The following is a 54,290-nucleotide window of genomic DNA, read 5'->3' as shown; positions in this document are numbered from 1 at the left end:
CGGTCGCGGAGGGCCTGGCGATCAGCGACGCCGACTACCGCGCCGCGCTGCGGACCCGGTCCGCCTCCCGCGCCGCCTTCGAGGCCTGCCTGGTCGGCGTGGACGCCTGCCTCACCCCTGCCGCGACGAGCCTCGCCCCGCCCGCGGGGGAGCCGGGGAGCCCGGCCTGCAACGTGCCCTTCACCCTGGCCGGACTGCCCGCGGTCGCCGTGCCGACGGCCGAGGTGGATGACGAGCTGCCGGTCGCCGTCCAGCTCGTCGGTGCGCACGGGACCGACCTGCGGCTGCTCGCCACCGCCGCCTGGTGCGCGCGCGAGACCGTGGCGGTGGGCGCGTGAACGCCCTCGCCGCGGTGGCGGCCGAGCCGGTCCACCTGGTCGGCTTCGGCCGGGCCGGCGACCTGTGGCCGGCGCTGGCCGACCCGGACGTCGTCCTCCACGCCGGACCACCGCTGGCCGGCCGGGCGCCCACGCCCGCGATGCTCGGCGCACTCGTCGGCTGCCTGCTCTTCGACGGCCGTGCGCGCGACGCTGACCAGGCTCGCGCCCTGATCGAGGACGGCACCATCACGCTCCGCTCGTGCCACGAGGTCGGCGGGGTCGGGCCGATGAGCGGCGCGGTGAGCGCCGGCGTACCGATCGTCGTCGCCGAGCGCAGCGACGGCCGGCGGGCCTACGCTCCGGTCAACGAGGGCCTCGGCCCGGCGCTGCGGTTCGGCAACTTCGACGCCGGGACGCTGCGCCGGCTGCGCCACCTCGCCGAGGTCGTCGCCCCCGCGCTCGACCGGGCGGTCCGGGCGGCCGCGCCGATCGACCTCGTCGCCTGGCAGGCCGCCGCGCTGCGCCGCGGCGACGAGGGGCACAACCGCAACGTCGCGGCGACGTCCATGCTCGCCACCCGGCTGGCGCCGGCCGTGGTCGCCACCAACGAGACGGCCGTCGCGGTCGCGGCGCTGCGCGAGCTCGACGAGAACGCGCACTTCTTCCTGCCGCTGTCGATGGCCGCGGCCAAGGCGGCCGCCGACGCCCTCCACGACGTCGCGCCGCCCGGGATCGTCACCGCGATCGCGTCCAACGGGCACGGCACGGGCATCCGGGTCTCCGGGCTGCCGGGCTGGTTCGAGGGCACCGGGACGCTGGAGGCCGCCCAAGGCGTCGAGGGCCACGAGCCCACCGACTTCGCGCCCGCGATGGGGGACTCCCCGGTCACCGAGGTGGTCGGGCTCGGCGCGTCGGCGATGTCGGCGGCGCCCAACCTGGCCCGCACCCTCGGCTGGACGACGCAGCGCTCGCGTGAGCACGTGCTGGGCCTGCGCCGGATCAGCGACGCCGGGCACGAGCTCTTCCGGATCCCCGACCTCGACTTCGCGGCCAGCCCGTTCGCGATCTCCGTCGCGCGCGTCGTCGAGACCGGCCACGCGCCGTGCTTCACGACCGGCTTCTCGCACCGCGACCTCGGCATCGGCCGGGCCGGCTTCGGCCTGGTCCGGCTGCCGCTCCCGGCCTTCGCCGACGCGTTCGCCGCGCTGAGCCCGGACGGTGCCCGGTGAGCGCGCCCTTCCCCGTCTACCTCCCCGAGACGTACGACGACGCGGCCGAGGTCCTCGCCGAGCACGACGGCGAGGCCCGCATCCTCGCGGGCGGGCAGTCGATGGCGGTGCTGTTGCGCCTCGGGATGGCCCAGCCGGCCGGACTGGTCAGCCTGCGCCGCTGCCCCGAGGCCGGTACGGCGTCGCCGACCCCGGCCGGCGACGCGCTGCGGATCGGCGCCCGCTACACGGTCGCCGACGCGCACGCCGATCTCTCCGATGACTTCGCGGCGCTCCGCTCGGCAGCCGGCCAGGTTGCCTCACCGCACGTGCGCAACCTCGGCTCGGTCGTCGGCAACGTCTGCCACGCCGACCCGGCCAACGACCTCGCCGCCCCGCTGCTGTGCCACGAGACGACCGCGACCGCGCAGTCGGTCCGCGGCACCCGGACCGTCTCCCTCGGCGACCTCCTCGTCGCCCCCTACGCCCCCGCCCTCGACCCCGACGAGTACGTCGTCGACCTCGTCGTCGCGCCGCGCACCGGCTGGCACGGCGCCTACCGCAAGCAGGTCTGGCGCTCCGCCGACCATCCCGTCGCCGGGGTGGCCGCCGTGCTCGACGTGCGCGACGGCGTGGTCGCGGACGCCCGGGTGGCGCTCAGCGCGACGGTCGCCGTCGCGTGCCTGCTCGACGACGTCGCCGCCGCGCTGCGCGGCGTGGCCGCCGACGCGGCCCCCGCCGTCGCGCGCGAGGCCGCGGCCGACGCGCTCGCCGGACTGGCCCTGCTGGGCGACCACGACGTGCCCGCGTCGTACCGGCGCAAGGTCGCGGCGGTCCTGGTCGGCGACGCGGTCGCCGACGCGCTCACCACCGGAGGAGGGAGCCACCGATGACCTGGGAGCTCAACGTCAACGGGGTGCCGCGCACCATCGAGGCGCCGCCGAGCGCGCTGCTGGTCGACGTGCTGCGCGACGAGCTCGGCCTGGTCGGCACCAAGGTCGGCTGCGGCATCGGCTACTGCGGCGCGTGCACCGTGCACCTCGACGGCAAGCCCGTGCACGCCTGCTGCGTGATCGCCGGGGACTGCGAGGACGCTGCCGTCGAGACCATCGAGCAGGTCAGCACGACACCCTGCGGCCGTACGGTCGTCGACGCGTTCGCCGAGAACGGCGCCATCCAGTGCGGGTTCTGCACGCCGGGCTTCGTGATGAGCACGACCGGGCTGCTCGCCGAGACCCCGGCGCCCGACGAGGCCGAGGTGCGCGACTACCTGGTCGGCAACATCTGCCGCTGCACCGGATTCACCAAGATCGTCGCCGCCGTGTGCGACGCCGCCGGACGGGAGCAGGCCCGATGACCGCCCTGACCGGCGCGCGCTTCGCCCGGGTCGACGGGCGGGCCAAGGCCTCCGGCGCGGCCGTCTACACCTCCGACACCCGGCTCGACGGGATGCTCGAGGCGGCCGTCGTCCGCTCGCCCGTGCCGCGCGCCCGGGTCCGCGGCATCGACTTCACCGCGGCGCTCGCGCTCGACGGCGTGGTCGCGGTGCTCGGCCCCGACGAGGTCGCGGACCTGCACCCGGTGCCGGTCTTCCCGGGGATGCCCGCCAACCAGCGGGTGCTCACCGCCGCCCCCATGTACGTCGGCGACGCGGTCGCCGCCGTGGTCGCCCGCGACGCCGCGACCGCCCGCGAGGCCGCCGCCCTCGTCGAGCTCGACCTCGAGGAGCTGCCGCCGCTGCTCGACCCCGCCCTCGCGCTGGGCTCGGCCGACGAGCTCTTCGCGGGCGTCCCGGGCAACGAGGCGGGCCCGCCGGTCGAGCTCGACCGTGGCGACGTGGACACCGCGATGGCCGGTGCGGCGCGGGTGTTCGTCGACGAGTACCGCCTCCAGCGCCAGTGCGCCCAGACCATCGAGCCGATGAGCTGCATCTGCGACTGGAGCGACCCGGACCGGCTGGAGGTGATCACCCACCTCGACAACGTCTTCCACTTCCGCGAGCAGCTCGCGGAGATGCTCGGCGTCGCGGAGCACGTCGTACGGATCACCGCGCCGCAGACGCTCGGCGCGACCTTCGGGCTCAAGAACGGCATCCTCACCTCGATGGAGCCGCTCTGCGCGGTGCTCTCGCGCAAGACCGGCGCGCCGGTCCGCCTGGTGCTCACCGCCGAGGAGAGCATCAGCACGACGGTGACCCGGCACTCCGGCACGATCCGGCTCACCACCGGCGTCGACGCCGAGGGCACGATGCTCGCCCGCGAGGCCGAGGTGCTGCTCGACGCGGGCGCCTACGGCTGGGGCTCGCTCGTCACGTTCAGCATGCTCGGCAAGTGGGCGACGCTCTACCGCACCGAGCACCTGCGCTTCCGCGGGCGCGGCGCCTACACCAACCACGTGCCGGCCGGCGCCTACCGCGGCGTCGGGACGGCGCAGCTGCACTTCGCGATGGAGTCCCAGATCGACGACATCGCCCGCGCGCTGGGGGAGGACCCGCTCGGCTACCGCCTGCGCCACGTGCTCCGGGTCGGCGACCCGCTGCTCAAGGGGACGCCGGTCCGGGCGCTCGGCATCGAGGAGTGCGCCGAGCGCGGGGCCGCCGCCATCGGCTGGCACGACCGGCCCGCACCCGAGCCGGACGCCCGGTTCCGGCGCGGCTACGGCGCCGCCTTCGGGCTGCACCACTCGGGCCTCAACGGCACGTTCCCCCAGATCCCCGAGCGCTCCAGCGCCCGCGCCCGGCTCCAGGAGGACGGCCGGGTCGTCGTCGACACCGCCGCGATCGACAAGGGGCAGGGCACGATCTCGACCTTCGCCGCGATCGCGGCCGACGTCTTCGGCGTCGCGATCGAGGACGTCGCGTTCTCCGCGATCGACTCGGACACCTCGCCGGTCGACTACATGGGCGCCGAGGCCAGCCGGACGACGTACGTCGCCGGGCGCGCGGTCGAGATGGCGCTCCAGGCCCTGCACACCAAGGTGGTGGCCGCAGCCGGTGGTACCGCCCCGGTCGGCCGGGCCGGACTGGCCGCGCTCGTCGCCGAGGTGGGCGTGCGGGACCTGGTCGCCGAGGCCGACTTCGTGCCCACCGACCAGGACCCGCTGCCGGTCATCGGCGCCGACTTCTGCGAGGTCGAGGTCGACACCTGGACCGGCCAGGTGCGGGTGCTCCGCTTCGTCGCCGCCCAGGACGTCGGCAAGGTGATCAACGCGCTCGGCTGCGAGGGCCAGATCGAGGGCGGCGCGCACCACGGCATCGGCTACGCGTTGACCGAGGAGCTGATCGTCGAGGACGGCCAGCCGGTCAACGGTGACTTCGCCGGCTACCGCGTGCTCATGGCGCCGGAGATGCCCGAGATCGTGCCGATCCTGGTCGAGCACCCCGATCCCGAGGGCGGTCCCTCCGGCTCCAAGGGCATCGGCACCGGCGTCATCCCGGCCATCGCGCCGGCGGTCTGCAACGCCATCCGCGACGCCACCGGCGTCCGGCCCACCCAGCTTCCGGTGACCCCGGTCCGGCTGCTCGCCCTCATCGAGGCCGCGGCCGGCCACCCCGCCTGACCCGACACCAACGACAAGGAGACCACCATGCCCATGACCGACCTCGAGCGCGACCGCGAAGCCGTCCTCGCCGTCCACCACCGCTACAACAAGGAGGCGCAGGCGACCGCGGACATCGAGCTGCTCGCCGAGCTCTGGGACGACGACCCGAGCAACGCCTTCTACAACTACTCCGGGCACAACTACCGAGGTCTCGCGCAGTGGAGCAAGCTGTGGGAGTACTTCGGCGAGCGCATCGAGTACTTCGTCCCGTGGACCTCGTTCGACACCCAGGTCAACGTCCAGGGCGACGTCGCGTGGGTGACCAGCCAGCGCTTCCACGGGCTCAAGTGGATCGGCGACGAGGACCTCAACCCGCTCGGCGAGCCGACGGTGCGGCTGACCCGCTCGACCGAGGTGATGGTCCGCAAGGGCGACACCTGGAAGGTCGTCCACGCGCACTTCTCGCTCGGCTCGACGGACGCGCGCCCCGGCGCGATCTGAGCGGACGGCACGTGCTCGACCTCCGGTCCGACACCGGCACCCGCCCGAGCCCGGCCATGCGCCGGGCGATGGCGGAGGCCGAGGTCGGGGACGACGTCTACGGCGACGACCCGACCGTCAACGACCTGCAGCGGGCGTGCGCCGCGCTGCTCGGCAAGGAGGCGGCTCTCTTCGTGCCCTCGGGCTCGATGGGCAATCTCGTCGCGATCGCGGCCCAGTCCGGCGGTCGCCGCGACGGCGTCGCGGTGGAGCTGCTCTGCGACACCGATGCGCACGTGCTCAACCACGAGGGCGGCGGGCTCGGGCTGCTGCCGCTCACCCCGTGCGCCCTGCCGGCGCCGGGCGGCGTGGTGCCGGCCGACGTCCTGGCCGCGCGGATCCGGGCCGGCGACGACCACGCGCCCCGCACCGCGCTGCTCAGCGTCGAGATCACCCACACCAGCCTCGGCGGCACGGTCCCCGACCGCGCCGCGTACGCCGCGACCGCGGAGGCCGCCCGCGAGCGGGGCGTGGCGGTCCACGTCGACGGGGCGCGGCTCTTCAACGCTGTCGTCGCGAGCGGTGTCTCCGCGGCGCAGTGGGCGGGTCCTGCCGACACCGTCTCGATCTGCTTCTCCAAGGGGCTCGGCGCCCCGGCGGGGGCGATGGTCGCCGGCAGTGCCGAGGTCGTCGAGCGCGCCCGGCTGTGGCGCAAGCGGCTCGGCGGCGCGATGCGGCAGACCGGCGTCCTGGCCGCGGCCGCGGCGGTCGCGCTGGACGAGGGCCCGGCCCACCTCGCCGAGGACCACGTCCGCGCCGCCTGGCTCGCCACCACGCTGGCCGAGCGGTTCCCCGGGTCGGTCGACCCGGCGGACGTGCACACCAACATCGTGCACGTCGCGTGCGGCCCGCTCGGCGTACCGGCGCCGGTGCTGGTGCCCGCGCTCACCGCGCGCGGCCTGCTCACCAAGGCGTACGACGACCGGACCCTCCGGCTCGTCACCCACCGCGACCTCGCCCCGGGCGACCCGGCCGCCGCGGTCGACCTGCTCACCCGAGTGATCGGCGAACTGACATGACCAGCACCCGCACCCTGATCCGGCACGCCCTCCTCGTCGACGGCACCGGCACCCCGCCGCGCCCCGCCGACGTCCTGCTCGACGGCGCCACCATCGCCGCCGTGACCGCCCCGGGCGCCGTGACCACGCCGGTCGCGACCGAGGTCGACGCGACCGGGCTGGTGCTGACGCCCGGCTTCATCGACGTCCACTCGCACGCCGACAACGCGCCCTTCCTGGCCGACGACGACATCTCCAAGGTCGCCCAGGGCGTGACCACCGAGGTGGTCGGCAACTGCGGCTTCTCGCTCGCGCCCTGCCTGCCCGCCCATGCCGAGGACCTCGCGTCGATGTCGGCGCGGGTGTTCCCGCCGATCCCGTGGGCCTGGCGGACGTTCGCCGACTACCTCGCCGCCACCGACGCCGCCGGCTATGTCACCAACACCGCGCCGCTCGTCGGCCACAACGCCCTGCGGCTCGCGGTCCTGGGCTTCGCCGGGCGTCCGGCCACCGACGCCGAGGTCGCCGCGATGGGCGACCTGCTCGACGAGGCGTTGGCCGCCGGCGCCTTCGGGCTGTCGTCGGGCCTGGCCTACCCGCCGGGGATCTTCTCCGGCTCCGACGAGCTCGCCGCCCTCGCCCGGCACCTGCCCGCGGACCGGCCTTACGTCAGCCACGTCCGCAGCGAGGGCGCCCTGCTGACCGACGCGCTCGACGAGGCGCTCGCGGTCGGCCGGGGCTCCGGCCGGGCCGTGCACGTCTCGCACCTCAAGGTCGCCGGACGCCGCCAGTGGGGCTCGATGCCCCGGGTGCTCGACCTGCTCGACCGGGCGCGGGCCGAGGGGCTCGACGTACGCCAGGACGTCTATCCCTACACGGCCTCCTCGACCATGCTCACCGCCACGCTGCCGCCCTGGATGCACGAGGGCGGTCGCGACGCCGCCCTCGCCCGGCTGTGCGATCCCGCGGCACTGGAGCGGCTGCGCACCGACATCGCGAACGACGACCGCTCCTGGGAGAACCCCGTGCTCGGTGCCGGCTGGGAGGGCGTCGTCATCGCCGCCGCGCCGCGCCTGCCCGAGGTCGAGGGGTGCTCGCTCTCCGCCATCGCCGAGGCCCGCGGACTCGACCCCTTCGCGGCGCTCGTCGCGGTGCTGCGGGAGGTCGAGCTGGAGGCGAGCATGGTCGTGCACTCGATGCACGAGGACGACCTCGACGCCGTCCTGCGCCACCCGGCCACGATGATCGGTTCCGACGGGCTGCCGCCCGGGGGCGGCGGGAAGCCGCATCCCCGCATGTACGGCACCTTCCCGCGCGTCCTCGCCCGCTACGCCCGCGACCGCGGGGTGCTCGACCTCAGCGCCGCCGTGCGCCGGATGACCTCGCTGCCCGCCGCCGCCTTCGGCCTGCACGACCGCGGCGTCGTCGCCCCCGGGTACGCCGCCGACCTGGTCGCGCTGCGCCTGGACGACCTCGCCGACCGGGCGACGTACGACCACCCGACCCGGCAGCCCGACGGCATCGCCTGGGTGCGGGTCAACGGTGACCTGCGGGTCGCCGAGGGCCGCTACCTCCCCGGCCGCTCCGGCCGCCGGCTCACCCCGCGCTGACCTTCCGCACGAACCCACCGAGGAGAAGAGAACCGTGCCCGACCACCTGACCGCCGCCGCCCGCCGCAACGCGATCGGCGACATCCTGCCGCGCACCGCCGCCCGGGTCCCGGACAAGACCGCGCTGGTCTACGGCGCGACCGAGCGCACCTTCGCCGAGCTCGACGACGTCGTCGCCCGGACCGCCTCGGCCCTCGCCGCCGACGGCGTCGCCCGCGGCGACCGGTTCGGCATCGTCGCGCGCAACAGCGACGAGTTCGCGATCCTCTACCTCGCGCTGGCCCGGATGGGCGCGGTCTCCGTGCCGGTGAACTTCATGCTCAACGCCGACGAGATCGCCTACATCCTCGACGACGCCGGCTGCACCGGCGTCGCGGTGGCCACCGAGTTCGTCGGCACCGTCGCCGACGCGCTGGCCCGGCTCGCTGCTCCGGTCGCGCGCCGCGTCCAGATCACCGTGGACGGCGGCCCGCTTGCCGAGGGCTGGACCGAGCTCACCACCCTCCTGGCGTACGACGGCCCGGTGCTCCCGGCCGCCGACGTCGCCCCCGACGAGCTCATCCAGCTGCTCTACACGAGCGGCACGGAGTCCCACCCCAAGGGCGTGATGCTCACGTCCGCGGCGCTGATGGCGCAGTACACGAGCGTCATCGTGGGCGGCCGGATGAGTGCCGACGACGTCGAGCTCCACACGCTGCCGCTCTACCACACGGCGCAGCTGCACTGCTTCCTCACGCCGGCGCTCCTGCTCGGCTCGACGAGCATCGTGCACAGCCGTCCGGTGCCGGCCCGGATCGTCGCCGACGCGGCCCGCTACGGCGTCACGAAGTTCTTCGCGCCGCCCACGATCTGGATCGCGCTGCTGGCCGAGCTCGACGCCACCCCCGGCGCCGACCTGTCGACCCTGCGCAAGGGCTACTACGGCGCCGCGGCGATGCCGGTGGAGGTGCTCCACCAGCTCGCCGAGCGGCTGCCCGACCTGGAGCTGTGGAACTTCTACGGCCAGACCGAGATGAGTCCCATCGCGACGATCCTCGAGCCGGCGTACGCGGCCACCAAGCTCGGCAGCGCCGGACGCCCCGCGCTCAACGTCGAGACCCGCGTCGTCGACGACGCCGACCAGCCGGTGCCGCCCGGCGTCGTCGGCGAGATCGTGCACCGCAGCCCGCAGCTGATGACCGGCTACTGGCGCCGTCCCGACCTCACCGAGGCCGCGTTCGCCGGCGGCTGGTTCCACAGCGGCGACCTCGGGGTGTTCGACGAGGACGGCTTCCTGACCATCGTCGACCGCAAGAAGGACATGGTGAACACCGGCGGCGAGAACGTCGCCAGCCGCGAGGTCGAGGAGTGCCTCTACCTCCACCCCGCCGTCGCCGAGGCCGCCGTGGTCGGCCTGCCGCACCCGCAGTGGGTCGAGCAGGTCGCCGCGGCCGTCGTCCTCAAGCCGGGCGCCGCGGCCGCTCCCGAGGACCTGCGTGCCCACTGCGCCGAGCGGCTCGCGGGGTTCAAGGTGCCCAAGCAGGTCGTGCTCGTCGAGGCGCTGCCCAAGAACGCCAGCGGCAAGATCCTCAAGCGGGACCTGCGGACCTCGCTGCTCTAGGTCCGCGAGGTGCGTGGGTTGCTGGGACGAAGTGCGAGGGCTGCTGCACCGAGAGTCGGATCTCGGACCAGCAACCGCCGTACTTCGGACCAGCAACCCGCGCACTTCGCGGGGGCCGGAAGATCAGCGATCGAGCACGCCGAGCGCGCCGTACATCTCCTCGATGGAGTGCAGGGTGCGCTCGGCGCGGCCGTCGCCGGCCAGCTCCCAGAGCATCGCGAGCAGGGCGTAGGTGACCGACACGGGAGCGGTCAGGGACTGGAAGATCGACGCCCCCACGGTCGGTACGACGACCGTGTGCCGCGCGCGCCGGGCGAACGGCGAGAGCAGCGAGTCGCTCATCACGACGGTCGGGACGCCCCGCTCCTGCAGGGTGTCCATCGCCGAGACGACCTGGCGGCCCAGGCGCCAGAAGCTGATCCCGACGGCGCAGTCGGACTCGTCGAGCCCGGCCAGCGCGACGGCGAGCTCGGGCCCGCCCTGGGGGGCGACGGTCACTGGGAAGCCCATGAGCGAGGCGTTGAAGGCCAGGATCTGGCCGACGGCGGAGTAGCTGCCCGCGCTCACCACGACCGTACGACGAGCGCCCGCGATGAGCTCGGCGGTCGCCCGCAGCTGGTCCTGGTCGACGGTCTCGAGCGCGGTGCTCAGCGAGGTGATGTCGGCCTGGAGCGTGGCCTCGAAGGGGTTCTCGTCGCCGAGCTGGCGCCGGGCGATCTCGGTGGGCAGCTGGTGCGAGCGGTCCTGGCTGCGCAGCTCGGCCTGGAAGGCCGGCCAGCCGGAGAAGCCGAGCGACTGCGCGAAGCGCACCACCGTGGCGACGTTGACCTCGGCCAGCTCGGCGACCTCGCTGGCGGTGCGCGTCTCGGCGGCGTAGACGTTGCCCTCGATGAAGCGGGCGACGGCGAGCTGCTTGGGCGAGAAGTCGCGCCCCCCGAGCAGGGAGGCGAGCCACTGCCGCCGGGCAGCGGAGGATGCCGCGTCGGTGCCGGACTTCTGGGACATCGCCACCTCGTGTTCCGCGTGCGTCACGCGCTCGTGAATTTCTGCAAAGACTATTGCATCCTTCTGCAAAGGTGCAATACGGTCGGCCCACGACGCGTGGTCCGCGTCACACCCTTCCCCATCGCACGAGCACCACGGAGCATCTGGTGAGCATCTCTCTCAGGAGTCGCCTGTCGACTCGATTCCTCGGCACGGACGTGCTGGTGCTGGTCTGCCTGGCGCTGTTCATCCTGCCGCTGGTGATGGCGGTCCTGCTCGCCTTCCAGGAAGGTCCGCCGGGCATGCGCACCGGCTGGAGCCTCCAGGGCGTGCGCGACGGCCTCGGCGGCGGCGAGGCGCTCGGCGTCCTCAAGGCGACCGCGCTGTACTCCCTCGCCGTCACCGTCCTCTCGACGATCGGCGCGGTCTACTTCGCCTGGCTCTTCGCCCGGACCGACGCCTGGTTCCGCGCCCTGCTGCCGCTGGTGATGATCGCGATCATCGTGACGCCGTCGCTGTTCTACGCGATCGCCTTCGACGTCCTCGGCAGCCCGCGCACCGGCCTGATCAACGAGGTGCTGCGCGGCGTGCTCAGCCTCGACCGCGCCGACGGCCCGTTCCACGCGCAGTCGTGGACCGGCATGGTGCTCGTCGCGGCGATCCGCTCGACGGCGTTCTCGTTCGTGCTCATCGCCCCCGCGATGATGCACGTCGCCCGGCCGCTCGAGGAGGCCGCGCGCCTGGCCGGCGCCGGTCGCCTGCGCACGCTGTTCACCGTGCTGGTGCCCGTGGTCGCGCCGAGCATCATCGGCGCCGCGATCCTCGCGGTCATCCAGACCCTGGAGGCCTTCGAGATCCCGCTGATCCTCGGGACGCCGGCCGGCAACCGGGTGCTGTCCACGCAGGTCTTCGCCCTGCTGATCGGCCCGACCGGCGCCAACTACCCGGCCGCCGCCGCGCTCGCGCTGCCCGTGATGGGCGTGATCGCGCTGCTCGTGGTCTGGCAGCGCCGGCTCCTGCGCGGCAAGGAGTTCGTCACCGTCAGCGGCAAGAGCGGCAGCATGGAGCGCACCTCGCTCGGGCGCACCCGCCCGGTCCACTCGGCCGTGATCCTGGTGTTCGTCGCCATCGGCTTCCTGCTGCCCGTCGCGCAGATCGTGCACTCGGCGTTCGGCGACAGGATGGGCGACTGGACGTCGTTCACCTCGCGCCACGTCGAGCGGATGGCCGACGACGACGGCCTGCGTGAGGCGATCGTGAACTCGTGGGTCCTGGCCGGCTTCGGCGGCCTGGCGATCGCGGTCTTCTGCGTCGTCATCAGCTGGGTCGTCTACCGCACCAGCGCGCGCCGCAGCGCGCTCCTCTCGACGACGGTGTGGCTGGCGACCACGCTGCCCGGGATCCTGCTCGGCGTCGCGGTGTTCGTCGTCGCGCTCACCGTGCCCGGCGGGCGCGGCCTGTTCGGGACGGTGTGGCTGATGCTGCTCGGCCTGTTCATCGCGGCGGCACCGGTCGGCGTACGGGCGGCGGACGGGCCGGTCCGGCAGATCTCGCCCGAGCTGTACGAGGCGGCGCGGCTCCACGGCGCCGGCCCGGTCCGGGCCTGGGTGAGCTCGGTGCTGCCGCTGCTCCCGCCGGGGCTGCTGGCCGCCTGGTTCGTCGGCGCGGTCGTCATCTCGTCCAACGTCGCCGTCCCGCTGCTGCTGTCCACTCCGCAGACCACCCTCCTCTCGGTGGAGGCGATGACCCGCTACCGCGAGGGCGACGTCGGCGTCGCCGCGAGCCTGATCCTGGTCAACCTGGTGATCTGGGTGGGCGTCGGCGCGGTGGTCCTGATCCTGTCCAAGCTGGCCGGCCTCCGGCACAACGATTCGAGGGCGTCATGAGCACGTTCATCTCCGTGGCGGGAGCCGCGGTCCGGTACGGTCGGCAGACCGCCGTCCGCAGTCTCGACCTGGACGTGCCCGAGGGCGCGCTGGTCACCCTGCTCGGGCCGTCGGGCTGCGGCAAGACCACCACGCTGCGCACGATCGCCGGCCTGGAGCGGCTCGCCGCCGGCGAGGTGCGCATCGGCGACAAGGTGGTCGACGCGCCCGCGGCGCGAACCTTCGTCGGCCCGGAGCGCCGCAGCATCGGCATGGTCTTCCAGAACTACGCGCTGTGGCCGCAGATGACGGTGCGGCAGAACGTGGCCTACCCGATGAAGATCCAGCGGGTGCGCGGCGCCGAGCGGCGTCGTCGTACCGACGAGCTGCTGGGGATGATGGGCCTCGACGGGTACGCCGACCGCACCCCCGCGCGGCTCTCCGGCGGCCAGCAGCAGCGCGTCGCCATCGCCCGGGCGCTCGCCCGGGACCCCCGCGTGCTGCTGTTCGACGAGCCGCTCTCGAACCTCGACGCCCGGCTGCGCCGCAGCCTGCGCGCCGAGATCCGCAAGGTGCACCAGGACTCCGGCACGACGTCCCTCTTCGTCACCCACGACCACGAGGAGGCGCTCGCCGTCTCCGACTACGTCGGCGTGATGCTCGACGGCGACCTCGTCCAGTTCGGCGACCCGGTCGAGGTCTACAGCCGCCCGACCAACCGCCGGATCGCGGACTTCTTCGGCTTCGACAACCTGATCGACGTCACGCCCGACGCCGCCGCCCAGGTCGTCGTCGCGACCGGGACCGGCGCGGTGCTGCCGGTGCGCAGCGAGCCGGCGCTCTCCGGCGTCCCCAGCGTGGTCGCGCTGCGCCGCGACCAGGTCCGGCTCGCCGACGTCGACGAGGCACCCGGCCGCCGGATCGCCGCCACCGTCGAGACGGTCGCCTACGTCGGCGGCCTCACCGAGTTCGACGCCCGGTACGACGGCCTGCTGCTCCGCGGCAGCGTCGACGACGTCACCCTGCGCCGGCACCGCCGCAGCATCCCCGTGCCCGGCGAGCAGGTCGACCTGGTGCTGCCCGAGGAGGGCGTCGCGCTGTTCCGCGGCGACGGCGAAGCGGCGTCCCCGAACCCGTCGGGTCCGACCGTTCCCCCGGTGGCCGCGGGCGTGCTGTGATGGGTACCGAGCGCACCGCGCAGACAGGAGGCGGGCCCGTGGCGACGAGCAGCAGCAGTACCGGACCGGGCCGTGCCCACGACCTCAGCACCCTGCGTCGCGGCATCGAGATCCTCGAGGTGCTCCAGCAGTGGGCCTGGTGCGAGGACGCGCACGGCTGGGGCAACAACCGGATCGCCGACTACCTCGGCGCCGACAAGTCGCAGGTCTCGCGCACCCTCAAGGTGCTCACCGAGGCCGGCTGGGTCGAGCGCGACCCGGAGCGCAAGACCTACCGGCTCGGCCCGGCGATCTACAGCCTCGGCATGCGGGCGGCCGACCAGCCGCTCATGCGGGTCGGTGCCCAGGTGGTGCGCCGGGCGGTGGCGATGACCGGCTGCCGCGTCTTCCTCGTCGTACGGCGGGGGGACCGGGCGGTGACGGTGTGGTCCGACCAGCCTCCGGAGGTGCAGCCCGTGGTCGCCAGCATCGGGATGATGTACCCGGTCGCCGGCACCGAGACCGGCCGGGCCCTGCTCTACGGCAGCAGCCCCGACGAGATCCGCGAGATCCTCGGCTACAGCGGGCTCGACGAGCCCGCGCTCGACCGGTTCGTCGCGCGGGTGCGCCAGGACCGCGAGGCCGGCCACTCCTACGGCGTCCTCGACGACCGCAGCTGCGGCATCGTCGCGGTCCCCATCTGGACCACCGGCCGCAAGGTCGTCGCCACCCTCGGTGCCGCGAGCCCGGTGCTCGTCGACCCGGCCAACGTCGCCCCGGTCGCCCGGACCCTGCTCGCCGCGGCCGCCGAGATCACCCGCCAGCACACCGCCGCGGCCCGCGCCGAGGTCGGCGTCTCGGCCGTGCCCTACCAGGGCTGGCCGGCCCGTCCCGAGCTCGCCGGGCAGTTCTGAGCGCCCTCGCCCGACCCCTCCGCCACCGATCCCGACGCCCCGTCGGCAGCCGCACACCGGCTGCCGGCGGGGCGTTCTCGTGCCGTCGTCCGAGGCCGTTGCGGATAGTGCAATCCCGGTTGTGACCGGCCCCGGCCGAACCGACGATCATCCGCAAGGAGCGTTCGGGGGCTCAAGCCGATCCGGAGGAAACCATGAAGGTAAAGCTGGCAGGAATCGCGATCGTCAGTGCGATCGCGCTGTTCACGTCCGCCTGCGGGGACGACGCCGTCGCGGGAGCCGAGCGCTCCGACGTCGTGAGCTCGCTCGAGAAGCAGGGCATCGACAACGCCACCGCCACCAAGATGGCCGACCTGTACGAGAAGGCGGTCGACAACGGCGAGGACATCAACTTCTACGGGCTGGCGGCGCTGCCGCTGCAGTCCAGCTTCGACGCGTTCGAGAAGACCTTCCCGGGCCTGAAGGTCGCGGGCACCCAGCTCAACGCGCCCGACACGATCACCAAGGTCTCGTCCGAGGTCTCCAGCGGCCGGGTCGCCGTCGGCGTCACCTCCGGCACCGTCGAGGTCATCGGCGCGCTGCACGCCCAGAAGGCGTTCGACGCGATGACGCCGATCCAGGCCGACCAGCTCGCGGACATCGCCAAGGACCCGGCCGGCTACTACGCCCACGCGCTCACCCCCTGGGGTCCGGTCGTCCCGACCGACGCGCCCGAGTCCGCCGTACCGACGACGTGGAAGCAGGTCGCCGGCGGCGACTTCGAGGGCTCCGCGGCCGCGGTCGACCCGACCATCACCGGCCTGACCGCCGGCATGCTGACCTACCTGCTCGACGCCGGGATCATCGACGAGGCCGACGTCGCCGGGCTCGCGAAGTCCGACTACACCGGGTACGCCGACAGCGGCGCCGCGCTCAACGCCGTCGGCTCCGGCGAGAAGGACCTGATGCTCGCGCACTCCTACTCGGTCTTCGCCGCGCAGAAGGAGGCCGGCGGACTCGACCTGAAGTTCGACTTCCCGCTCCAGGACGCCAACATCACCTCGCCGCTGTTCCTCGCGCTGCCCAAGGGTGCGCCCAACAAGGCGGGCTCGGAGCTGCTCATGAACTACCTCTACAGCGCCCCGGCCCAGCAGCAGGCGGTCCAGGGCGGCTACCTGCCGACCCTCGACGGCGTCGACCCGGGTGAGCTGTTCCCGCCGCTGGCCGACATCCCGAACCCCCTCGCCGGCCCGCACGTCGATGACGTCGCCGCCGTGTACGAGAAGTGGGCGCCGGTCCTCAAGAACGCCTTCAAGTAGGAGTCGCACCATGGAGCTGGAGCACTCGTTCACGGTGCCGCGCGGGGTCGGTGACGTCTGGGACGTCCTCCTCGACATCGAGCGGATCGCCCCCTGCCTGCCGGGGGCGACGGTGACCACGGTCGACGGCGACGACCTCACCGGTGAGGTGAAGGTCAAGCTCGGTCCGGTCTCGCTCAAGTACGCCGGCCAGGCGCGCTTCGTCGAGAAGGACCACGCCGCGCACCGCGCCGTGATCGAGGGCTCCGGCCGGGACGCTCGCGGCAACGGCGCCGCGAGCGCCCGGATCGTCGCCGCCGTGACCGGCGACGACCGGACCGCGCAGGTCTCGGTCCGGACCGACCTCGACATCACCGGCAAGGCGGCGCAGTTCGGCCGCGGCGTGATCGGCGAGGTGAGCGGGCGGCTGATGGACCAGTTCGCCGCGGCGCTCGCGGTCGAGCTCGGTCCGGTGGGTGGAGCAGAGGGGGCCGGTGCCCCGGTCGCCGCCGTGGCCCCGGCCCCGGCGTCCGGCGGTTCGGCCGACCTGCTCCGGCTGGTCGCGCCCTCGCTCGCCCGGCGGGCGGTGCCGGTCCTGGCCGCGATGGCCGCGGTGGTCGGCGTGGTGCTCGTCGTCCGGCGCCGGCGCCGCCGATGATGGCCGGGTGAGCCAGCCGCTGCCGACGTCCTGGGCGTTCGAGGACTTCGCCGCCGGGCAGGTCTTCGAGAGCCAGGGCCGCACGATCACCGAGACCGACCTGGTGACGTTCGCCGGGTGGAGCTGGGACACCAACCCGGTGCACACCGACGCGGTGGTCACCTCCGGTCCGGACGGCCGCTTCGGCGGGCCCATCGCCCACGGACTCCTCGGGATGTCCGTCGCGATGGGCCTCGCCTCGCGCCTCGGCGTCTTCGAGGGCTGCTCGGTCGCCCTGCTGGGCGTGGACGAGTGGCGCTTCGTGGCGCCGATCCGGCCCGGTGACACGGTCCGGCTGCGGCTCGAGATCCTCGGCGCCCGTCGTACGTCGGGCGGGACGACGGGCGTGCTCGACCGGCGGTTCACCCTCCTGGGCGCCGACGACGTCGTCGTGCAGGACGGCCGGATCGGGCTGCTCGTCGCCTGTCGCGAACCGGGTGCGGCTCAGCCGTCCTGACCCTCGGCGGCCGGCGGCGGGCACAGGCAGAACGGGTGCCCGTCGGGGTCGACCATGACCAGCCAGCCGGCCCCGCCGTCGCCGTCGGCCTGACCCGGCGCCAGCTGCGCGCCGAGGCCCTCGGCGTGGGCGCGGGCGGTGGCGAGGTCGCCGACCCGGAAGTCGAGGTGGAACTGCTGGGGGTGCTCCTGGCCGGGCCACTCCGGGCGGGAGTAGTCCGCGACCGTCTGGAAGTTGAAGGTCGCGCCGAGCAGCGCCGCCTGGGCGTAGCCGTAGGTGGTGTCCTCGAAGGTCACCTCGCCGCCGGTGAGGTCGGCGTAGAAGCGGGCGAGCCGGCCGGCGTCCGGCGTGTCGATGGTGAACGCGATGAGCTCGGTCACGGGGCTGGGAGTGGTCGTGGTGGTCATGGGGCCCACGATGTCCTGGCCCGCCGACAGCGGTCTTGAAAGAATCCGACACATGCCCCGCTGGACGCCTGACGGCCCGCTCGACCTGACCGAGCCCGCCCAGCTGCGCGACGCGCGGGGGTTCAGCCCGTCGCTGCGGCGCTATGCGCCGCCGCCGGAGCTCGCGGACGTCATCCGGCGCTTCTGGGTGCCGGTCTGGTCGCTCCCCGACGGCGAGGTGTCGGTCCAGCGGGTGCTGCAGTACCCGGTCTGCCAGGTGGTGCTCGGCTCCACCGGCGGCCAGCTCGTCGGGCCCCACAGCGGCCTGAGCACCCAGGAGCTCGCCGGTCGCGGGTGGGCGGTCGGGGTGATGCTGCAACCCGCGCCGGGACTGGCGCTCGCCGGCGGCCCGGTGGCCGGGCTGACCAACGAGCGGCGCGACCTCGCGACCGTGACCGCGCTCGACGGGGCCGGGCTGCTGGCCGGCGTGCGCGCGGTGCTCGGCGACGACCCGGCCGAGGTGACCCGCCAGCAGGAGGCGTGCGCGCTCGTCGCCGAGGCGCTCGCCGTCCTCGCTCCGGTGGACGCCGAGGGGCGGCTCGTCAACGCCGTTGTCGAGTACGTCGAGGGCGAGCGCGAGGTGCAGCGCGTCGGTCAGGTCTGCGCCAAGTTCGACATCGGCGAGCGCGCGCTCCAGCGCCTGCTGCGCCGCCGGATCGGGCTCTCGCCCAAGTGGCTGATCCAGCGCCGACGGCTGCACGACGCCGCGGACCTGCTCCGCATCGGGGCCCCGGTCGACCTGGCCCGGGTCGCCGCCGAGCTCGGGTACGCCGACCAGGCGCACTTCACCCGCGACTTCCGGGCGGTCACCGGCCTGACGCCGGGGGAGTTCAGCGCGGAGCCTCCGGCACGAGGCTGAGCTCGAGCTGGGGCAGCACCCGCCCCGGGATCGACTCCGACGGCACCGCCCGCACCCGCACCGCCCCGGCCGCGAGGTAGAACGCCTCGGCGTGGGGGTCGGCGTCGATCGTCAGCAGCGTGAACCCGAGTGCGCGGGCCTCGGCGACGAGGTGGCCGAGCAGGGCGCGCCCGACGCCGCGGCCGATCGCGTCGGGGTCGACGAACAGCATGCCGAGCTCACCGGTCGGGGCCGCGCCCTCGAGCGTCCCGAAGCCGGCGACGCGTCCGTCGTCGAGCTCGGCGACGACCGTACGCCGGCCCGCGAGCTCGTCGTCGCGCAGCGTCAGCTCGTCGCGGCAGGCCTCCAGGAACTCCGCGTCGTAGTCCCAGTGCCCCTTGGACCGCAGCGCCAGCGCCGACAGCAGCGCGGCCTCGCCGGTCCGGGCCGGGCGGAGCCGGGGGCCGCTCACCGCAGCTCCCGCAGGTAGCAGAGCATCCGCTCGTCGGTGCCCGGCTCGACGTTGGTGAAGCCGTGCCGCTCGTAGAACCGCCGGGTGTCCACGTCGACCTCGTCGACGTTGATCTGCATCTCGATGGCCCCGCGTCCCTCGACCTCGGCGAGCGCCCGGGTCAGCAGCGCCGTCCCGATGCCGGCGTCGCGCAGGGCGGGGCGGACGTAGAGCTCCTCGAGCTGGGCCAGCGGGCCGTCGCCGTAGGGCGTGGGACGCAGGGTCAGGAAGGCGAACCCGGTCGGCTCGCCGCTCCCGGTGTCCTCGGCGAGCACCACGAGGACGTCGGGGCGCGCGAGCAGGCGGGTGAACCGGTCGCCGAAGTCGGCCGCGCTCGGCGTGGGCGTGTCGAACTCGGTGTTGAAGTCGAACAGCAGCCCGCCCACGACGTACGCGTCGGCGGGGCGGGCGAGCCGGACCGCCGAGGACGACCGGCTCACGGCAGCCACGCCGCGACGAGGGAGCGGGCGACCGCGCCGAGCCGGTCGGCGGTGAACCGGCCCGGGTCGGCGAGCACCAGCCGGCCGAAGTGGTCGAGCAGCGCGAGGATGCCGTGCGCCAGCACCTCGGCGTCGATCGGCTCGCCGGTGTCGGCGAGCACCGCGGTGATGATCTGCTCGATGACCGCCCGGACCCGCTCGCGGTCCTCCTCGATCCGGTCGCGGACGACGTCGGGCACGTCCGCCGGGGAGGCGAGGATCGCGCGCCAGGTGACCGGGTCGGCGAGCACCATCGTGTGCAGCGCCGGCACCGCCCGGTCGATGACCGCCAGCGGGTCGGCGCCGTCGGCGCCGAGGGGGAGCGCGGCGAAGAGCTGGGCCAGGGCCCGCTCCTGCTGGCGGTCGAGCAGCGCGGTGAGCAGCGGGCCGAGGCCGTCGAAGGCGCCGTAGACGACCGGCCGGGTGACGCCGACCTCGCGCGCGATCGCGTCGATGGACACGCCGTCGTACCCGTCGCGGTCGATGAGCGTGAGCGCGGCGTCGAGCAGCTGCTCGCGGCGGACGGCGATCGGTACGCGAGGCGCGTACGGCCGACGTTTGCGGGTCTGCTCGGGCATGACGTCAGCCTAGGGTCTTCCCTTTACTACACATGTGTAGCATTCTAGCCCCATGGCGATCAGCAAGAGCGGCCGCGATGTCACGCCGGCCGAGGACTACGGATTCTTCGGCCCGGACTCGGTGGCCTGGAAGGTCTGGGGCTACCCGACGTCGCTGACCATCGGCTTCAGCCGGGCGGTCGTCGTCGAGGAGCTCGACCCCAACCTCGTGGCGTCCGTGGACCGGACCCAGGACATCTACCGGCGCCCGAAGACCCGCTACGACCGCACCATCCACTACTTCGCGCTCGTCGCCTTCGGTGACAGCCGGGCGACCTCGCGGGCGGCCGACGTCCTGGTCAAGGTGCACAGCAAGGCGATCGGGACCGAGCCCTACGGCGGCGGCCAGTACGACGCCAACGACCCCGACTCCCAGCTCTGGATCCTGGTCACCGGCTGGCACTCGGTGCTCAAGGCCTACGAGATGTACGGCCCCGGCCGGCTCTCCGAGGCCGACGAGGCGCAGTACTGGGCCGAGTGCGCCCGCGCCGCCGAGCTCCAGACCTGCGACCCGGCCGACGTCCCGCGCTCGCGCGCCGAGCTGCACGCGTACTACGAGCGGATGCGCCCGGTCATGTCCGGCTCGCCCATCGCCCGCCGGGCCATGGCCCACCTGATGGACGTCAGCCAGCTCGCCGACGACGTCCCCGCCGTCCTGCGCCCCGCGCGCTGGGTGGTCGGCCGCTTCTTCCGGGCCGGCGTCATCGCCACGCTCCCGCACTGGATGCGCGAGATGGGCGACCTGCACCAGTCCCGGCTTACCGACGCCCTCGCCCGCCCGGTGCTGCGCGCGAGTTTCCTCGCGGTCGCGGCGAGCAAGCGGGTCCAGCTGCGCGTCCTCGGCCTGCTCTCTCCCAGCACGGTCCCGGTGGTCGCGCCGGTCCTGCTCGGCGTGCCACCGGTGACCCCGGAGGTGCTCACGCCGCAGCAGGCCCGCGAGCGCTACGGGTACGACAAGCCCGCCGAGGCGCACCTGGCCTGGCGCGCGAAGCAGCGCGACAGGGTCTTCGGCCGCGGTGAGGCGCCCAGCGACGACGGGCTCGTCGAGTCGGAGCCGGTCCTGGGGCGGCTGGCCTAGGACTCGCGGAGGCCGCGTTCCGACCGGCTCTGGGGGCCGGTCTGGGAGGGTGGCCGGCACCTGCTCCCGCGCCGCGGCACGTGCGGCGCGTCGTACCGAAGGAGAATCTGTGGGCCTCAACCCCGTCGCCGACATCCTCAAGCGCGCCGACAAGGTGCTCAAGAGCGCGGAGACCGCGCTGACCAACGTCGACCGCACGCTCGGCTCGGTCGACGGCACCCTGACCAGCGTCGACGACAAGCTCTCGAACGTCGACCAGCGCATGGTCAACGTCGACCAGACCCTGGTCGAGACCCGCGACGTGCTCGGACAGGTCCAGAACCTGCTCGGCGACCTCAACGACAAGCTCGAGCTGCTCGACCAGGTCCCCGAGCTCAAGGCCACGCTCGACGCCGTGCTCGCGGCGGTCCAGCAGGGGGTCCCCGCGCCCTAGTCGCCGGGCGCCGTCGCGACCGCGCGTCGCGCGGCCGGCTCGCGCGGATCCTTGTTTGACGACACCCTGTCGCTATGATGGCGACATGGTGTCGCTAACGGGAGCAAGGGTGGGTTCCGGATGTTTCTCGCGCTGAGGGAGCTGCGGGTCGCCCGCGGCCGGTTCGTGCTGGTCGGCGCGGTGATCGCGCTCGTGGCCCTGTTGACCACGCTGCTCTCGGGTCTGGCCAACGGCCTGGTCGACGACGGGATCTCCGGCCTGCGCCGGCTCCCGATGACCCACCTGGCGTTCCAGTCGGGCGCGGACGAGACGTTCAGCCGCTCGACGCTCACCGACGAGGACCTCGCCGCCTGGTCCGGCGTCGACGGGGTCGAGGCGTCCCCGCTCGGGGTGTCCTTCGTCAACGCCCGGACCGCGTCCGGCAGCACGGTCGACATCGCGTTGCTCGGCGTACCGGCGGGGTCGTTCCTCGCGCCCCGGCACGACGCCGAGGCCGCGCTCGAGGGCCGGCCGGGGCTGGTCCTGAGCCACGAGTTCGAGGAGCAGGGGATCGCCGTCGGTGACGAGCTCACCGTGGTCGGCGCCGACGTACGCCTGCCGGTGCTGGGCTTCACCTACGCCGGCTCGTACGGCCACGTGGACATCGCGTTCACCGGCCTCGACACCTGGCAGGAGCTGCTCTACGGCGACAACGCCCGCGGCCGCTACTCCGCCCTCGCGCTCCGCGGCGATCCCGACACGATCGCCGCCGCCGCGACCCGGATCGACGCCGCCACCGGCACCGAGACGGTCACCAAGGAGCAGGCGTACGCCGGCTCGCCCGGCTATGCGGGCGAGACCCAGACCATGGCGATGATCCGCTGGTTCCTGCTGGTGATCTCCGCGCTCATCGTCGGCGCCTTCTTCGTGGTCTGGACGATGCAGCGCGCCCGCCAGATCGCCGTGCTCAAGGCACTCGGCGCCTCCCGGGCGTACGTCGCCCGCGACGCCCTCGGCCAGCTCAGCGTCGTCCTCGTCGGCGCGACCGTGCTCGGCGGGCTCGTCGCCTTCGCCGTGGGCGGGCTGGTCGCCGGGACCGCCGTACCGTTCCGGCTCGCCCTCGGGCCGGCCCTCGCCGCCCTCGGCCTGCTCGTCGTCACCGGCCTGCTCGGCTGCCTGGCCGGGATCCGCCGCGTGGTCGGCGTCGACCCCGCGATGGCGCTGCGCAGCGCCGACTAGCCGGCCACCGCCGGCCACCGGCCGCCGCCGGCCACCGGCCACCGCCACCGCCCACCGCCCACCGCAGCCACGATCAGGAGAGTCGCCGTGTCCATCCGTCTCGAGAACATCACCGTCGCCGTCCCCGACGGCACCACCCGCCGCGTGCTCCTCGACCGGCTCGACCTCGAGGTCGGCGCCGGGGAGACCGTCGCCGTCACCGGGGCGTCCGGCTCGGGGAAGTCGACGCTCGTCGCCGTGGCCGGACTGCTCCGGACCCCGGACGAGGGCCGGGTCGTCGTCGCCGGGACCGATGCGACGGCACTGCGGGACCGCGACCGGGTCCGGCTGCGGCGCGACGAGATCGGCATCGTCTACCAGTCGCCGAACCTGCTGCCCGCGCTGACCGCGCGCGAGCAGGTCGAGGTGGTCGCCCACATCGCGGGCAACCTCGACCGCGTCGCGCGCGCCCGGGCGGTCGAGCTGCTCACCCGGGTCGGGCTCGGGGACCGGCTCGACGCGCGTCCGGCCGAGCTGTCCGGCGGGGAGCGACAGCGGGTCGGGATCGCCCGGGCCCTGATGAACGAGCCGAGCGTCGTCCTGGCCGACGAGCCGACCGCCTCGCTCGACCCCGAGCGGGGTCATGCGGTCCTCGACCTGCTGGTCGCCGAGGCACGGCGCGTGGGCGCGGCTACGGTGGTCGTCACCCACGACCCCGAGCAGGCCGCGCGTGCCGACCGGCACCTGCACCTCCAGCGCGGCGTGGTCCAGGTGGCCGCCACGGCCGCCGGGGCCGTCGTGGAGCGCTCGACGACCTAGCCCGCCCGACCCCAGGAGCCGACCCGATGCCGCGGATCACCGGAGCGAACATCGCCGAGCACGTGGTCGCGCAGGAGGCGGCCGTGGTCGACGCCGCCCGGCGGCTGTTCGCCGAGCGCGGGGTCGCGGCGGTGTCCCTCGGGGACATCGCGGGCGCGGTGGGGCTGAGCCGGACGTCGCTCTACCGGTACTTCCCGACGAAGGGGCACATCCTCCAGCGCTGGTTCGACCTGGAGATGGACCCGCTCCTCGAGCGCTCCCGGGCCGTCGTCGCCGAGCAGGGACCGACCGTCGCCGCGCTGGAGGCGTGGCTCGACGTCCAGCTCGACTTCGTCACCGACGAGGCGCACATCGCCCTGGTCGACGCCAGCGCGGCCGCGCCGGAGCTCGCGCCCGAGGTGCTCGCCCACTTCGGGCAGCGGCACCGCGAGCTGTACGCGACGCTCGACGACGTCCTGCAGGCCGGCGGCGCGGACCCCGCGACCAGGAGGGTACGGGCGCTGCTGGTCGCCGGGCTGATCCGCTCGTCGGCCGAGCTGGTCGGGCAGGGCGTCCCCCGCGCGACCGTACGACGTGAGCTGCACCGCGCCGCCCGCGCGGTCACCGGCCTCGACTGAGCGGGCCTGCGGCTCAGAGCTCGAGGTCCAAGGGCACCTCCTCCCGGACGTCGATCCCCAGCGTGCGGACCAGGGCGACGGCTTGGTCGAGGTCGACGACGGCGTTGCGGACGATCGTCGTGGTCAGGTCGAAGGTGGACAGCTCGGAGCCGCGCAGGTCGGCCCCGGTGAAGTCGGTCTGGTGCAGCTCGGCGCCCAGCAGGTCGAGGTGGTGCAGGGTCGCCCCGTTGAAGCGCGCACCGGACAGGTCGGCCTCGCGCAGGTCGACCCGGCGGAACGTGGTCTTGCGGAGGTCGGCCGCGGGCAGCCGGACGAACCGCCAACTGCCGCCGACCGCCTCGAAGGCGCCGAACCGGCAGCGCTCGAACTGGGTGCCGACGAGCTTGCAGCCGTGCAGGCGCGCTCCGAAGACCGAGGAGCGCACGAACGTGCAGTTGACGAACGCGGAGTCGGTGAACCGGCTGACGTTGAGGTCGCAGTCGCGGAAGGTGCACTGCTCGAAGGTCGCGCCGGTGGCGACGGTCTCGGTCAGGTCGACGTCGAGGAAGGTCACCTGGCGGAACGTGCGCCCGGAGAGGTCCGCACCGTCCCAGCGCTCGGAGACCACCTCGGTGTCGGTGAGCTCGGTGGGGATGTCGCGGTCGTCGTCGGCGGTCATGGGAACAGTCTGCTCAAGGGTCCGACACAACTCTCGCTCCCGCCTGGTCCCGCGTCGTAGCGTGGGGGCCATGGCCCTCGCGACGTACCAGGACCTGTGCCTCGACGCGACCGATGCGGCGCTCCTCGGGACGTTCTGGGGTGCGGCGCTGGGGCTCGCGGTGGAGCCGCTCGACGACGGCGACGTCCGGCTGACCGGGCCGACGCGGCAGCACACGATCTGGGTCAACACCGTCCCGGAGCCGGTGCTGGTCAAGCAGCGCGTGCACCTCGACGTCCACGCCCACGACGTCGAGGACGTCCTCGCGCTGGGGGCGACGCCGATCGACCTCGACACCTTCCCGTGGAAGGTGCTGCGCGATCCCGAGGGCGGCGAGCTGTGCGTCTTCGAGCGCGCCGACCCACCGGGGCCGGGCGAGCGGCTGCTCGAGGTGGTCGTCGACTGCGCCGATCCGGCGGTGCTGGCGGCGTGGTGGGCCGAGCTGCTCGGCGGGGTCCACCGCGACGACGAGCAGGGCCGCTGGTCCTGGGTGGAGCAGGTGCCGGGGGCGCCGTTCGCGGACCTGGTGTTCGTCCCGGTGCCGGAGCCCAAGACGGTGAAGAACCGGGTCCACCTCGACCTCACCGCCCCGGACGTCGACGCGGTGGTCGAGCACGGCGCCCAGGTGCTGCGCCCGCCCGACGAGGACGCCCGGTGGACGGTCCTGGCCGACCCGGCGGGCAACGAGTTCTGCGTGTTCGGCCCGACCTGACGAGAGGACGACGATGAACGTGACCGTGATCGGCGCCGGCCTGGCCGCCGCCCATGTCGTGACCGAGCTCCGTGCCCAGGGCTACGAGGGCGATCTCGTGGTGGTGGGCGAGGAGCCGCACGCGCCGTACGAGAGGCCACCGCTGTCCAAGGGTCTGCTGCTCGGCTCGGCCGAGCCGGACTCGGTGTTCGTCCACCCCCGCGACTGGTACGACGAGCACGGGGTCGACCTGCGCGTCGGGACCACCGCGACCGCGATCGTCCGCGAGCGCCGGCGGGTGCGCCTCGGGGCCTCCGAGCTGGCCTACGACCGGCTGGTGCTGGCCACGGGTGCCACCCCGCGCCGCCTGGCGATGGCCGACGCGTCGGGCGCCCCGGTGCACTACCTGCGCACGCTCGACGACGCGCTGCGGCTCCGCGACCGGCTCTCCGGCCGCGTCGCCGTCATCGGCGCCGGCTGGATCGGCCTCGAGGTGGCCTCCGCGGCCCGGCAGGCGGGCGCCGAGGTGACCGTCATCGAGTCCGCGGCGCTGCCGCTGCAGCGGGTGCTCGGCGACGAGCTGGCGACCGTCTTCGCCGACCTCCACCGCGAGCACGGCGTCGACCTGCGCCTGGGCGCCGAGGTGACCGCGATCGAGCACGACGGCGGGCGGGCCGTCGTCCACGTGGCCGGCGCCGAGCCGGTCGTCGCGGACCTGCTGCTGGTCGCGATCGGCGTCACGCCCGGCGACGGCCTGGCCGCGAGCGCGGGACTGGCCACCGACCACGGCGTCCTGGTCGACGCCGGGCTGCGCACCGACGACCCCGACGTCCTCGCGGTCGGCGACGTCGCCCTCCACGACCACCCCGTGCTCGGCACCCGGATCCGCGTCGAGCACTGGGACACCGCCATCCAGCACGGCAAGCACGCCGCGCGGGTGCTGCTGGGCGACGACGCGCCCTACACGCGGCTGCCGTACTTCTTCACCGACCAGTACGACCTCGGCATGGAGTACGTCGGCCACGTCGACGCCCAGGGCTACGACGAGCTCGTCGTGCGTGGTGACCTGGCCGCTCGCGAGGCCAGCGTGCTGTGGCTGCGCGGCGACCGGGTCCTGGCCGGCCTGCACCTCAACGACTGGGACGCGATCGATCCGCTGCGCGCCGTCGTCGGCGGGCCGGCGAGTGCCGCGGTCCGGGACCCGTCGGTGCCGCTGGCCGACCTGGCCTAGGGCGTGGCTCAGCTGCCGTAGGGCGACAGCGGCGAGCCAGGCGCCCCGCGGACGGTCACGGCGGTGTCGGCGCCGGGCTGGATGCCGTCGGCGTCCGGGTCGGAGCCGACGCTGATGAAGCCCCCGCCGAGCTGGTCGAGGTCGGAGCGGCCGATGGCGTAGAGGTCCAGCTCGGTACCGCCGGCGCTGGTGAGGTCCACGAAGTCCGGCGTGCTGTCCCCGTCGGTGTTGCGGATCGTGTAGGCGAGCACGCCGGACTCGGGCGAGGTCTCCAGGGCGTCGGCCAGGCCGTTGGCGCCGAAGCTGTTGCCGGCGTCGATGATGCCGTCGCGGTCGGTGTCGAGCTGGTCGATCTGCGCCCGCGGGATGCCGGACTCGAACAGGTCGAGGATGCCGTCGTTCTCGGAGTCGAGGTCGCGGTACGACGGCACGCCGTCACCGAGCACGGGCGTGATGAGGAGGTCGCCGTCGATGTCGTCGTCCTCGAACTTGCCGTTGTTGCTGGTGTCCTCGACCGTGTCGGGGATGCCGTCGTTGTCCGTGTCGACGTCGCAGGCGTCGGCCACCCCGTCACCGTCGGTGTCGGCGGTCAGGCTCTTGTCGTTGACCGCGGTGCAGGCGCCGGCCGGGGCGGACGTCGTGGGGTCGGTCGGCGTGGACGTGGGGTCCGTGGGGGTGGCGGTCGCCGTGGCCGTCGCGGTGGCCGTGGCGGTCGGCGCGGTGGTGGGGTCCGTCGGACCGGCCGTGGGCGTGGGGTCCGAGCTGTCGGCGGTGCCCGCCACGCTGGGCGGTCCGGACGCTCCGCAGGTGCCGCCGCCCGCCGCGTCGGCCGAGGGCGCCGACGACACGGCGAACCCGAGCCCGCCCAGGCACAGGGCCGCGAGCACCAGCGCCGCGGTCATGCCGCCACGGCGGCCCCGGGCGAGCAGGACGACGCCCGTCACGACGGCGATGACGCCGACCACGACCAGGATCATCGACGGCCCGCCGGCGTTGGGCAGGGCGGTCGGGCACGGTGCGGCAGTCAGGACGTTCACGAGGAAAGGACGCCGCACCCTCTCGTTGCTTACGCGAGATGGTGCCGCTCGTGCAGCGCGCGCACCCGCTCGGCGAAGGCGTCGACCGGTCCGTCGACCGGGATCCCGGGCGCGACCTCGGTGATCCGCAGCGCGGTCACGGGTGAGGCGGGGAGCCCGAGCTCGGCGTACCACTGGACGAGCTGGGGGGTGGACGTCGCGAACACGATCCGGCCCAGCCCGGCCCAGGCGTGGGCGGCCGAGCACATCGCGCAGTGCTCGCCGGAGGTGTAGACGGTGAGCGCGGCGCGCTCGTCCGGGGCGACGTTCGCCGCGGCCCACAGCGCGATCGCCAGCTCGGGATGACGGGTGCCGTCGCCGCCGCTGACCCGGTTGTGGTCCTCCATCAGCACGCTGCCGTCGGGCGCGACGAGCACCGAGCCGAACGGCTCGTCGCCCATCGCGACGGCGGCCTCGGCCAGCTCGACGCAACGCTCCAGGTGTCGCAGGTCCTCCGCGGACACGGCCATGACGGGTGCCTCCTCAGGCTTCGGTGATCAGGCTCGGATGATGCGGCGCTCGATCGCGGCCGCGACGGCGCCGGCCCGGGTGTCGACCCCGAGCTTGGTGTAGATGTGCGACAGGTGGGACTTCACCGTCGCCTCGGAGACGAACAGCTCGCGTGCCATCTCCTTGTTGCCCAGTCCGCGCGAGAGGAGCTCGAGCACCTCGACCTCGCGCTCGGTGATGGTCGTCGCCCCCGGCGTCGTACGGCGCACGAGTGTCGCGGCGACCGACGGCGCGAGCACCGTCTCGCCCCGGGCCGTGGCGCGGATGCCGGCGAACAGCTCGTCCGGCGGCGCGTCCTTGAGCAGGTAGCCCCGGGCGCCCGCTTCGAGCGCCCGCAGGATGTCGGACTCGGTGTCGTAGGTCGTCAGCACCAGCACCTCGGGCGGGTCGGGCAGCGCCCGCACCGCGGCGGTCACCTCGGCACCACCGGCCTCGCCGGCTCCCAGGCTCAGGTCCATCAGGACGACGTCCGGCCCCTCGGCCGTGACCACGGCCAGCGCCCGCTCCAGGCCGTCGGCCTCGGCGACGACGGACAGGTCCTCCTGGCCGTCGACGAGCGCCCGCAGCCCGGCCCGGACGACGGGGTGGTCGTCGACCAGCACGATCCGGATCATCGCTTCTTCTCCTCCTCCGGCCGCGGCACGGGGAAGCGGACCGACACGGTCGTCCCCTCGCCCGGCGCGCTCTCGATGTCGGCCTGCCCGCCGAGCGCCTCGGCGCGCTCGCGGATGCCGGCCAGTCCCCGGCCGCGGGTGCCGATCGCCCGTACCTGCGCGGGATCGAAGCCCCGACCGTCGTCGCGCACGTCGAGCACCACCTCGTCGAGGAGGTAGGTCAGCGTGAGCGCGACCCGGCCCGCACCGGCGTGCTCGCGCGCGTTGGCCAGCGCCCCGCGGGCGGTGCGGACGATCGCCGCCGCCACCTCGGCCCGGACCACGACGGGCGCGCCGTCGACCCGCACCTCGACCGGTACGCCGCCCGGGTCGGCCTGCTCCGCCGCGGCGCGCAGCGCGTCCGGCAGGGCCGCCGCGGAGGTCGCGAGGTCGGCGGGGGCGAGGTCGCGCACGACCCGTCGTACCTCGTCGAGGCCGTCGCGCGCGGTCGCGGCCGCGGTCCGGACGTGCTCGCGCGCGGTCGCCGGCTGGGCGTCCCACGCCTGCTCGGCGGCCTGCAGCAGCAGGTTGATGCTGGACAGCCCCTGCCCGACCGAGTCGTGGATCTCGCGGGAGAGCCGGGTCCGCTCGGCCAGCGCACCGGTGCGGTGCTGCTCCTCGGCCAGCTCGGCCTGCGCCTCGACCAGCTGGTCGAGCAGGTCCTGCCGGGCCCGCGACTCCAGGTCGAGCGCCCGGTAGGCGAGCACGGTGACCAGCCCGACCCCGATCGGCCCGGCCACCTGGACCGGGTCGAAGCCGTCGGTGATCCGCTGCCACGCGGCGGTCAGCAGCACCGTCATCAGCACGACGATCCCGACCGCCCACGGGAACGGCAGCACCCGCAGCACCGCGAACGCCACCGGCACCGCGCACCACGCGAACGACGGCGCGACGGCCGTCAACGCCCCCCACAGCACGACCATCCCGCTCACCCACACGGTCGGCCACCAGGCGCGACCGGCCAGCAGCCCGCGCGTCGCATAGGCGAGACCGAGCACGAGAGCACCCGCGAGCACGGCGGCTCCGGTCGCGTGGAAGCCGTGCCGCTCGACGTACCGGGTGGCGGAGGTGATCAGCAGCACCACGAGCACCGCCAGCAGCCACCGGTCGAGCCGGGCGGCGGGCGCGAGGATGCCGTGCACCCCGGCAGGACGCCGGACGGAGAGGGGCAGGGACGGCAAGGTCATGGTGCGCCCACCCTAGGGAGGGAGGGTGGTCGGAGGCATCAACCGATTGGCTATCGAGGGCTAGCCGGCTGCCCGACGTCCGGCCCCCGTCCCGGCCCGCAGAGTTGAGGACATGAAGCGAACCCACCTGATCACCAGCACCCTGCTCGCCGCCACGGCGGTCGGCACCTTCGCCGCTCCGGCGCTCGCCCAGGCCGACCACCGGCCCGGCCCGGCCCGCCCGGCGACGTACCTGCTCACCGGCGACCCGGTGAGCGAGGCCAACCCGGCCGGCTCGAAGTTCGAGGGCATCGGCGCCGACGAGCGGCGCGGCCGCTTCTACGTCAGCGAGGTCACGGGTGGCGAGATCCACCGCGGTGTCGTGGGCACGGCGCAGACCCGCGAGTGGCTCAAGGGCGACGGCACCGACGGCCGGTTCACGGCGCGGGGCATCACCGTCGACGCGAAGGGCCGTGTGTACGTCGCCGGCGGTCCCAACGGCATCGGCACCGGGCGTCCGGACCTGTGGGTGTACGACAAGAAGGGCAAGCTGCTCGCTGCGCTGCGGGCGCCGGGCACGGACGTCTTCCTCAACGACGTCGCGATCGGCCCCGACGGGGCGGCGTACTTCACGAACTCGAACGACGCGCAGATCTTCCGCGTGGCCGAGGGCCGGCGTGGCTGGAAGGCCAAGCTGTGGTCCGACGCCAGCGCCAAGATCAGCCGCGAGGCGGGCTTCAACCTCGGTGGCATCGTGCTCACCAAGAACCGTCGCGCCTTCGTGGTCGCGCAGGGCAACACCGGCAAGCTGTGGCGCTTCAACGCCCGCACCGGCAACGCGACGCTGGTGCGGACCGGCTCGGCCGACCTGGTCAACGCCGACGGCCTGGTGCTGCGCGGCAACCGGCTCACCGTGGTGCGCAACTTCAGCAAGATGATCGCCAAGCTCGAGCTCAGCGACAACGGCCGCGTCGCCTCGCTGGTGCGCCAGAAGGCCACCTCGCCCGACCGGGTGCTGACCACCGCGAAGGTGCTCCAGGGCCGGATCCTGTACGTCGACAGCAAGTTCGACGAGCCGGTCGCCTCAGGTCCGTACCAGGTCATCACGGACCCGACCCGATGAGCAGGCGTCGCGCAGCCGTCGCCGTGCTCCCGCTCGCGCTCCTGGTGAGCGCGTGCGGGGGCGGCGATCCGGCCGGGACGCCGGACGCCTCGCCCGACACCGCGGCCGCCGTCGAGCGGACGCCGTCCGTGACCGCGGAGGCGGAGCCGGTGCCGGACCAGGCGGTGCTCGACCGGCGGCTGCGCGACGCGGCTTGGAAGAACGACGTGGCGCAGGCGCGCCGGCTGGTCCGCCAGGGCGCGGACGTCAACGCCAAGGACGGCACCGAGCCGTCGGCGTACCTGGTGGCGACGAGCGAGGGCTACCTCGACCTGCTCCGGCTCACCCTGCGCCACGGCGCCAAGGTGAACGACAAGGACAGCTGGAACGGCACCGGCCTGATCCGCGCCGCCGAGCGCGGCCACGGCCTGGTCGTGGGCGAGCTGCTGCGCGCCGGGATCGACCGGGACCACGTCAACCGGATCGGCTACCAGGCGATCCACGAGGCGATCTGGCTGGGGGAGGACACCGCGTCGTACGCGACGACGGTGCGGGTGCTCGCGGCGGGCGGGGTCGCGCTCGACGAGGTGTCGCCCTCCGCGGGGCTGACGCCGCTGCAGATGGCCCGCGAGCGTGGGTACGACGGACTGGAGAGGATCCTGGAGCACGTGACCACCGCAGACCTACCGGCCGGCCAGGAGGCCGCGAACGCCGCGCTGCTGCGCGCCGCCCGGGCCGGGGACGCCGACGGCGTCGCCGTCGCCCTGCGCGCCGGCGCCGACATCGAGACCCGCGACGGCAACGGGCGCACGGCGCTGCTGCTCGCGTCGACGTACGACCGGGTCGCGGTCGCCGAGGTGCTCGTCGCCCTGGGCGCGAGCCCCGACGCGCTCGACGACCGGCGCGACACCCCGTGGCTGGTGACCGGCGTGACCGGCAGCGTGCGGATGCTCGAGGCGCTGCTGCCGGCGAACCCGGACCTCACCGTCCGCAACCGGTACGGCGGCCTCTCGCCCATCCCGGCGGGCGAGCGCGGGCACGTCGACTACATCCGCCGGGTCGTGCAGACCGACGTCGACCTCGACCACGTCAACGACCTCGGCTGGACCGCGATGCTCGAGGCGATCGTGCTCGGCAACGGCAACGAGGACTACCAGGAGATCGTCCGGATCCTGCTCGCCGCGGGCGCCGACCCGTCGATCGCCGACCGCGACGGCGTCACGCCGCTGCAGCACGCCGAGCGCCGCGGGTACGACGCGATCGCGGCCCTGCTGCGCGGCTGAGCCGCTGAGCTGCTGAGCCTCAGTCGGCCGGGGCGAGCGCCCCGGCCGGCAGGCCGAGCTCGCCCTCGGCGACCGTGCGGACCATGTCGGCGATCGGCGCGCGCCGGTGCTCGACGCTGGTGTTGACGTAGGCGCTGGTCCCGTCGATCGCGACCAGGATCCGGGTCGCCGCGGCCCAGGCGTCGGTGTTGGTGAAGCGCCCGGAGGCGACGCCCGCCGCGACCACCTGCTCCAGGCGCCGGCACCACAGCAGCTCCTGGGCGACGACGTGCTCGTGCAGCACCGGCCGGTAGCGGGAGAGGTGCCGGGCGTTGAGCCAGAGCCGGCTCACGTTGTCGAACTCGCTGCTCGCGATCAGCCCGAAGAACGACCGGAAGATCGCCACGGCGTCGGCGTCGCCGGCGTCGAGGTCGCGCTCGGGGAGCAGGCCGTCGAGCTCGGCCAGGGTCGCGTGCGCGAACGCCTCGGCGACCAGGTGGTCGGCGGCGGGGAAGTAGTGCCCGACCAGGCCCGGCTGGACGCCCAGCTCGTCGGCGACCCGGCGCAGCGTGACGCACTCCAGGCCCTCGATGAGACCGACCTGGGCCGCGGTCGCGACGATCTCCTGCCGGCGCTCGGCGGGGGCCTTGCGCACGCGCTTGGCCGCGGCACCTCTTGACGTCATGCGGGCCATGTTATTGAATGCGTGACCAACAACTTATTGGTCGTGCGACCAATAAGAGATCCCCCGGTCAGGAGAGCAAGTTGGACGACGCGCGCACCGATGCCCGCGAGCTGGCGGACTACGGCTACGAGCAGGAGCTCCGGCGGACGCTGTCGGCCTGGGCGGTCTTCGCCATCGGCTTCGCCACCATCTCGCCGGTGGTCGGCATCTACGCCGTCATCCAGCTCGGCTTCGCCTTCTCCGGCCCGGTCTGGATCTGGGCGACCGTCGTCGCCTTCCTCGGCCAGCTCCTCGTCGCCGTGGTCTACGCCGAGCTCGCCTCGCAGTTCCCCGTCACCGGCGGCGTCTACCAGTGGGTACGCCGCCTGGCCGGTCCCCGCCTCGGCTGGCTGGTCGGCTGGATCTACCTCTCCGCGGCCGTCGCGTCGCTGACCACGGTCGCCTACCTCGGCGCGACCTGGCTCCACCTGCTCTTCACCGACAGCCCGCTCTCGGCCCGCGGCCACGTGCTCCTCGGCGTCGTCTTCGTCGCCGTCGCGCTGGCGATCAACCTGCTCGGCGTCGAGCCGGTCAAGCACTTCCTCAACGCCGGGATCATCGCCGAGGGCGTCGCCTCGATCGCGGTCAGCCTGGTGCTGCTCGTCTTCGTGCACAACAACGGCTTCGGGATCCTCTTCGACACCCTCGGCGCCGAGGCCGCGGTCGGCGGGTCCGCCACGGCCGGCTTCCTCGCCTGCCTCGCGGTCGCCGGCTGGGCGTTCCTCGGGTTCGACGCGACCACGCAGGTCGCCGAGGAGACCGAGAACCCGCGCCGCAACGTCCCGCGGGCGCTGCTGCGCGCGTACCTCTTCGTCGCCTTCACCGTGCTGCTCACCGGTGTCGCGGTCACCCTCGCGCTGAGCAACCCGGAGGACGCGGTGAGCGGCGCGATCGCCGACCCGGTGTTCGCCGCGGTCACCGACGGCATCGGCACGTGGGCCGAGAAGCCGTTCATCGTCGTCGTGCTCATCGCCTTCTTCGCCTGCGCGATCTCGATCCAGACCTACATCGGCCGGGCGGTCTTCGCCTTCGCGCGCGACCGCCAGCTCCCGTTCTCGCCGGTCCTCGCGACCGTCGGGCACCGGCAGATCCCCTACGTCTCGCTGATCGTGACCGCCGTCCTCGCCGCGCTGGGCCTGCTGCTCGGCCTCAACGGCAATGCCGCCGCCACGCTCATCTCGTTCGGCTCGGGCGGCTTCTACTTCGTCTTCCTCGCCGTCGCGCTGACCGCGCTCGTCGCCCGGCTCACCGGCCGCTGGAACCCCGGCGCGGGCCAGGTCCGCCTGGGCCGGCTCGGGCTGGTCGTCAACGTGCTCGCCGTGGTGTGGCTGCTCTTCGAGGCGATCAACATCGCCTGGCCGCGCACCGAGCTCGCGCCCGTCGGCGGCAGCTGGGTCCAGGTCTGGGCGGTGATCCTGGTGTTCTCCGCGCTCTTCCTGATCGGCCTCGCCTACGTGCTGCTCGCCCGCCCCCACACCAAGCTCGCCCCCGTCCCCGCCCCCGCTGCTGACAAGGCCCCCATCCGATGAGCGCCCACCGTGCCCCTGCCGTCGTCCTCGACCCGGAGACCGGGCTCGGCCTGAGCGAGGTCGAGCTCCGCGCCCCGCGGGCCGGCGAGGTCGAGATCGACGTCCGCGCCGCCGGCGTGTGCCACTCGGACCTGCACGTCGTGTCCGGCGACTGGCCGGCCGACCGGCCGCTGGTGCTCGGTCACGAGGCGGCCGGTGTCGTCCGCGCCGTGGGCGAGGGCGTCACCTCCGTCCGGCCCGGCGACCACGTCGTGCTGTCGTGGTTCGCCCCGTGCCGCCGCTGCCGGCGCTGCGCGGCCGGCCAGGCCTGGCTCTGCACGGGGACCAAGGCCGTCGAGAACACGCTGCCCGACGGCTCCACCCCCTTCACGAGCCCGGACGGCGACGAGCGCTGGCCCTACCTCGGCCTCGGCGCGTTCACCGACCGGGTCGTCGTACCGGAGTCGGCGGCGGTCAAGGTGCCCGAGGAGCTGCCCTTCGCCGTCGGCGCGCTGCTCGGCTGCTCGGTCACCACGGGCGTCGGCGCGGTCACCCACACGGCCGGCGTCCGGCCCGGTGAGTCGGCGGTCGTCATCGGTACCGGCGGCGTCGGCCTGTCGGTCGTCATGGGCCTGCGGCTCGCCGGCGCCGACCCGATCGTCGCGGTCGACCTGTCCGCCCAGCGACTCGCCGCGGCGCGCGCCTTCGGGGCCACCCACACGCTCGACGGCCGCGAGGTCGACGTCGCGGCCTGGTGCCAGGAGGAGCTCGGCGGCGTGGACTACGCCTTCGAGGCGATCGGCAGCCCGCGCGTCATCGAGACGCTGCCCGGCATGCTCACCTCGGGCGGCGCCGCGGTGCTCGTCGGCATGGCTGCGCTCGACGCGAGCGGGTCGTTCAACCTCTTCGAGCTGGCCGACCAGGGCAAGCGGATCCTCGGCTGCAACTACGGCTCCAGCGTCGGTGAGATCGACATCCCCATGCTGGCCCGGCTCTACCTCGCCGGACGGCTCCCGCTCGACGACCTGATCGGCACCACCCGGCCGCTCGCCGAGGCGGCCCTCGCCTTCGACGACCTCCGGGCCGGGACCGGGCTGCGCACCGTCCTCGTGCCCTGAGCCGGCGTGGCACGATCGGACCCGTGGAGTTCACCTTCTCGGGTCCGGTCGTCGAGTGGCGCGGCCCGGCGCCGTACTTCTTCCTCGAGGTGCCCGACGAGCTGAGCGAGGACATCAAGGAGGCGGCCCGCGGTCAGGAGTACTGGGGCCAGGTCGCCGTCGACGTCCAGGTCGGCGCGACCGGCTTCCGCACCGCGCTGTTCCCCAAGGACGGGCGCTACCTCGTCCCCCTCCGCGTCGCCGTACGACGCGAGGCGGGTCTCGAGCTCGGCCAGGTCGTCGACGCCGCGCTCGACCTCGCGCCTAGGGGGTAGCGGCTAACCTCACGAGGTGCCGTTGACCCTCGCTCATCCGGCTGTGGTGCTCCCGCTCCGCGGCCTCGGCCTGCCCCTCGCCGGGCTGGTGATCGGCTCGATGGCGCCCGACCTGCCGGTGTTCGCGCGTTGGCACGAGGGCTACGCGCTGAGCCACAGCCTCGTCGGGATCTTCACGCTGGACGTGGTGGTGACGCTCGCGCTGCTGGCGCTCTGGGACCTCGTCGGCCGCGACGCGCTCGTGGACACCGCGCCGTCGCTGGTGCGGGACCGCCTGCCGGGGCGGGCACGGATCGGGGCCCGCGCCTGGGTCCTCGCGCCGCTGGCCGCGGTGGTCGGCTCGGCGACCCACGTCGTGTGGGACCTGTTCACCCACACCGGACGCTGGGGCGTGCGGCACGTCGCGTGGCTGCACGAGGTGCACGGCCCGCTGCGCGGCGACGCCTGGGCGCAGTACGGCTCGACGGCCATCGGTCTGCTCGTCGTCGGCGTGGCGATGCTGCTGCACCTGCGCCGCTTCCCGCCCGGGCCGCGCCGGCCGCGCCGGCTCCCGGCGACGGTCCTGCCCGCGGCCGTCGCCCTCGCCGTGGTCGCCGGTGTCGTCGGCGGGCTCGAGCACGCGGACTACGGGCTCGACATCGTGGCCTTCTGGACCGCCGTGTCCGGCATCGTCGCCCTCGTGGCGGGCCTGGCCCTCATCGCCGTGGCCTGGCTGGTCGTGCCGGCCCCGGCCCCTGCCGACGAGGTCAGCGACCCGGTCGCTCCCTGAGCGCCACCGGCTCCCCGGCGTACGACGTCAGGGTGGCGCGGACCTCGTCCGAGATCGCCCACGACGAGCCCGCCGTGGTGTCCCAGAAGACGACCGAGCTCTCCGCGACGAGCGCCGGAGCGTGGTCCGGCGCCACGCGCAGCTCGTAGGAGACGGCCGCCGACGAGCGGCCGACGTGGCTCACCCAGATCCGCACCAGGAACGGCTGGAACGGCGCGAACCTCATCTCCGTGTGGTAGTCGACGCGCTGCGAGCCGACGAGCTCGGTGACGTGCGCCGGCATCTCGCGCAGCAGCCCCGGTCGGTCCGAGCCGGGCAGCGGTGCGTAACGGAAGAACATCAGGCGCGCCTCGTCGAGCACGCGCAGCGCCTCGACGTTGTCGACGTGACCGCCGAGGTTGACGTCGCGCAGCCGCGCCTGGATCTCGCAGTCGAAGACGGTGCCCACGAGCGCATCCTCGCAGGCGCGCTCAGGGCTCGAAGCGATAGCCCATCCCCGGCTCGTTGCGGAAGTGCACCGGCCGGGCCGGGTCCGGCTCGAGCTTGCGGCGCAGCTGGGCCATGTAGAGCCGCAGGTTGCCGTGGGCGTTCTCGTAGCCCGGCCCCCACACCTCGGTGAGGAGCTGCTGCTGGCTCATCAGCCGGCCCGGGTTGCGCAGCAGCACCTCCAGGAGGTGCCACTCGGTCGGCGTGAGGCGGACGTCGGCGCCGGCCACGGAGACCCGCTTGGCGAGCAGGTCGACCTCCGTCGTACCGAAGCGGACGGGGCCCGGCTCGTCGGTGGCCGGGCCGCGCCGGACCAGCGCGCGCAGCCGGGCGAGCAGCTCGTCCATGCCGAACGGCTTGGTGACGTAGTCGTCGGCGCCGGCGTCGAGGGCGTCCACCTTGTCGACGCTGTCGCTGCGTCCGGAGAGCACCAGGACCGGGACGCTGGAGCCGCGGCGCAGGCGGGCGATGACGTCGACCCCGTCCATGTCGGGCAGCCCGAGGTCGAGGACGACGACGTCGGGGCGGGTCGCGTCGGCCAGGGCGAGGGCCTCGGTGCCGTCGCCGGCGGTCACCACCTCCCAGCCGCGGGCCCGCAGGTGGATGCCGAGCGCGCGCAGGATCTGGGGCTCGTCGTCGACCACGAGGACCCGGCTCACGTGCCCTCCTCCAGCGGCAGCGTGACGACCATGGTGAGCCCGCCGCCGGGCGTCGGCCGGGGGACGAGCTCGCCGTGCACGGCCTCGGTGAGCCCGCGGGCCAGGGCCAGGCCCAGTCCGATGCCGGTCGTGTTGTCGGCGTCCCCGAGGCGCTGGAACGGCAGGAAGATCCGCTCCTGGTCCGCCGCCGGTACGCCGGGCCCGTGGTCGACGACGTGCACCTCGACCGTGCCGGGCCGGTCGGTGGCGACCTGCGCGCGGACCAGCGGCGGCCGGTCCGCGGGCGCGAACCGCTGGGCGTTGGCGACGAGGTTGGCCAGGACCCGCTCCAGGAGGGCCGGATCGGTGCGCACCGCCGGCAGGTCGTCCGGTACGTCGAGCACCACCGCGCGCGGCGCGACCCCCAGGTCGTCCAGCGCCCGGGCGAGCACCTCGTCGAGGGCGGTCGCGCGGATCCGGACCGGCAGTGCGCCGGCCTGGAGCCGGCTGAGGTCGAGCAGGCTCTCGACCAGTCCGGTGAGCCGGTCGAGGGCGTCGTCCGCGGTGGCGAGCAGCTCGTCGCGGTCGTCGGGGGAGAGCGTGACGTCCCGGCTGCGCAGCCCGGAGACCGATGCCTTGGCCGCGGCCAGCGGGGTGCGCAGGTCGTGCCCGACCGCGGTGAGCAGCGCCGCGCGCATCCGGTCGGCGGCCTCGATCTCGGCCGCCGCGGCGGCGTCCTCGGCCCGGCGGGCGGAGACGTCGACGACCGAGCCGACCACGATGGCGACCACCGCGAACGCCACCAGGGCGACGACATTGTCGACGTGGCCGACCTCGAACGTGTGGTAGGGCACGGTGAACCAGAAGACCAGCAGCCCCGCGCCCAGCACGGCCGCCACCAGCGCGGGGCCGACGCCGCCGACGAGGGCCGCCATCACCACCACGACGAGGAACAGCACCACGTCGCTGGCCAGGTTGAGCCGGTCGCGCAGGGGCACGAGCACGGGCAGCAGCACCAGCGGCGCCGCCACCGCCACGGCGTACCCGGCGGCGCGGCGCCGTCGGCTCAGGTTGCCTCCCACGGTGCTCATTGTGCGCGTGCGGCCCACGCCCCGATCGCGAGGTACGCCGCGAGCCGCGCCAGGTCCGCAGGCGCGAACGTCAGCTCACCCAGGGTGTTGACCGCGAACCCCGTCGCCCAGGCCCACCCGGCCAGGGCCAGGACGAGCGCGAGCCGGCGGGGGAGCACGACGCACCAGGCCGTGGTGAGCGCGAGGAGCGCGGCGACGCCGTACCAGCCGGCGAGGGGGACGGCGACGCACACGGCCGCCCCGACCGCCTGGCAGGCGCCGCCGAGCCCGAGACGTACCTCGGCCCGGCCCGAGAGCCGGGCGGAGGCGGGTGCCGTGGTGCTCACCCCTCCAGTGAAACGCGGTCTGCGGCGCCCGGGGCGGCGCTGACAGGATCCTGACGGCGTCTTGTCGCACTCTTGTCGCGCACGCCACTCGCGCGCGGGTGTTAGGGATCCGTTAGGCCCCGCCGATGCGGCCCGGAGCGCGGTTGCATGGGAGGTGTGAGCACCTCCACCGCACCATCGGCCTCCGAGCGCGCGCTCGGCGACCCGGAGGACGCCGCCGGCGACACCCACGGCCGCCCCTGGTGGCGGGTGATGTGCCTGACCGGCGTCGACTACTTCTCCACGCTGGGCTACCAGCCGGGCATCGCGTTCCTCGCCGCCGGGCTGCTCAGCCCGCTGGCGACGGTGGTCCTCGTGCTGCTCACGCTCTTCGGCGCGCTGCCGGTCTATCGCCGGGTCGCCCAGGAGAGCCCGCACGGCCAGGGCTCGATCGCCATGCTGGAGCGGCTGCTGCCGCGCTGGCGCGGCAAGGTGTTCGTGCTCGCGCTGCTCGGCTTCGCGCTCACCGACTTCATCATCACCATCACGCTCTCCGCGGCCGACGCGAGCGCCCACGTCGTCGAGAACCCGCACGTGCCGGCCTTCCTGCACGGCCAGGAGCTCTGGATCACCCTCGGCCTGATCGCGCTGCTGGGTGGCGTCTTCCTCAAGGGCTTCAAGGAGGCGATCGGTGTCGCGGTCGCGCTGGTCAGCGTCTACCTGACGCTCAACGTCGTGGTGATCGCGGTCAGCGCCGCGCACGTGCTCGAGAACGGCCACGTCGTCACGGACTGGACCCGGGCCCTCACCGTCGAGCACGGCAACATCGCGCTGATGATCGCGGTGTCGCTGACGCTGTTCCCCAAGCTGGCACTCGGCATGTCCGGCTTCGAGACCGGCGTCGCCGTGATGCCCCACGTGCAGGGCGCACCCGACGACGACCCGGTGCGGCCCGCCGTACGGATCCGCAACACCAAGCGCCTGCTGACGACCGCCGCGGTCATGATGAGCACGTTCCTCATCTGCTCCAGCCTGGTCACCACGCTGCTCATCCCGCCGGCCGAGTTCGAGGAGGGCGGCCAGGCCAACGGCCGGGCGCTCGCCTTCCTGGCGCACCGCTACCTCGGGGACGTCTTCGGCACGGCGTACGACGTCTCGACGATCCTGATCCTGTGGTTCGCCGGCGCCTCGGCGATGGCCGGCATGCTCAACCTGATCCCGCGCTACCTGCCCCGCTACGGCATGGCGCCGGAGTGGGCCGGCGCGATCCGGCCGCTGGTCTGCGTGCTGACCGGCACGGCCTTCCTCATCACCTGGATCTTCGATGCCGACGTCAACGCCCAGGGCGGCGCCTACGCGACCGGCGTCCTGGTGCTGATGACGTCCGCCAGCGTCGCCGTCGCCCTCGCGGCCCACAAGGCCCAGCAACGGGGCTGGACGATCGCGTTCACCGTGATCTCGGTGGTCTTCGTCTACACCACCCTCGACAACATCTGGGAGCGGCCGGACGGCGTCAAGATCGGCGCCTGCTTCATCGCCGCGATCGTCGCGGTCTCGCTGCTCTCCCGCACTCGCCGCTCCCTGGAGCTGCGCACCACGGACATCGAGTACGACGCCAAGGCCGAGGCGTTCATCCGCGACTGCGCCCGTCGTACGCTCCGGCTGGTGGCGCACGACCCCGAGCACCACGACGTCGGCGCCTACCGCGCCAAGGTCCGCAAGATCGTCGAGGCGCACGGCATCCCGGACCCCGGCGACCTGCTCTTCGTCGAGGTCGTCGTCGAGGACTACTCGGACTTCGAGAGCCGGGTCGTCGTGAGCGGCTCGGTCGCGCACAAGGAGTACCGCGTGCTCACCGTGCACGCGGCCACCATCCCCAACGCGCTCGCCGCTGTCCTGCTCGACCTGCGCGACCGTACGTCAGTGCGCCCCCACATGTACTTCGAGTGGACCGAGGGCAGCCCGGTCGCCCAGATGGTCCGCTTCCTGCTCTTCGGAGCCGGCGAGGTGGCCCCCCTGACCCGCGAGGTGATCCGGCGGGCCGAGCCGGACCCGCGCCGCCGCCCCCACGTGCACGCCGGCTGAGCCCGCCCGCGACCTGGCGGATGTCGGCGTACCGTCCTAGCGTCGGACCATGGCCCGCACCTACGAGAAGATCACCGCCGCCGACTTCAGCGCCGCCGAGGGCGTCGACGACTGGCGGGTGCTGTGGTGGCAGGCGTTCGCGCTCTTCCGGACGAAGACCTTCGCGACCGGCCTCGCCCTCGTCAACGAGATCGGCCGGCTCGCCGAGGAGGCGAACCACCACCCCGACCTCAACTTCCGCTACGGCATCCTCGAGGTCCGGCTCTCCACCCACGACACGATGTCGCTGACCACCGCCGACCTCGACCTCGCCCGCGCCATCTCCGCCGCCGCCCGCGAGCTCGGCGTGGCCGGCGACCCGGCCGCGATCCGCACCTGGGAGTTCGCCCTGGACGCCGTCGACGTCGACGCCGTACGCCGCTTCTGGGCGGCGGTCCTCGGCTACGACCTGGTCGGCGACACCGACATCGCCGACCCGATCGGCCTCTACCCGCCCGTCTACGTGCAGCAGATGGACGCCCCGCGCGAGGGCCGCAACCGGATCCACATCGACCTCGGCGTCCCGCACGACGTCGCCGAGGCCCGGGTCGCCGCGGCCGTGGCCGCGGGCGGCCGGGTGGTGCGCGACGAGTTCGCCCCGATGTGGTGGACGCTCGCGGACCCCGAGGGCAACGAGGTCGACATCGCCACGTGGCAGGGGCGGGACTGAGCGTGACCGGCCAGGGCACGGTGCTGCCCGGCCGGGTGCGCGCCGGCGTGTGGAGCCCGGCGGCTGCCGCCCACCCCGGCCAGGACCCTGAGGACGACGCCGCCAACGCGGTGCTCGCCGGGCTCGATCCGGCGCGGCGCGAGGTCGTCGCCGGGTTGCTCGAGCAGGTCTATGCCGGCGCGGTGCACGACGTGCTCCGGGTGCTGCACGAGCACGAGGTCCCCCCGTTCGACGACGGCGACGAGGGGACCCCGTTCCACGACTTCATGGGGCGGCTGCTCGACGCCGAGCGGTCGTAGCGCTCAGCGTCGGCGCCGGACGTTCACGACCCGACGTAGTCCGCCAGGTGCTCGCCCGTCACGGTCGCGCGCGCCGCGACCAGGTCGGCCGGCGTCCCCTCGAAGACCACGGTGCCGCCGTCGTGCCCGGCGCCGGGACCGAGGTCGATGATCCAGTCGGCGTGGGCCATCACGGCCTGGTGGTGCTCGATGACGATGACCGACTTGCCGGCGTCGACGAGGCGGTCGAGCAGGCGCAGGAGGTTGTCGACGTCGGCGAGGTGGAGACCGGTGGTCGGTTCGTCGAGGACGTAGACGCCGCCCTTGTCACCCATCCGCATGGCGAGCTTGAGCCGCTGGCGCTCGCCGCCGGAGAGGGTGTTGAGGGGCTGGCCGAGCTTGAGGTAGCCGAGGCCGACGTCCTCCATGCGCTGCAGGATCGCCGCAGCGGTGGGGGTCTTGGCGTCACCGGTCGCGAAGAAGGCGTGCGCCTCGGCGACCGGGAGGTCGAGCACCTCGGCGATGTTGAGGCCGCCGAAGGTCAGCTCGAGCACCGAGGCCTGGAAGCGCTTGCCGCCGCACTCGTCGCACAGCGTCGCGACGGTCTCCATGAAGCCGAGCTCGGTGTAGATCATCCCGTTGCCGTTGCAGCTCGCGCAGGCGCCCTCGGAGTTGGCGCTGAACAGCGCGGGCTTGACGCCGTTGGCCTTGGCGAAGGCCTTGCGGATCGGCTCCAGCAGCCCCGTGTACGTCGCCGGGTTGCTCCGCCGCGAGCCCTTGATCGCGCCCTGGTCGATGACCACGACGTCGTCGCGCCCGGCGATCGAGCCGTGGATGAGCGAGCTCTTGCCGGAGCCGGCGACGCCGGTGACGACGCACAGCACCCCCAGCGGTACGTCGACGTCGACGTCGCGCAGGTTGTGCGAGGAGGCGCCGCGGACCTCGATGGCGCCGGTCGCCTGGCGCAGCTCGTCCTTGAGGGTGGCGCGGTAGGACAGGTGCCGGCCGGTGAGGGTGTCGGAGGCACGCAGGCCGTCGATATCGCCCTCGAAGCAGACCGTGCCGCCGTTGGTGCCGGCGCCGGGGCCGAGGTCGACGACGTGGTCGGCGATCGCGATCGTCTCGGGCTTGTGCTCGACGACGAGGACGGTGTTGCCCTTGTCGCGCAGCTCGAGCAGGAGGTTGTTCATCCGCTGGATGTCGTGCGGGTGCAGGCCGATCGTGGGCTCGTCGAAGACGTAGGTGACGTCGGTGAGCGCCGAGCCGAGGTGCCGGATCATCTTGGTGCGCTGGGCCTCGCCACCCGAGAGCGTGCCGGCGGGGCGGTCGAGCGAGAGGTAGCCGAGGCCGATCTCGACGAACGAGTCGAACAGGTGGAGCAGGTTGCCCACCAGCGGCGCGACCGAGGCGTCGTCGATCTCGCGCACCCAGGCGGCGGCGTCGGTGATCTGCATGGCGCAGACGTCGGCGATGCTCTTGCCCTGGATCCTGGACGAGCGCGCGGCCTCGTTGAGGCGGGTGCCGTCGCAGGCGGCGCAGGTGCCGAAGACGGCGGCCCGCTCGACGAAGGCCTTGAGGTGGGGCTGCAGCGAGTCGGGGTCCTTGCTGAACATCGACTTGCGGATCTTGGGGATCAGGCCCTCGTAGGTCACGTTGATCTTGTCGACCTTGACCTTGCGCGGCTCGGCGTGGAGGAAGTCCTCGCGCTCGGCCTTGGTGTACTTGGCGATCGGCTTGTCCGGCGGCAGCACGGCCTTGAACGCCGCCACCATCCAGCCGTCGGCGGTGTAGCCGGGCACCAGGATGGCGCCCTCGACCAGCGACTTGGACTCGTCGAAGATCTGGGTGAGGTCGAGGTCGGAGACGGTGCCCCGGCCCTCGCACTGGGCGCACATGCCGCCGAGGTAGACCTCGTTCTTGACCACCCGCTTCTCGACCCGGCCGCCGGCCTTCTCGGTCTGCATCACGCCGCCCGCCTTGCGGGTCGGCACGTTGAACGCGAACGCGGTCGGCGGGCCGATGAACGGATCGCCGATCCGGCTGAACAGCACCCGCAGCATGGCGTTGGCGTCGGTCGCGGTGCCGACGGTGGAGCGGGCGTTGGCGCCCATCCGCTCCTGGTCGACGAGGATCGCGGTGGTGATGCCTTCGAGTACGTCGACCTCGGGGCGGGCCAGCGTCGGCATGAAGCCCTGCACGAAGGTGCTGTAGGTCTCGTTGATCATCCGCTGCGACTCGGCGGCGATGGTGCCGAAGACGAGAGAGCTCTTGCCCGAGCCGGAGACGCCGGTGAAGACGCTCAGCCGACGCTTGGGGATCTCGACGTCGACGTCCTTGAGGTTGTTCTCGCGGGCGCCCTGCACCCGGATGTTCGCGTGGGCGTCGGCTGGGTGGGCCGTCGCGGCCGGCTTGCTGGGGGGAGTCTTCGGCATGGGCCCATCATGGCCGATCGCTCCGACAGCGGGCCGGGATCAGCGCGAGGCGGCGCCGTCGAGCTGGGGCGCGACGAACCGCAGGCCGCCACGCTGCCAGACGAAGTGGATGATCAGCGCGGCGGTGACCGAGCCGATCACGCCGAGCGCGAGGTCGCTGAGCGTGTCCTCGTACGCGAAGGCCCGCTCGGAGTGGCCGCTGATGAAGGCGTAGTACTCGGCGATCTCCCAGGCGATCGCGGCGGTCGCGCCGACGGCCAGCGCCCGCTCGACGACGCGGGTGCGGGTGGCGCTGTGGTGCAGCGTCAGGAGGATGACCGCGGCGGCGATGAGCCCGGTGTTGGCGAAGTGCATGAGGTCGTCGAACCAGGTGATCGTGTCGTAGAGGTCGAGCCGGTTGCCGAGGATGTCGGTGAAGCAGGTGACGGTGACCAGCAGGTCGGGCAGCCAGGGGAACGACGCCCGCTCCTTCCACGCGAGCAGCCAGATCACCGGGATGGTGAACGACGCCAACGGGTAGCCGATCGCCCGCGCCTCGGCGGCCTTGTCGCGCAGGTTGCCGCTGTCGGGGTCGATCACGGCGAGCAGCAGGAGCAGGACCAGCAGTGCCTTCGCGGAGACATCGGCGGTGCGGACGAGGGTCGGGGTCGGGTAGCGGACCGCGGCCAGCTCGGTCATGCGGGCTCCTGGTGATCGACGAGTGCCGATTGTGCCATGACGTCCGAACGGACCGTACGTTGAAGGGGGCGGGAGAACGCCGTACGAGGGAGGGACAGGACGTGGAGGGAGTCGCCGAGGTCGTGGCGCCGGGAGAACCGGCGGCACCGGAAGCGCCGGTCGCGACGTCGTACGAGGAGTTCGGCGTGAGCTGGATCCACCGGGTGCTGCACAAGGACCGGATCCTGCACACCATCGACCAGGTCCTCGGTGAGCAGATCGCCCTCGGGCCGATCGGGGCCGGACCGGGACGCGCGTTCGCGAGCGTGAGCTTCGTCGGGCGCTACCAGCCGACCACGGGCGAGCTGGTCCCCGGTGAGCTGCTGACCTATGCGATCGACCTGCCGATCAGCGTGGTCTTCGACCTCGACCTGCCGCTGGACCGGCTGACGTTCAACGCCGAGGTCGTCGTCCCGCTGGTGCTCGTCGTGCACACCGAGGCGCCGCTCCGGCTCCGCCTCGAGCTCAAGACGCCGACCGAGGACCAGATCGGGCTCGAGCTCAAGACCGACACCCGGCGCGGCGCGATGCTGCGCAAGGTCGCGGGCCTGGACGCCGAGCTGCGGCGGTTCCTGCTCAAGGTGCTCGACACCGAGCTGGCCAAGCCCTACGTGCGGCGCGCCACCTACCTCGACATGGAGGAGCTGATCGACGAGGCCTGGCCGGCCTTCACCGCGCAGTTCCTGCCGCGGGGACCCGAGGACCGACAGGCCTGAGCACGTCGAGCAGCGCGCCGATCGTCACCGCGGCGAGCGGGATCCACACGGGGATCAGCATGAAGGCGTAGATCGGCACCAGCTGGAGGAGATCGCGCATGCGCCGAGTCTCGTCGCGGCCGGTGCGGCGGGGCTTGTCGCCGGAGACAGAGGCCCGCGGCGGGTTTGTCCTCCGCGCACTAACCCCGCGCTAGCCGCGCGCGGCGAACGAGCTGAGCTGCGGCTTCTCGTAGAGCGCCCGCAGCCGCTCGTAGCGGTAGCGGTTGTAGGCGAGCGGGTCGAGCAGCAGCCGGCGGGGGAGCGCACGGCGGGCGAGCCGGACGAGCGCCAGGTAGAGCCGCAGCTCGGCGCGGCGCCGGCGGGTGTCGGGCGTGCCGAGGAGCTCGCGCATCCGTGGGTGCGCCGCGCCCTCGGCGCAGACCTTGGCCGGCCGGCCGAGCACCGGGGTGGCCAGCCGCCAGGCCGGCGTCATGAGCCGGTGCAGCCAGTGCGGCCCGAACAGGGTGGGCATCGGCAGCGCGTCGAACCGGCGGTGGGCCCACTGGAGGAACTCGTTGTCGGCGAGCTCGGTGGCCGCGACCGCGTCGTAGTAGGCCTCCGCCTCGACGGCGGTGGCGGGGATCCGGGCCTGCTCGCTGGGCAGGTCGAAGTCGACCAGGTGCAGGATCGTGGCGTAGACGACCTCGCGCTGCTCGGGGTCGAGCGCGCGCCCGTAGGTCGTCACGTAGCCGGTGTAGAACACGAGCAGGCTGGTCGTGCCGACCCACTTCCACAGCGCCGGGTTGAGCGCGCTGTAGCGCTCGCCGGCGAAGTGCCCGCGTCCGGTGCCGCGGACCTCGCCGTGCAGGCGCTTGAGCCGCTCCGCGCTGGCCCGGCGGTCGGCGTCGTCGCCGAAGAGCAGCAGCGGACCCCACAGGCCGCTGCGGATGCCACGGTCGGTGAAGTTCTGGGCGAACCGGCCCGAGGCGTCGACGGCGGCGGCGACCTCGCGGTAGGCGACCTGGTCGAGCGCGAGCCGGCCGAAGAGCGCGAACGCGGCCGGCGTACCGAGCCACCAGCGCACGTCCTCGGCCAGCGCGTGGTGCGGCTGGGACGGGTGCCAGGGAGCGACGGAGGTCTCGGTGGTCTCGGTCATGACAGGGTCCATGAACCCATCTGTCAACGCCTGTGTCAAGATGCTCGGGTGACCGACAACGCCCGGGTGTACGGCGGCCGCGCCGCCGCCGAGCGCGTCGCCGAGCGCCGCGGCCGGCTGCTCGCCGCCGGGCTCGAGCTGATGGGCACCCGCGGTGTCGCCGGGACGACCGTGCGCGGCGTCGCGGAGCAGTCCGGGATCGCGGCGCGGTACTTCTACGAGAGCTTCGCCGGCATCGAGGAGCTCCAGCTCGCCGTCTTCGACCAGATCGCCGCCGAGGCCGCGGAGCGCTCGGTGGCCGCGCTCGGCGCCGCGCCGGGCGCCGCGCCGGGCGACGTCCGGACGCGGACCCGCGCGGTCCTCGCCGCGATGGCCGACCTGTTCCTGGAGGACCCGCGCAAGGGCCGGATCGCGCTCATCGAGTCGATCACCTCACCGGTGCTCGGCCCGCGCGTGCTCGACGAGGCCCGGCGGTTCGCCGGGATGCTCGCCGCGACGACCACGGCCGGCGACCCGAGCGCCGCCGCCGACGACGTGCCGGTCGAGCTGCTGCTGACCGCGCGCTTCCTCATCGGCGGCGTCGCGCACGCGCTCGGCGCCGCCCTGCAGGGGGACGTCGCGGTCGAGCGCGAGCGGCTGGTCGACGTCCTCGTCGAGCTGTTCCTCGCGGTGGACCTCAGACGCTGACCGGGTCGGCCGCGAGCAGCTCGCGGACCCGCGGCGCCACCTGCGTGCCGAACAGCTCGATGCTGCGCAGCAGCTGGGGGTGCGGCATGGCGCCGTTGCTGTACTTGAGGTCGAAGCGCTGGACGCCGAGGTCGCGCACCGCGGCCGCGATCTTGCGGGCGACCGTCTCGGGGGAGCCGACGAACAGGGCGCCGTGGTCGACCTCGCCGTCGTACTGGGCCCGGGTGGCGGGACCCCAGCCGCGCTCGGCGCCGATCCGGTCCCGGCTCGCCTTGAAGTGCGGGTACATCGACTCGCGCGCCTCGTCGTCGGTGTCGGCGACGAAGCCCGGCGAGTGCACCGCGATCGGCAGCGCGGGCCGCTCGAACTCGGTGAGCGCGCGCCGGTAGAGGTCGGTGAACGGCGCGAACCGCGCGGGCTCGCCGCCGATGATCGCGATGGCCAGCGGGTAGCCGAAGCGCGCGGCGCGCACCACCGACTCGGGCGATCCGCCGACGCCGATCCACGTGGGGATCGAGCCGCGCTCGGTGGTCGGGTAGGTCCGCGCGTTGCGCAGCGGAGCCCGCAGCCGGCCGCGGTCCCAGGTGACCGGCTGCTCGCCCTGGAGCTCGGTCCAGAGGTCGAGCTTCTCGCTGAAGAGCTGGTCGTAGTCGGCCAGGTCGTAGCCGAACAGGGGGAACGACTCGGTGAACGAGCCGCGGCCCAGCGTGATCTCCGCGCGTCCGCTGGACAGCGCGTCGAGGGTCGCGAACCGCTCGTAGAGCCGGACCGGGTCGTCTGAGCTGAGCACCGTGACCGCCGTACCGAGGCGGATGCGCTCGGTGCGTGCGGCGATCGCGGCCAGCACCATCTCGGGGCTGGTCACCGCGAAGTCGTCGCGGTGGTGCTCGCCGATGCCGAACACGTCGACGCCCACCTGGTCGGCCAGCACCGCCTGCTCGACGATATTGCGGATCACCTGGGGGTGCCCGAGGGGCTCCCCGGTCGCCGGGTCGAGCGTGACGTCGCCGAACGTGTCGAGCCCGAACTGCAGGTCGACGGTCTCACTCACCGTCGGCGGCCTTGGCAGCGTCGACGTCGAACTCGCGGACGGCGGCGATCACCTGGGCCAGCGCCGGCGCGGGCAGCGCACCGGCCTGGGAGAAGACGAGCGCGCCCTTCTTGAAGGCCATCAGCGTCGGGATCGACGTGATCTTGGCGGCCGCGGCGAGCTGCTGCTCCTCCTCGGTGTTGACCGAGGCGAAGACCAGGTCGTCGTGCTGCTCCGACGCCTCCTGGTAGATCGGCGCGAAGTTGCGGCACGGGCCGCACCAGGACGCCCAGAAGTCGACGAAGACGATGTCGTTGTCGAGCACCGTCTGCTCGAAGGTGCCCGCGGTGAGGTCGATGGTGGACATGTCTACTCAACGTTCGCGGGCGCGGATTGTTCCCGGTTGCGGTCGACGCCGCCGCGGATGCCGGGGACGGTGCCCCGGTCGTCGTACTGCCAGACGTGCCAGGGGCGGGCCGGCGGCTGTGCACCCAGGCGGCGGACCCACTGGGGGTGGTCGGCCAGGTCGGCGGCGAAGCCGTAGCGGTCCTCGAGGTCCGGGTAGAGGTAGACGACCGTGCGGGTGCGCAGCGCCGTGTCGACCGCGCGGAGGAAGGCGCGGACCTCGGCGAGGAGGACGGCGCGCGGGGGCGGCGTCGTACAGCTGCCGACGAGCTCGAGGTCGAGCGCCGGCGCGAGCGCCCGGGCGGCGGCCCGGTCGCGGCCGACGACGTCGAGGAAGTGGGCGGCCTGGGCGGCGCCGTCGGAGCAGAGCTGGAAGTAGTGGTAGCCCGCGACGTCGATCCCGGCGCGGGTCGCGGCGGCGCGGTGGGCGGCGAAGCGCGGGTCGGTGGAGCCGGTGCCCTCGGTGGCCTTGAGGTAGGCGAACGTGATCCCGGCGCGTGCCACCCGGGGCCAGTCGATCGGGCCCTGGTGGTGGGAGGCGTCGATGCCCTCGCGGGGCGGGGCCGGCGGCGTGGGTGTCGGCGTGGGCGTCGGCGGGGCGCTCGGGGCGCTCGGGGTGCTCGGGGTGGTCGGGGTGGTCGGGGTGGTCGGCTCCGCCGCGGGCGGGGCCGGCGGCGTCGCGTCGCACCCGGTCAGGGTCAGGACGAGCGCCGCCACGAGGCTCCACCGGGTCCGCACGGCACCAGCCAACCACGCGCGACGCGCGTACTGTCGTGCCATGCGTACGCGGATGCTCACCTCGGTCGTGACCGTACTCACCGCGCTGGCGGCGCTGCTCGCCGCCGTCCTGCTGTCGCCCGCGCCGGCGCACGCGGCACAGGGCGTCATCCGCGACGGGCGCGAGGCCGCGCTGCCCGCGCAGATGGACATCCTGCGCGTCGCCATCCGCAACCGCGAGGACCGGGTGGTGCTCACCCTGACGTTCCGCGACCTCAAGGTGCAGCGCAGGGCGCAGACCAAGGTCTTCATCGGCACCCGGCCCGGCACCGACGAGGGGTTCATCGCCTACAGCGGCTACCGGCCGGCGTCCGGTCCGGTCACCCAGCTCTGGCAGCCGACCGACCAGGAGTTCGGCGGCGTCCCGATCGCGTGCGCCGGGGTCAAGGGACGCTGGCGCTTCGACCGCGACACCGTGCGGATCGTCGTACCCCAGAGCTGCCTGGCGAGCACGGCGGCCCGCTACCGCTTCAAGGCGGTCGCCGGCTTCTACCGGCAGGTCGGCGACTACACGGCCTTCCGCAGCGTCGCCCGCGGCTGACCGCCCCCTGACCGCCGAGCGCGTCATCCCCTAGCCTCGTCCCATGGGCGACACCGCACGCACCACCTACGTCCTCGTCGACGGCGAGAACATCGACGCCACCCTCGGTACGTCGATCCTCGGCCGGCGGCCGAAGTCGGAGGAGCGGCCGCGGTGGGAGCGCCTGCTCCAGTTCGTCGAGCGGCAGTGGGGCCAGGACGCGAGCGGCCTGTTCTTCCTCGCCGCCAACGGCGAGCTGCCGATGTCGTTCGTGCAGGCGCTGCTGGCGATCGGCTTCCGGCCGATCCCGCTGTCCGGTGGGGCGAACCAGAAGGTCGTCGACATCGCCATCCAGCGCACGATGGAGGAGCTCGCCCGCCGCGAGGCCGACGTCGTCCTGGTCAGCAACGACAGCGACTTCGTCGAGCACGTCGACACCCTCCTCGACGGGCGCCGGGTCGGCGTCGTGGGCTTCACGGAGTTCCGCAGCAGCGCCTTCCTCCAGCTCGCGCCGCGCGGGCTGGAGTTCTTCGACCTCGAGTACGACGTCAACTGCTTCAACGAGCGGCTGCCGCGCGTCCGGATCATCCCGATCGACGAGTTCGACCCGGCCCAGTTCCTCTGAGGCGGCGCCCCGACGATTCCGCCGCCAGCGGATTCGCTTGCGGACCGCCGTGGCGCGGGATGGGATGGGGCGATGAGGCTCCTCGTCCTGGGTGGCACCCAGTTCCTGTCCCGTGAGGTCGCGGCCGAGGCGGCACGCCGTGGCCACGACGTCGTCTGCGCCAACCGGGGCCGCTCGGGCTCGGTGCCACCAGGAGTCCGGGTGGTGCGCTGGGACCGCGGCGAGGAGCCGCCGGCCGAGCTGACCGACGGCGCGTCGTACGACGCGGTGGTCGACGTGGCCCGCCACCCCTCCCACGTGCGCCGGGCGCTGGCCGCCGTACCGGACGCGCACTGGGTGTTCGTCTCGACCATCTCGGTCTACGCCGACGACGCCGACCCCGCCGGTCCGGGCACCGGCCCGCTGCGCCCCGCGATCACCGAGGACGCCGACGCGACCGAGAGCGTCGACGCCTACGGCGGCATGAAGGTCGCCTGCGAGCAGCTCGTCCTCGACGCCGTCCCGGGCGCGGCCGTCGTACGGCCGGGGCTGATCGTGGGCCCGGGCGACCCGAGCGGTCGCTTCGCCTACTGGGCGCGACGCTCCACCGCGACCGGCGACGTGCTCGCGCCCGGCGCGCCGTCCGACGTGGTCCAGGTGATCGACGTCCGCGACCTCGCCGCCTGGGTGGTGACGCTGGCCGAGGACCGCACGGGGGGCGTCTACGACGCCGTCGGCGCCCCGCTCCCCATCGGCGACCTGCTGGCCGCGTGCCTGCCCGACGCCAACCTCGTGTGGGTCGACCAGGAGTTCCTCGAGTCCGAGGGCGTCCAGCCCTGGGCCGGCCCCGACGGCATCCCGGTCTGGCTCCCGCGCCCGGCGTACGACGGCATGCTGGCCCACGACGCCGCCCCCGCCCTCGCCGCCGGCCTCGTCACCCGCCCACCCGCCGAGACCAGCCGCGACACCCGCGCCTGGCTCGACGCCGACCCCGCGGCCCGGATCGCGGGTATCACCGCCGAGCGCGAGGCGGACCTGCTGAGCAGGTGGGGCAGTCAGGGGTTCTAGAGCGACCCCCTAGCATCCAGCGCGTGTTCCGCATCGCCACCGCCAACATCAACGGCATCCGTGCCGCCCACCGCCGGGGCTTCGGCGACTGGCTGGCGACCCGCGGGTGCGACGTGGTCACCCTGCAGGAGGTGCGCTGCCCGGTCGACGCGCTGCCCGAGGGGGCGTTCGGCGACTACGAGGTCGCGTACGACGCGGGCGAGATCGCCGGGCGCAACGGGGTCGCCGTGCTGACCCGAGAGCCGGCCGTCGCGGTCCGCACGTGGTCGGTGCCCGACCCGGACCGGCCGCTGCCCCGCGCGCTGCGCAAGCACGCGAACGAGGGGCGCTACGTCGAGGTCGACCTGGCCGGCGTACCGCTGACGGTGGCGAGCCTCTACCTGCCCAAGGGCGGGCTGCCCGCCCACCTCCAGGACCCGAAGCGGATGCGGGAGGCGCCCGACGGTGGCGCCAAGTACGAGCGCAAGATGGCGTTCCTGGCGGGCTTCGCGCGTCATCTCGCGACCGCCCGCAAGGCCGCGGCGGCCAACGGCCGGGAGTTCCTGCTGACCGGCGACCTCAACGTCGCCCACGCGAAGGCGGACGTCGCGAACTGGCGGCGCAGCAACCAGGTCGAGGGCTTCCTCCCCGAGGAGCGGGCGTGGCTCGACAGCCAGCTCACGCCGCGCACGCTCGTCGACGTCGTGCGCCGGCTGCACCCGGACGTCGAGGGGCCGTACTCCTGGTGGAGCTGGCTCGGGCAGGCCTACGCCAAGGACGCCGGCTGGCGCATCGACTACCACCTGGCGACGCCGGGACTGGCCCGGACCGCGCGGACGGCGGAGGTCGACCGCGAGCACGCCGGCGTCCGGCTCAGTGACCACGCGCCGGTGGTCGTCGACTACGCGTTCGGCTGAGGCCTACCGCCAGGCGCGGACCCAGTCGACGGTGAGGGTCGAGGTGGTCGGTGACGACAGCCGTCGGGCCGCCCAGCCGGAGCCCCAGATCTGCGCCAGGACCAGGTTGAACGGCTTGTCGAACGGCGCGGGCGCGCGGACGTTGGTCGGCACCCAGCGGTGGGACCAGCAGAACTGCCCGTCGTAGAAGAACCGCATCTCCGTCGGCGACCACTCGACGGTGTAGGTGTGGAAGCCGGTGGTCGCCGTGGGCACGGCGCAGTCGCGTCCGGTGCTCTCCTGGCGGCCCTCGCCGACGTAGTGGACCGACGGGTACACGTGGGTCTGGTCGTTGCCGAACCACTCGGCGACGTCGATCTCCCCGGAGAGCGGCCACTTGCCGTACGCGTGGTCCTCGGGAGAGAGCCAGAACGCCGCGTGGCCGCCGGTGGCGTCGGAGAAGCGGAGGCGGGCCGAGAACCGCCCGTAGGTCTGCGTGAACCGCGCGCTGGTCGTGACGGTCGCGACCTCGGAGCGGGTGGTGACCGGGGCGAAGGGGCTGCGGCACAGGAACATCTGGGGGTGGATGGTCGCGGTCAGGCGCAGCGTCCCGCCCGCGACGGCGATGGTGCGGGCGTTGTCCCGGTAGCACCCGCCCTGCCCGGTGAACACGCCGGTCCGCGCGGTGTCCTGGGCCATCCAGCGGGTG

Annotated in this window: 61 protein-coding genes (2 of these 61 running past the window's edge); 38 read left to right on the top strand and 23 right to left on the bottom strand. The window is 73.7% G+C overall.

Features of this window, described 5'->3' with window-relative positions:
• The 9 genes in view from CCO04_RS10225 to CCO04_RS10185 are tightly spaced (at most 34 nt apart) and all read left to right on the top strand, a layout consistent with a single transcriptional unit that may run on beyond the window.
• Positions 1–338 carry the final stretch of an amidase gene (locus tag CCO04_RS10225; RefSeq protein ID WP_215814040.1) on the top strand. The gene continues 874 nt to the left of window position 1, outside the view, so only the last 338 of its 1,212 coding nucleotides appear in the window; its start codon lies beyond the left edge, outside the window; the stop codon is at positions 336–338.
• Entirely contained in the window at positions 335–1,549 is a 1,215-nt protein-coding gene (locus CCO04_RS10220; RefSeq protein ID WP_215814039.1) for a DUF1116 domain-containing protein, read from the top strand. Before CCO04_RS10225 ends, CCO04_RS10220 begins: the two co-directional genes overlap by 4 nt.
• Positions 1,546–2,421, top strand: a complete 876-nt coding sequence (locus CCO04_RS10215) for a xanthine dehydrogenase family protein subunit M (protein ID WP_215814038.1) — start codon at positions 1,546–1,548, stop codon at positions 2,419–2,421. The genes CCO04_RS10220 and CCO04_RS10215 overlap by 4 nt, the downstream gene beginning before the upstream one ends.
• Positions 2,418–2,885 (top strand): (2Fe-2S)-binding protein, encoded by a 468-nt coding sequence (locus CCO04_RS10210; RefSeq protein ID WP_151580257.1) that lies wholly within the window; start codon positions 2,418–2,420, stop codon positions 2,883–2,885. Before CCO04_RS10215 ends, CCO04_RS10210 begins: the two co-directional genes overlap by 4 nt.
• Positions 2,882–5,086: a xanthine dehydrogenase family protein molybdopterin-binding subunit gene (locus tag CCO04_RS10205; protein WP_215814037.1), complete on the top strand. Its 2,205-nt coding sequence runs from the start codon at positions 2,882–2,884 to the stop codon at positions 5,084–5,086. The genes CCO04_RS10210 and CCO04_RS10205 overlap by 4 nt, the downstream gene beginning before the upstream one ends.
• A gap of 27 nt (positions 5,087–5,113) precedes the next feature.
• Complete coding sequence (locus CCO04_RS10200; RefSeq protein WP_215814036.1) at positions 5,114–5,569, top strand: nuclear transport factor 2 family protein; 456 nt, start codon at positions 5,114–5,116, stop codon at positions 5,567–5,569.
• Between the two features lie 11 nt (positions 5,570–5,580).
• Positions 5,581–6,627, top strand: a complete 1,047-nt coding sequence (locus tag CCO04_RS10195) for a low specificity L-threonine aldolase (protein ID WP_215814035.1) — start codon at positions 5,581–5,583, stop codon at positions 6,625–6,627.
• A complete protein-coding gene (locus CCO04_RS10190; protein ID WP_215814034.1) occupies positions 6,624–8,216 on the top strand; it encodes an amidohydrolase family protein in 1,593 nt (530 codons plus the stop codon). The genes CCO04_RS10195 and CCO04_RS10190 overlap by 4 nt, the downstream gene beginning before the upstream one ends.
• Before the next feature lie 34 nt (positions 8,217–8,250).
• Positions 8,251–9,816, top strand: coding sequence for a fatty acyl-CoA synthetase (locus CCO04_RS10185; RefSeq protein ID WP_215814033.1), 1,566 nt, complete (start codon positions 8,251–8,253; stop codon positions 9,814–9,816).
• Between the two features lie 123 nt (positions 9,817–9,939).
• Here CCO04_RS10185 and CCO04_RS10180 read toward each other — a convergent pair whose 3' ends face one another.
• Positions 9,940–10,821, bottom strand: a complete 882-nt coding sequence (locus CCO04_RS10180) for a MurR/RpiR family transcriptional regulator (protein WP_161605361.1) — start codon at positions 10,819–10,821, stop codon at positions 9,940–9,942.
• 146 nt (positions 10,822–10,967) lie between these two features.
• On the opposite strand from CCO04_RS10180, the gene CCO04_RS10175 reads away from it, so the two are divergent.
• The 6 genes from CCO04_RS10175 (at position 10,968) to CCO04_RS10150 (ending at position 17,167) form a co-directional block, all read left to right on the top strand.
• Positions 10,968–12,686: an iron ABC transporter permease gene (locus CCO04_RS10175; protein WP_215814032.1), complete on the top strand. Its 1,719-nt coding sequence runs from the start codon at positions 10,968–10,970 to the stop codon at positions 12,684–12,686.
• On the top strand, positions 12,683–13,843 hold the full coding sequence (locus CCO04_RS10170) for an ABC transporter ATP-binding protein (RefSeq protein ID WP_215814031.1): 1,161 nt from the start codon (positions 12,683–12,685) through the stop codon (positions 13,841–13,843). Before CCO04_RS10175 ends, CCO04_RS10170 begins: the two co-directional genes overlap by 4 nt.
• A 38-nt stretch (positions 13,844–13,881) precedes the next feature.
• Complete coding sequence (locus tag CCO04_RS10165) at positions 13,882–14,736, top strand: IclR family transcriptional regulator (protein WP_215814030.1); 855 nt, start codon at positions 13,882–13,884, stop codon at positions 14,734–14,736.
• 194 nt (positions 14,737–14,930) lie between these two features.
• Entirely contained in the window at positions 14,931–16,034 is a 1,104-nt protein-coding gene (locus CCO04_RS10160) for an ABC transporter substrate-binding protein (RefSeq protein WP_215814029.1), read from the top strand.
• Positions 16,035–16,044: 10 nt separating this feature from the next.
• Positions 16,045–16,671 carry an SRPBCC family protein gene (locus CCO04_RS10155; RefSeq protein WP_215814028.1) on the top strand — a complete coding sequence of 209 codons (627 nt, stop codon included), beginning with the start codon at positions 16,045–16,047 and terminating at the stop codon, positions 16,669–16,671.
• Between the two features lie 7 nt (positions 16,672–16,678).
• Positions 16,679–17,167, top strand: coding sequence for a MaoC/PaaZ C-terminal domain-containing protein (locus CCO04_RS10150; RefSeq protein ID WP_215814027.1), 489 nt, complete (start codon positions 16,679–16,681; stop codon positions 17,165–17,167).
• Here the strand turns inward: CCO04_RS10150 and CCO04_RS10145 are convergent.
• On the bottom strand, positions 17,155–17,574 hold the full coding sequence (locus tag CCO04_RS10145; protein ID WP_215814026.1) for a VOC family protein: 420 nt from the start codon (positions 17,572–17,574) through the stop codon (positions 17,155–17,157). The genes CCO04_RS10150 and CCO04_RS10145 overlap by 13 nt on opposite strands.
• 52 nt (positions 17,575–17,626) lie before the next feature.
• Here CCO04_RS10145 and CCO04_RS10140 point away from each other — a divergent pair, with 52 nt between their 5' ends.
• On the top strand, positions 17,627–18,472 hold the full coding sequence (locus tag CCO04_RS10140; RefSeq protein WP_215814025.1) for a helix-turn-helix domain-containing protein: 846 nt from the start codon (positions 17,627–17,629) through the stop codon (positions 18,470–18,472).
• Here CCO04_RS10140 and CCO04_RS10135 read toward each other — a convergent pair.
• From CCO04_RS10135 to CCO04_RS10125, 3 genes are read right to left on the bottom strand one after another with little or no spacing between them, the layout of a single operon-like run.
• Complete coding sequence (locus CCO04_RS10135) at positions 18,444–18,923, bottom strand: GNAT family N-acetyltransferase (protein WP_215814024.1); 480 nt, start codon at positions 18,921–18,923, stop codon at positions 18,444–18,446. The genes CCO04_RS10140 and CCO04_RS10135 overlap by 29 nt on opposite strands.
• On the bottom strand, positions 18,920–19,402 hold the full coding sequence (locus tag CCO04_RS10130) for a GNAT family N-acetyltransferase (RefSeq protein WP_215814023.1): 483 nt from the start codon (positions 19,400–19,402) through the stop codon (positions 18,920–18,922). The genes CCO04_RS10135 and CCO04_RS10130 overlap by 4 nt, the downstream gene beginning before the upstream one ends.
• Entirely contained in the window at positions 19,399–20,019 is a 621-nt protein-coding gene (locus CCO04_RS10125) for a TetR/AcrR family transcriptional regulator (protein WP_215814022.1), read from the bottom strand. Before CCO04_RS10125 ends, CCO04_RS10130 begins: the two co-directional genes overlap by 4 nt.
• 52 nt (positions 20,020–20,071) lie before the next feature.
• On the opposite strand from CCO04_RS10125, the gene CCO04_RS10120 reads away from it, so the two are divergent.
• The 5 genes from CCO04_RS10120 to CCO04_RS10100 all read left to right on the top strand — a co-directional run bounded on the left by CCO04_RS10120 (position 20,072) and on the right by CCO04_RS10100 (position 24,202).
• Positions 20,072–21,136 carry an oxygenase MpaB family protein gene (locus tag CCO04_RS10120; protein ID WP_215814021.1) on the top strand — a complete coding sequence of 355 codons (1,065 nt, stop codon included), beginning with the start codon at positions 20,072–20,074 and terminating at the stop codon, positions 21,134–21,136.
• A gap of 109 nt (positions 21,137–21,245) precedes the next feature.
• Complete coding sequence (locus CCO04_RS10115; RefSeq protein ID WP_215814020.1) at positions 21,246–21,569, top strand: hypothetical protein; 324 nt, start codon at positions 21,246–21,248, stop codon at positions 21,567–21,569.
• 120 nt (positions 21,570–21,689) lie between these two features.
• A complete protein-coding gene (locus CCO04_RS10110) occupies positions 21,690–22,787 on the top strand; it encodes an ABC transporter permease (RefSeq protein ID WP_215814019.1) in 1,098 nt (365 codons plus the stop codon).
• Between the two features lie 87 nt (positions 22,788–22,874).
• On the top strand, positions 22,875–23,585 hold the full coding sequence (locus CCO04_RS10105) for an ABC transporter ATP-binding protein (RefSeq protein WP_215814018.1): 711 nt from the start codon (positions 22,875–22,877) through the stop codon (positions 23,583–23,585).
• Positions 23,586–23,611: 26 nt separating this feature from the next.
• On the top strand, positions 23,612–24,202 hold the full coding sequence (locus CCO04_RS10100) for a TetR/AcrR family transcriptional regulator (protein ID WP_215814017.1): 591 nt from the start codon (positions 23,612–23,614) through the stop codon (positions 24,200–24,202).
• A gap of 13 nt (positions 24,203–24,215) precedes the next feature.
• Here CCO04_RS10100 and CCO04_RS10095 read toward each other — a convergent pair whose 3' ends face one another.
• Entirely contained in the window at positions 24,216–24,860 is a 645-nt protein-coding gene (locus CCO04_RS10095; protein ID WP_215814016.1) for a pentapeptide repeat-containing protein, read from the bottom strand.
• A 70-nt stretch (positions 24,861–24,930) separates the two neighbouring features.
• On the opposite strand from CCO04_RS10095, the gene CCO04_RS10090 reads away from it, so the two are divergent.
• A complete protein-coding gene (locus tag CCO04_RS10090) occupies positions 24,931–25,611 on the top strand; it encodes a VOC family protein (protein ID WP_215814015.1) in 681 nt (226 codons plus the stop codon).
• A 13-nt stretch (positions 25,612–25,624) separates the two neighbouring features.
• On the top strand, positions 25,625–26,821 hold the full coding sequence (locus CCO04_RS10085) for an NAD(P)/FAD-dependent oxidoreductase (protein WP_215814014.1): 1,197 nt from the start codon (positions 25,625–25,627) through the stop codon (positions 26,819–26,821).
• An 8-nt stretch (positions 26,822–26,829) separates the two neighbouring features.
• Here CCO04_RS10085 and CCO04_RS10080 read toward each other — a convergent pair whose 3' ends face one another.
• From CCO04_RS10080 to CCO04_RS10065, 4 genes are read right to left on the bottom strand one after another with little or no spacing between them, the layout of a single operon-like run.
• Positions 26,830–27,858 (bottom strand): thrombospondin type 3 repeat-containing protein, encoded by a 1,029-nt coding sequence (locus CCO04_RS10080; RefSeq protein ID WP_215814013.1) that lies wholly within the window; start codon positions 27,856–27,858, stop codon positions 26,830–26,832.
• Between the two features lie 29 nt (positions 27,859–27,887).
• Complete coding sequence (locus tag CCO04_RS10075; protein ID WP_215814012.1) at positions 27,888–28,367, bottom strand: nucleoside deaminase; 480 nt, start codon at positions 28,365–28,367, stop codon at positions 27,888–27,890.
• A 27-nt stretch (positions 28,368–28,394) separates the two neighbouring features.
• Positions 28,395–29,021 (bottom strand): response regulator transcription factor, encoded by a 627-nt coding sequence (locus CCO04_RS10070; RefSeq protein ID WP_215814011.1) that lies wholly within the window; start codon positions 29,019–29,021, stop codon positions 28,395–28,397.
• Positions 29,018–30,247, bottom strand: coding sequence for a sensor histidine kinase (locus CCO04_RS10065; protein WP_215814010.1), 1,230 nt, complete (start codon positions 30,245–30,247; stop codon positions 29,018–29,020). Before CCO04_RS10065 ends, CCO04_RS10070 begins: the two co-directional genes overlap by 4 nt.
• Before the next feature lie 112 nt (positions 30,248–30,359).
• Between CCO04_RS10065 and CCO04_RS10060 the strand changes: the two genes are divergently transcribed.
• Positions 30,360–31,349 carry an SMP-30/gluconolactonase/LRE family protein gene (locus CCO04_RS10060; RefSeq protein WP_215814009.1) on the top strand — a complete coding sequence of 330 codons (990 nt, stop codon included), beginning with the start codon at positions 30,360–30,362 and terminating at the stop codon, positions 31,347–31,349.
• A complete protein-coding gene (locus tag CCO04_RS10055) occupies positions 31,346–32,611 on the top strand; it encodes an ankyrin repeat domain-containing protein (protein ID WP_215814008.1) in 1,266 nt (421 codons plus the stop codon). Before CCO04_RS10060 ends, CCO04_RS10055 begins: the two co-directional genes overlap by 4 nt.
• Positions 32,612–32,630: 19 nt before the next feature.
• On the opposite strand, the gene CCO04_RS10050 is transcribed toward CCO04_RS10055, so the two are convergent.
• Positions 32,631–33,275, bottom strand: a complete 645-nt coding sequence (locus CCO04_RS10050) for a TetR/AcrR family transcriptional regulator (RefSeq protein ID WP_215814007.1) — start codon at positions 33,273–33,275, stop codon at positions 32,631–32,633.
• An 80-nt stretch (positions 33,276–33,355) separates the two neighbouring features.
• On the opposite strand from CCO04_RS10050, the gene CCO04_RS10045 reads away from it, so the two are divergent.
• Genes CCO04_RS10045 through CCO04_RS10030 form a run of 4 tightly spaced genes read left to right on the top strand, consistent with a single transcriptional unit; the run spans position 33,356 to position 37,023 of the window.
• On the top strand, positions 33,356–34,843 hold the full coding sequence (locus CCO04_RS10045) for an APC family permease (protein ID WP_215814006.1): 1,488 nt from the start codon (positions 33,356–33,358) through the stop codon (positions 34,841–34,843).
• Positions 34,840–35,940 (top strand): alcohol dehydrogenase catalytic domain-containing protein, encoded by a 1,101-nt coding sequence (locus CCO04_RS10040; protein ID WP_215814005.1) that lies wholly within the window; start codon positions 34,840–34,842, stop codon positions 35,938–35,940. The genes CCO04_RS10045 and CCO04_RS10040 overlap by 4 nt, the downstream gene beginning before the upstream one ends.
• A 23-nt stretch (positions 35,941–35,963) precedes the next feature.
• Positions 35,964–36,254: a DUF1905 domain-containing protein gene (locus CCO04_RS10035; protein WP_215814004.1), complete on the top strand. Its 291-nt coding sequence runs from the start codon at positions 35,964–35,966 to the stop codon at positions 36,252–36,254.
• 16 nt (positions 36,255–36,270) lie between these two features.
• On the top strand, positions 36,271–37,023 hold the full coding sequence (locus CCO04_RS10030; RefSeq protein WP_215814003.1) for a DUF4184 family protein: 753 nt from the start codon (positions 36,271–36,273) through the stop codon (positions 37,021–37,023).
• On the opposite strand, the gene CCO04_RS10025 is transcribed toward CCO04_RS10030, so the two are convergent.
• Genes CCO04_RS10025 through CCO04_RS10010 form a run of 4 tightly spaced genes read right to left on the bottom strand, consistent with a single transcriptional unit; the run spans position 37,001 to position 39,564 of the window.
• Complete coding sequence (locus tag CCO04_RS10025) at positions 37,001–37,471, bottom strand: thioesterase family protein (protein WP_215814002.1); 471 nt, start codon at positions 37,469–37,471, stop codon at positions 37,001–37,003. The two genes, CCO04_RS10030 and CCO04_RS10025, sit on opposite strands and share 23 nt — an antisense overlap.
• Positions 37,472–37,493: 22 nt before the next feature.
• Positions 37,494–38,168: a response regulator gene (locus CCO04_RS10020; RefSeq protein WP_215814001.1), complete on the bottom strand. Its 675-nt coding sequence runs from the start codon at positions 38,166–38,168 to the stop codon at positions 37,494–37,496.
• Positions 38,165–39,229 carry a DUF4118 domain-containing protein gene (locus CCO04_RS10015; protein WP_308281173.1) on the bottom strand — a complete coding sequence of 355 codons (1,065 nt, stop codon included), beginning with the start codon at positions 39,227–39,229 and terminating at the stop codon, positions 38,165–38,167. Before CCO04_RS10015 ends, CCO04_RS10020 begins: the two co-directional genes overlap by 4 nt.
• A 5-nt stretch (positions 39,230–39,234) precedes the next feature.
• A complete protein-coding gene (locus tag CCO04_RS10010) occupies positions 39,235–39,564 on the bottom strand; it encodes a hypothetical protein (protein ID WP_215813999.1) in 330 nt (109 codons plus the stop codon).
• Between the two features lie 252 nt (positions 39,565–39,816).
• On the opposite strand from CCO04_RS10010, the gene CCO04_RS10005 reads away from it, so the two are divergent.
• From CCO04_RS10005 to CCO04_RS09995, 3 genes are read left to right on the top strand one after another with little or no spacing between them, the layout of a single operon-like run.
• Positions 39,817–41,628 (top strand): amino acid transporter, encoded by a 1,812-nt coding sequence (locus CCO04_RS10005; protein ID WP_374197003.1) that lies wholly within the window; start codon positions 39,817–39,819, stop codon positions 41,626–41,628.
• Positions 41,629–41,677: 49 nt separating this feature from the next.
• Positions 41,678–42,337: a VOC family protein gene (locus tag CCO04_RS10000; RefSeq protein WP_215813997.1), complete on the top strand. Its 660-nt coding sequence runs from the start codon at positions 41,678–41,680 to the stop codon at positions 42,335–42,337.
• Complete coding sequence (locus CCO04_RS09995; protein ID WP_215813996.1) at positions 42,319–42,636, top strand: hypothetical protein; 318 nt, start codon at positions 42,319–42,321, stop codon at positions 42,634–42,636. Before CCO04_RS10000 ends, CCO04_RS09995 begins: the two co-directional genes overlap by 19 nt.
• Before the next feature lie 23 nt (positions 42,637–42,659).
• On the opposite strand, the gene CCO04_RS09990 is transcribed toward CCO04_RS09995, so the two are convergent.
• Together CCO04_RS09990 and CCO04_RS09985 are read right to left on the bottom strand one after the other, a co-directional pair.
• Positions 42,660–45,047 carry an excinuclease ABC subunit UvrA gene (locus CCO04_RS09990; RefSeq protein ID WP_215813995.1) on the bottom strand — a complete coding sequence of 796 codons (2,388 nt, stop codon included), beginning with the start codon at positions 45,045–45,047 and terminating at the stop codon, positions 42,660–42,662.
• Between the two features lie 39 nt (positions 45,048–45,086).
• A complete protein-coding gene (locus tag CCO04_RS09985) occupies positions 45,087–45,725 on the bottom strand; it encodes a hypothetical protein (protein WP_215813994.1) in 639 nt (212 codons plus the stop codon).
• Positions 45,726–45,826: 101 nt separating this feature from the next.
• On the opposite strand from CCO04_RS09985, the gene CCO04_RS09980 reads away from it, so the two are divergent.
• Positions 45,827–46,480: a hypothetical protein gene (locus CCO04_RS09980; RefSeq protein WP_215813993.1), complete on the top strand. Its 654-nt coding sequence runs from the start codon at positions 45,827–45,829 to the stop codon at positions 46,478–46,480.
• Here CCO04_RS09980 and CCO04_RS09975 read toward each other — a convergent pair.
• Positions 46,434–46,580, bottom strand: coding sequence for a hypothetical protein (locus CCO04_RS09975; protein ID WP_215813992.1), 147 nt, complete (start codon positions 46,578–46,580; stop codon positions 46,434–46,436). The two genes, CCO04_RS09980 and CCO04_RS09975, sit on opposite strands and share 47 nt — an antisense overlap.
• A gap of 90 nt (positions 46,581–46,670) precedes the next feature.
• On the bottom strand, positions 46,671–47,615 hold the full coding sequence (locus tag CCO04_RS09970) for an oxygenase MpaB family protein (protein ID WP_215813991.1): 945 nt from the start codon (positions 47,613–47,615) through the stop codon (positions 46,671–46,673).
• Positions 47,616–47,663: 48 nt separating this feature from the next.
• Here CCO04_RS09970 and CCO04_RS09965 point away from each other — a divergent pair, with 48 nt between their 5' ends.
• Positions 47,664–48,302: a TetR/AcrR family transcriptional regulator gene (locus CCO04_RS09965; protein ID WP_215813990.1), complete on the top strand. Its 639-nt coding sequence runs from the start codon at positions 47,664–47,666 to the stop codon at positions 48,300–48,302.
• Here the strand turns inward: CCO04_RS09965 and CCO04_RS09960 are convergent.
• From CCO04_RS09960 to CCO04_RS29485, 3 genes are read right to left on the bottom strand one after another with little or no spacing between them, the layout of a single operon-like run.
• Positions 48,292–49,353 carry an LLM class flavin-dependent oxidoreductase gene (locus CCO04_RS09960; RefSeq protein ID WP_215813989.1) on the bottom strand — a complete coding sequence of 354 codons (1,062 nt, stop codon included), beginning with the start codon at positions 49,351–49,353 and terminating at the stop codon, positions 48,292–48,294. The two genes, CCO04_RS09965 and CCO04_RS09960, sit on opposite strands and share 11 nt — an antisense overlap.
• Complete coding sequence (trxA, locus tag CCO04_RS09955) at positions 49,346–49,699, bottom strand: thioredoxin (RefSeq protein WP_215813988.1); 354 nt, start codon at positions 49,697–49,699, stop codon at positions 49,346–49,348. Before trxA ends, CCO04_RS09960 begins: the two co-directional genes overlap by 8 nt.
• Positions 49,700–49,701: 2 nt before the next feature.
• On the bottom strand, positions 49,702–50,517 hold the full coding sequence (locus CCO04_RS29485; RefSeq protein ID WP_215813987.1) for a glycoside hydrolase family 25 protein: 816 nt from the start codon (positions 50,515–50,517) through the stop codon (positions 49,702–49,704).
• Here CCO04_RS29485 and CCO04_RS09945 point away from each other — a divergent pair.
• The 4 genes from CCO04_RS09945 to CCO04_RS09930 all read left to right on the top strand — a co-directional run bounded on the left by CCO04_RS09945 (position 50,516) and on the right by CCO04_RS09930 (position 53,602).
• The gene (locus CCO04_RS09945; RefSeq protein ID WP_215813986.1) at positions 50,516–51,055 is read left to right on the top strand and encodes a hypothetical protein; all 540 of its coding nucleotides are present in this window, start codon (positions 50,516–50,518) and stop codon (positions 51,053–51,055) included. The genes CCO04_RS29485 and CCO04_RS09945 overlap by 2 nt on opposite strands.
• Positions 51,056–51,098: 43 nt before the next feature.
• A complete protein-coding gene (locus CCO04_RS09940; protein WP_215813985.1) occupies positions 51,099–51,659 on the top strand; it encodes an NYN domain-containing protein in 561 nt (186 codons plus the stop codon).
• A gap of 72 nt (positions 51,660–51,731) precedes the next feature.
• Entirely contained in the window at positions 51,732–52,706 is a 975-nt protein-coding gene (locus tag CCO04_RS09935; protein WP_215813984.1) for an NAD-dependent epimerase/dehydratase family protein, read from the top strand.
• A 23-nt stretch (positions 52,707–52,729) separates the two neighbouring features.
• On the top strand, positions 52,730–53,602 hold the full coding sequence (locus tag CCO04_RS09930) for an exodeoxyribonuclease III (RefSeq protein ID WP_215813983.1): 873 nt from the start codon (positions 52,730–52,732) through the stop codon (positions 53,600–53,602).
• 3 nt (positions 53,603–53,605) lie between these two features.
• Here CCO04_RS09930 and CCO04_RS29730 read toward each other — a convergent pair whose 3' ends face one another.
• A protein-coding gene (locus CCO04_RS29730; RefSeq protein WP_215813982.1) for a family 16 glycosylhydrolase crosses the window boundary here: on the bottom strand, positions 53,606–54,290 show its 3' portion. The gene runs 524 nt beyond the window's last position; 685 of the gene's 1,209 nt are visible here — the last part of the coding sequence; the start codon falls outside the window, past its right edge; it ends in the stop codon at positions 53,606–53,608.

The organism is Pimelobacter sp. 30-1 (assembly GCF_018831735.1).
Classification (GTDB): Bacteria; Actinomycetota; Actinomycetes; order Propionibacteriales; family Nocardioidaceae; genus Nocardioides.
The sequence above is the reverse complement of the archived record's forward strand: the minus strand, read 5'-3'. Positions and strand labels throughout refer to the sequence as shown.

Bases quoted from the DNA above. Each gene is read 5' to 3' on its own strand.
- CCO04_RS10125 (WP_215814022.1), bottom strand. From the start codon at position 20,019: ATGCCCGAGCAGACCCGCAAACGTCGGCCGTACGCGCCTCGCGTACCG.
- CCO04_RS10170 (WP_215814031.1), top strand. From the start codon at position 12,683: ATGAGCACGTTCATCTCCGTGGCGGGAGCCGCGGTCCGGTACGGTCGG.
- CCO04_RS10065 (WP_215814010.1), bottom strand. From the start codon at position 30,247: ATGACCTTGCCGTCCCTGCCCCTCTCCGTCCGGCGTCCTGCCGGGGTG.
- CCO04_RS10190 (WP_215814034.1), top strand. From the start codon at position 6,624: ATGACCAGCACCCGCACCCTGATCCGGCACGCCCTCCTCGTCGACGGC.
- CCO04_RS10200 (WP_215814036.1), top strand. From the start codon at position 5,114: ATGCCCATGACCGACCTCGAGCGCGACCGCGAAGCCGTCCTCGCCGTC.
- CCO04_RS10095 (WP_215814016.1), bottom strand. From the start codon at position 24,860: ATGACCGCCGACGACGACCGCGACATCCCCACCGAGCTCACCGACACC.
- CCO04_RS10140 (WP_215814025.1), top strand. From the start codon at position 17,627: ATGCCCCGCTGGACGCCTGACGGCCCGCTCGACCTGACCGAGCCCGCC.
- CCO04_RS10210 (WP_151580257.1), top strand. From the start codon at position 2,418: ATGACCTGGGAGCTCAACGTCAACGGGGTGCCGCGCACCATCGAGGCG.
- CCO04_RS09935 (WP_215813984.1), top strand. From the start codon at position 51,732: ATGAGGCTCCTCGTCCTGGGTGGCACCCAGTTCCTGTCCCGTGAGGTC.
- CCO04_RS29485 (WP_215813987.1), bottom strand. From the start codon at position 50,517: ATGGCACGACAGTACGCGCGTCGCGCGTGGTTGGCTGGTGCCGTGCGG.
- CCO04_RS10100 (WP_215814017.1), top strand. From the start codon at position 23,612: ATGCCGCGGATCACCGGAGCGAACATCGCCGAGCACGTGGTCGCGCAG.
- CCO04_RS10085 (WP_215814014.1), top strand. From the start codon at position 25,625: ATGAACGTGACCGTGATCGGCGCCGGCCTGGCCGCCGCCCATGTCGTG.
- CCO04_RS09985 (WP_215813994.1), bottom strand. From the start codon at position 45,725: ATGACCGAGCTGGCCGCGGTCCGCTACCCGACCCCGACCCTCGTCCGC.
- CCO04_RS09945 (WP_215813986.1), top strand. From the start codon at position 50,516: ATGCGTACGCGGATGCTCACCTCGGTCGTGACCGTACTCACCGCGCTG.
- CCO04_RS09990 (WP_215813995.1), bottom strand. From the start codon at position 45,047: ATGCCGAAGACTCCCCCCAGCAAGCCGGCCGCGACGGCCCACCCAGCC.
- CCO04_RS10075 (WP_215814012.1), bottom strand. From the start codon at position 28,367: ATGGCCGTGTCCGCGGAGGACCTGCGACACCTGGAGCGTTGCGTCGAG.
- CCO04_RS10110 (WP_215814019.1), top strand. From the start codon at position 21,690: ATGTTTCTCGCGCTGAGGGAGCTGCGGGTCGCCCGCGGCCGGTTCGTG.
- CCO04_RS10180 (WP_161605361.1), bottom strand. From the start codon at position 10,821: ATGTCCCAGAAGTCCGGCACCGACGCGGCATCCTCCGCTGCCCGGCGG.
- CCO04_RS10040 (WP_215814005.1), top strand. From the start codon at position 34,840: ATGAGCGCCCACCGTGCCCCTGCCGTCGTCCTCGACCCGGAGACCGGG.
- CCO04_RS10000 (WP_215813997.1), top strand. From the start codon at position 41,678: ATGGCCCGCACCTACGAGAAGATCACCGCCGCCGACTTCAGCGCCGCC.
- CCO04_RS10070 (WP_215814011.1), bottom strand. From the start codon at position 29,021: ATGATCCGGATCGTGCTGGTCGACGACCACCCCGTCGTCCGGGCCGGG.
- CCO04_RS09970 (WP_215813991.1), bottom strand. From the start codon at position 47,615: ATGACCGAGACCACCGAGACCTCCGTCGCTCCCTGGCACCCGTCCCAG.
- CCO04_RS10145 (WP_215814026.1), bottom strand. From the start codon at position 17,574: ATGACCACCACGACCACTCCCAGCCCCGTGACCGAGCTCATCGCGTTC.
- trxA (WP_215813988.1), bottom strand. From the start codon at position 49,699: ATGTCCACCATCGACCTCACCGCGGGCACCTTCGAGCAGACGGTGCTC.
- CCO04_RS09940 (WP_215813985.1), top strand. From the start codon at position 51,099: ATGGGCGACACCGCACGCACCACCTACGTCCTCGTCGACGGCGAGAAC.
- CCO04_RS10160 (WP_215814029.1), top strand. From the start codon at position 14,931: ATGAAGGTAAAGCTGGCAGGAATCGCGATCGTCAGTGCGATCGCGCTG.
- CCO04_RS10050 (WP_215814007.1), bottom strand. From the start codon at position 33,275: ATGACGTCAAGAGGTGCCGCGGCCAAGCGCGTGCGCAAGGCCCCCGCC.
- CCO04_RS10055 (WP_215814008.1), top strand. From the start codon at position 31,346: ATGAGCAGGCGTCGCGCAGCCGTCGCCGTGCTCCCGCTCGCGCTCCTG.
- CCO04_RS10060 (WP_215814009.1), top strand. From the start codon at position 30,360: ATGAAGCGAACCCACCTGATCACCAGCACCCTGCTCGCCGCCACGGCG.
- CCO04_RS09975 (WP_215813992.1), bottom strand. From the start codon at position 46,580: ATGCGCGATCTCCTCCAGCTGGTGCCGATCTACGCCTTCATGCTGATC.
- CCO04_RS10205 (WP_215814037.1), top strand. From the start codon at position 2,882: ATGACCGCCCTGACCGGCGCGCGCTTCGCCCGGGTCGACGGGCGGGCC.
- CCO04_RS10090 (WP_215814015.1), top strand. From the start codon at position 24,931: ATGGCCCTCGCGACGTACCAGGACCTGTGCCTCGACGCGACCGATGCG.
- CCO04_RS10155 (WP_215814028.1), top strand. From the start codon at position 16,045: ATGGAGCTGGAGCACTCGTTCACGGTGCCGCGCGGGGTCGGTGACGTC.
- CCO04_RS10120 (WP_215814021.1), top strand. From the start codon at position 20,072: ATGGCGATCAGCAAGAGCGGCCGCGATGTCACGCCGGCCGAGGACTAC.
- CCO04_RS10005 (WP_374197003.1), top strand. From the start codon at position 39,817: ATGTGCCTGACCGGCGTCGACTACTTCTCCACGCTGGGCTACCAGCCG.